This is a genomic window from Nesterenkonia halobia, assembly GCF_039536005.1.
GTDB classification, from domain to species: Bacteria; Actinomycetota; Actinomycetes; order Actinomycetales; family Micrococcaceae; genus Nesterenkonia; species Nesterenkonia halobia.
Genome location: NZ_BAAAYG010000007.1, coordinates 1 through 57443 on the forward strand (window position 1 = coordinate 1; position 57443 = coordinate 57443).

48 protein-coding genes, 5 tRNA genes and 1 riboswitch (1 of these 54 running past the window's edge) are annotated in these 57443 nt (G+C 73.4%); of the genes, 45 read left to right on the top strand and 8 right to left on the bottom strand.

Annotation, left to right across the window (positions count from 1 at the left end):
• Positions 1-212 precede the first annotated feature (212 nt).
• Positions 213-296: transfer RNA gene (locus ABD652_RS09075), tRNA-Leu, on the top strand.
• A 285-nt stretch (positions 297-581) separates the two neighbouring features.
• Positions 582-1922 carry an endo-1,4-beta-xylanase gene (locus ABD652_RS09080; RefSeq protein WP_344720491.1) on the top strand — a complete coding sequence of 447 codons (1341 nt, stop codon included), beginning with the start codon at positions 582-584 and terminating at the stop codon, positions 1920-1922.
• 37 nt (positions 1923-1959) lie between these two features.
• Here the strand turns inward: ABD652_RS09080 and ABD652_RS09085 are convergent, their stop codons facing one another.
• Complete coding sequence (locus tag ABD652_RS09085) at positions 1960-2658, bottom strand: lysophospholipid acyltransferase family protein (RefSeq protein WP_344721065.1); 699 nt, start codon at positions 2656-2658, stop codon at positions 1960-1962.
• A gap of 303 nt (positions 2659-2961) precedes the next feature.
• Between ABD652_RS09085 and ABD652_RS09090 the strand changes: the two genes are divergently transcribed.
• The 4 genes from ABD652_RS09090 (at position 2962) to ABD652_RS09105 (ending at position 7600) form a co-directional block, all read left to right on the top strand.
• Entirely contained in the window at positions 2962-3780 is an 819-nt protein-coding gene (locus ABD652_RS09090; protein WP_344720493.1) for an alpha/beta hydrolase, read from the top strand.
• Positions 3777-4139, top strand: coding sequence for a hypothetical protein (locus tag ABD652_RS09095; protein ID WP_344720495.1), 363 nt, complete (start codon positions 3777-3779; stop codon positions 4137-4139). Before ABD652_RS09090 ends, ABD652_RS09095 begins: the two co-directional genes overlap by 4 nt.
• Before the next feature lie 126 nt (positions 4140-4265).
• The gene (locus ABD652_RS09100) at positions 4266-6116 is read left to right on the top strand and encodes an AMP-dependent synthetase/ligase (RefSeq protein WP_344720497.1); all 1851 of its coding nucleotides are present in this window, start codon (positions 4266-4268) and stop codon (positions 6114-6116) included.
• A 116-nt stretch (positions 6117-6232) separates the two neighbouring features.
• Positions 6233-7600, top strand: coding sequence for a class II 3-deoxy-7-phosphoheptulonate synthase (locus ABD652_RS09105; protein ID WP_153143985.1), 1368 nt, complete (start codon positions 6233-6235; stop codon positions 7598-7600).
• Positions 7601-7616: 16 nt separating this feature from the next.
• On the opposite strand, the gene ABD652_RS09110 is transcribed toward ABD652_RS09105, so the two are convergent.
• Together ABD652_RS09110 and ABD652_RS09115 are read right to left on the bottom strand one after the other, a co-directional pair.
• Positions 7617-9437 carry a protein kinase domain-containing protein gene (locus ABD652_RS09110; protein ID WP_344720499.1) on the bottom strand — a complete coding sequence of 607 codons (1821 nt, stop codon included), beginning with the start codon at positions 9435-9437 and terminating at the stop codon, positions 7617-7619.
• 53 nt (positions 9438-9490) lie between these two features.
• On the bottom strand, positions 9491-10669 hold the full coding sequence (locus tag ABD652_RS09115; protein ID WP_344720501.1) for a polyprenyl synthetase family protein: 1179 nt from the start codon (positions 10667-10669) through the stop codon (positions 9491-9493).
• Positions 10670-10756: 87 nt separating this feature from the next.
• On the opposite strand from ABD652_RS09115, the gene dinB reads away from it, so the two are divergent.
• The 24 genes from dinB to nrdR all read left to right on the top strand — a co-directional run bounded on the left by dinB (position 10757) and on the right by nrdR (position 41077).
• Positions 10757-12079: a DNA polymerase IV gene (dinB, locus tag ABD652_RS09120; protein WP_344720503.1), complete on the top strand. Its 1323-nt coding sequence runs from the start codon at positions 10757-10759 to the stop codon at positions 12077-12079.
• A gap of 106 nt (positions 12080-12185) precedes the next feature.
• Positions 12186-12596 carry a DUF3040 domain-containing protein gene (locus tag ABD652_RS09125; RefSeq protein ID WP_344720505.1) on the top strand — a complete coding sequence of 137 codons (411 nt, stop codon included), beginning with the start codon at positions 12186-12188 and terminating at the stop codon, positions 12594-12596.
• Positions 12597-13124: 528 nt separating this feature from the next.
• Positions 13125-13556 (top strand): division/cell wall cluster transcriptional repressor MraZ, encoded by a 432-nt coding sequence (gene mraZ / locus ABD652_RS09130; RefSeq protein WP_153143983.1) that lies wholly within the window; start codon positions 13125-13127, stop codon positions 13554-13556.
• A gap of 141 nt (positions 13557-13697) precedes the next feature.
• Entirely contained in the window at positions 13698-14702 is a 1005-nt protein-coding gene (rsmH, locus tag ABD652_RS09135) for a 16S rRNA (cytosine(1402)-N(4))-methyltransferase RsmH (protein WP_344720507.1), read from the top strand.
• Entirely contained in the window at positions 14699-15364 is a 666-nt protein-coding gene (gene ftsL, locus ABD652_RS09140) for a cell division protein FtsL (RefSeq protein ID WP_344720509.1), read from the top strand. The genes rsmH and ftsL overlap by 4 nt, the downstream gene beginning before the upstream one ends.
• A gap of 98 nt (positions 15365-15462) precedes the next feature.
• Complete coding sequence (locus tag ABD652_RS09145) at positions 15463-17271, top strand: peptidoglycan D,D-transpeptidase FtsI family protein (protein ID WP_344720511.1); 1809 nt, start codon at positions 15463-15465, stop codon at positions 17269-17271.
• A 217-nt stretch (positions 17272-17488) separates the two neighbouring features.
• Positions 17489-19186: a Mur ligase family protein gene (locus ABD652_RS09150; protein WP_344720513.1), complete on the top strand. Its 1698-nt coding sequence runs from the start codon at positions 17489-17491 to the stop codon at positions 19184-19186.
• Positions 19183-20676: a UDP-N-acetylmuramoyl-tripeptide--D-alanyl-D-alanine ligase gene (locus ABD652_RS09155; RefSeq protein ID WP_344720515.1), complete on the top strand. Its 1494-nt coding sequence runs from the start codon at positions 19183-19185 to the stop codon at positions 20674-20676. The genes ABD652_RS09150 and ABD652_RS09155 overlap by 4 nt, the downstream gene beginning before the upstream one ends.
• Positions 20670-21773 (top strand): phospho-N-acetylmuramoyl-pentapeptide-transferase, encoded by a 1104-nt coding sequence (gene mraY, locus ABD652_RS09160; RefSeq protein ID WP_344720516.1) that lies wholly within the window; start codon positions 20670-20672, stop codon positions 21771-21773. The genes ABD652_RS09155 and mraY overlap by 7 nt, the downstream gene beginning before the upstream one ends.
• Complete coding sequence (gene murD / locus ABD652_RS09165) at positions 21770-23551, top strand: UDP-N-acetylmuramoyl-L-alanine--D-glutamate ligase (RefSeq protein ID WP_344720518.1); 1782 nt, start codon at positions 21770-21772, stop codon at positions 23549-23551. Before mraY ends, murD begins: the two co-directional genes overlap by 4 nt.
• Positions 23552-23692: 141 nt before the next feature.
• Entirely contained in the window at positions 23693-25432 is a 1740-nt protein-coding gene (ftsW, locus tag ABD652_RS09170) for a putative lipid II flippase FtsW (protein ID WP_344720520.1), read from the top strand.
• Positions 25429-26649 (top strand): undecaprenyldiphospho-muramoylpentapeptide beta-N-acetylglucosaminyltransferase, encoded by a 1221-nt coding sequence (gene murG, locus ABD652_RS09175; RefSeq protein WP_344720522.1) that lies wholly within the window; start codon positions 25429-25431, stop codon positions 26647-26649. The genes ftsW and murG overlap by 4 nt, the downstream gene beginning before the upstream one ends.
• 42 nt (positions 26650-26691) lie before the next feature.
• Entirely contained in the window at positions 26692-28197 is a 1506-nt protein-coding gene (gene murC / locus ABD652_RS09180) for a UDP-N-acetylmuramate--L-alanine ligase (RefSeq protein WP_344720524.1), read from the top strand.
• Positions 28194-29363 (top strand): cell division protein FtsQ/DivIB, encoded by a 1170-nt coding sequence (locus ABD652_RS09185; RefSeq protein ID WP_344720526.1) that lies wholly within the window; start codon positions 28194-28196, stop codon positions 29361-29363. Before murC ends, ABD652_RS09185 begins: the two co-directional genes overlap by 4 nt.
• 524 nt (positions 29364-29887) lie before the next feature.
• Entirely contained in the window at positions 29888-31231 is a 1344-nt protein-coding gene (gene ftsZ, locus ABD652_RS09190) for a cell division protein FtsZ (RefSeq protein ID WP_344720529.1), read from the top strand.
• A 49-nt stretch (positions 31232-31280) separates the two neighbouring features.
• Positions 31281-32108, top strand: a complete 828-nt coding sequence (locus tag ABD652_RS09195; RefSeq protein ID WP_344720532.1) for a purine nucleoside phosphorylase YfiH/LACC1 family protein — start codon at positions 31281-31283, stop codon at positions 32106-32108.
• Between the two features lie 10 nt (positions 32109-32118).
• On the top strand, positions 32119-32925 hold the full coding sequence (locus tag ABD652_RS09200) for a YggS family pyridoxal phosphate-dependent enzyme (RefSeq protein WP_344720534.1): 807 nt from the start codon (positions 32119-32121) through the stop codon (positions 32923-32925).
• Between the two features lie 110 nt (positions 32926-33035).
• Entirely contained in the window at positions 33036-33725 is a 690-nt protein-coding gene (locus ABD652_RS09205; RefSeq protein WP_344720537.1) for a cell division protein SepF, read from the top strand.
• Positions 33726-33797: 72 nt separating this feature from the next.
• Entirely contained in the window at positions 33798-34085 is a 288-nt protein-coding gene (locus ABD652_RS09210) for a YggT family protein (RefSeq protein WP_344720539.1), read from the top strand.
• A 208-nt stretch (positions 34086-34293) separates the two neighbouring features.
• Positions 34294-35208 (top strand): DivIVA domain-containing protein, encoded by a 915-nt coding sequence (locus tag ABD652_RS09215; protein ID WP_344720541.1) that lies wholly within the window; start codon positions 34294-34296, stop codon positions 35206-35208.
• A gap of 119 nt (positions 35209-35327) precedes the next feature.
• Positions 35328-35861 carry a signal peptidase II gene (gene lspA / locus ABD652_RS09220; protein ID WP_344720543.1) on the top strand — a complete coding sequence of 178 codons (534 nt, stop codon included), beginning with the start codon at positions 35328-35330 and terminating at the stop codon, positions 35859-35861.
• 86 nt (positions 35862-35947) lie between these two features.
• Positions 35948-36871 (top strand): RluA family pseudouridine synthase, encoded by a 924-nt coding sequence (locus ABD652_RS09225; RefSeq protein ID WP_344721069.1) that lies wholly within the window; start codon positions 35948-35950, stop codon positions 36869-36871.
• A 2-nt stretch (positions 36872-36873) separates the two neighbouring features.
• A complete protein-coding gene (dnaE, locus tag ABD652_RS09230) occupies positions 36874-40419 on the top strand; it encodes a DNA polymerase III subunit alpha (RefSeq protein WP_344720546.1) in 3546 nt (1181 codons plus the stop codon).
• Between the two features lie 151 nt (positions 40420-40570).
• Positions 40571-41077 carry a transcriptional regulator NrdR gene (gene nrdR, locus ABD652_RS09235; protein WP_153143930.1) on the top strand — a complete coding sequence of 169 codons (507 nt, stop codon included), beginning with the start codon at positions 40571-40573 and terminating at the stop codon, positions 41075-41077.
• 108 nt (positions 41078-41185) lie between these two features.
• On the opposite strand, the gene rpe is transcribed toward nrdR, so the two are convergent.
• The 5 genes from rpe to ABD652_RS09260 all read right to left on the bottom strand — a co-directional run bounded on the left by rpe (position 41186) and on the right by ABD652_RS09260 (position 46450).
• Entirely contained in the window at positions 41186-41854 is a 669-nt protein-coding gene (gene rpe / locus ABD652_RS09240) for a ribulose-phosphate 3-epimerase (RefSeq protein WP_344720549.1), read from the bottom strand.
• Positions 41855-41905: 51 nt separating this feature from the next.
• Positions 41906-43594 (bottom strand): RsmB/NOP family class I SAM-dependent RNA methyltransferase, encoded by a 1689-nt coding sequence (locus tag ABD652_RS09245; protein WP_344720551.1) that lies wholly within the window; start codon positions 43592-43594, stop codon positions 41906-41908.
• A complete protein-coding gene (locus ABD652_RS09250; protein WP_344720553.1) occupies positions 43591-44742 on the bottom strand; it encodes a methionyl-tRNA formyltransferase in 1152 nt (383 codons plus the stop codon). The genes ABD652_RS09245 and ABD652_RS09250 overlap by 4 nt, the downstream gene beginning before the upstream one ends.
• A 103-nt stretch (positions 44743-44845) precedes the next feature.
• Positions 44846-45445, bottom strand: coding sequence for a peptide deformylase (gene def, locus ABD652_RS09255; RefSeq protein WP_344720555.1), 600 nt, complete (start codon positions 45443-45445; stop codon positions 44846-44848).
• An 81-nt stretch (positions 45446-45526) separates the two neighbouring features.
• Positions 45527-46450 (bottom strand): cytochrome, encoded by a 924-nt coding sequence (locus tag ABD652_RS09260; RefSeq protein ID WP_344720557.1) that lies wholly within the window; start codon positions 46448-46450, stop codon positions 45527-45529.
• A 263-nt stretch (positions 46451-46713) separates the two neighbouring features.
• Here ABD652_RS09260 and ABD652_RS09265 point away from each other — a divergent pair.
• The 15 genes from ABD652_RS09265 to trpC form a co-directional block, all read left to right on the top strand.
• Positions 46714-46787, top strand: a tRNA-Gly gene (locus ABD652_RS09265).
• Between the two features lie 192 nt (positions 46788-46979).
• A tRNA-Cys gene (locus tag ABD652_RS09270) sits at positions 46980-47050 on the top strand.
• Positions 47051-47094: 44 nt separating this feature from the next.
• Positions 47095-47166: transfer RNA gene (locus tag ABD652_RS09275), tRNA-Val, on the top strand.
• A gap of 26 nt (positions 47167-47192) precedes the next feature.
• Positions 47193-47266 (top strand) — tRNA-Gly (locus ABD652_RS09280).
• An 81-nt stretch (positions 47267-47347) separates the two neighbouring features.
• Positions 47348-47479, top strand: a riboswitch (FMN riboswitch).
• A 196-nt stretch (positions 47480-47675) separates the two neighbouring features.
• Positions 47676-48767, top strand: a complete 1092-nt coding sequence (gene ribD, locus ABD652_RS09285) for a bifunctional diaminohydroxyphosphoribosylaminopyrimidine deaminase/5-amino-6-(5-phosphoribosylamino)uracil reductase RibD (protein ID WP_344720559.1) — start codon at positions 47676-47678, stop codon at positions 48765-48767.
• Between the two features lie 3 nt (positions 48768-48770).
• Entirely contained in the window at positions 48771-50852 is a 2082-nt protein-coding gene (ribB, locus tag ABD652_RS09290) for a 3,4-dihydroxy-2-butanone-4-phosphate synthase (protein WP_344720561.1), read from the top strand.
• Positions 50849-51343, top strand: coding sequence for a 6,7-dimethyl-8-ribityllumazine synthase (gene ribH / locus ABD652_RS09295; RefSeq protein ID WP_211364989.1), 495 nt, complete (start codon positions 50849-50851; stop codon positions 51341-51343). The genes ribB and ribH overlap by 4 nt, the downstream gene beginning before the upstream one ends.
• 89 nt (positions 51344-51432) lie before the next feature.
• Entirely contained in the window at positions 51433-51696 is a 264-nt protein-coding gene (locus ABD652_RS09300) for a phosphoribosyl-ATP diphosphatase (protein ID WP_010525399.1), read from the top strand.
• A gap of 73 nt (positions 51697-51769) precedes the next feature.
• Positions 51770-52621, top strand: coding sequence for an ATP phosphoribosyltransferase (gene hisG / locus ABD652_RS09305; protein ID WP_344720566.1), 852 nt, complete (start codon positions 51770-51772; stop codon positions 52619-52621).
• A gap of 63 nt (positions 52622-52684) precedes the next feature.
• Positions 52685-53455 carry an imidazole glycerol phosphate synthase subunit HisF gene (hisF, locus tag ABD652_RS09310; RefSeq protein ID WP_344720568.1) on the top strand — a complete coding sequence of 257 codons (771 nt, stop codon included), beginning with the start codon at positions 52685-52687 and terminating at the stop codon, positions 53453-53455.
• Between the two features lie 60 nt (positions 53456-53515).
• On the top strand, positions 53516-53953 hold the full coding sequence (hisI, locus tag ABD652_RS09315) for a phosphoribosyl-AMP cyclohydrolase (protein WP_344720570.1): 438 nt from the start codon (positions 53516-53518) through the stop codon (positions 53951-53953).
• Entirely contained in the window at positions 53940-55538 is a 1599-nt protein-coding gene (locus ABD652_RS09320; protein ID WP_344720572.1) for an anthranilate synthase component I, read from the top strand. The genes hisI and ABD652_RS09320 overlap by 14 nt, the downstream gene beginning before the upstream one ends.
• On the top strand, positions 55535-56287 hold the full coding sequence (locus ABD652_RS09325; RefSeq protein ID WP_344720574.1) for a Trp biosynthesis-associated membrane protein: 753 nt from the start codon (positions 55535-55537) through the stop codon (positions 56285-56287). Before ABD652_RS09320 ends, ABD652_RS09325 begins: the two co-directional genes overlap by 4 nt.
• Before the next feature lie 144 nt (positions 56288-56431).
• Entirely contained in the window at positions 56432-56764 is a 333-nt protein-coding gene (locus tag ABD652_RS09330; protein ID WP_344720576.1) for an HGxxPAAW family protein, read from the top strand.
• 7 nt (positions 56765-56771) lie between these two features.
• Positions 56772-57443, top strand: the 5' portion of a protein-coding gene (gene trpC, locus ABD652_RS09335; RefSeq protein ID WP_344720578.1) for an indole-3-glycerol phosphate synthase TrpC. It continues 186 nt past the right edge of the window; 672 of the gene's 858 nt are visible here — the first part of the coding sequence; the start codon lies at positions 56772-56774; the stop codon falls past the right edge of the window.

Here is a 57443-nt window from a genome sequence, read left to right on the forward strand (position 1 = left end):
ATCTGTTGACGGAGTTCTCGAGGCTCAAGGGTGCGGTGCTCGACGACAAGACGATGCTGCAGTGAGGGTGTGGTCGGCGTCACGGACTCTCGATTATGCATGCGCCTCCTCTCGTGTATAAGATGGATTCCGTTGTTCGGCGGAGAGGCCGGAACGGCGAGCGGCCGGAAGGTCGTGAGTCGGGTTCCGAGCAGCTCGTCGGAGCGACGCTCGCGCGAGTGGCGGAATAGGTAGACGCGCTGGCTTCAGGTGCCAGTGCCTTCACGGGCGTGGGGGTTCAAGTCCCCCCTCGCGCACGAGTCGCAGAAGCCCCGGATCGATCCTCAGCGGATCGGCCCGGGGCTTCTGTCGTGCGCCCGGCCCGTCGATCGGCCGTCATGGCGCCGCCCCTCCGTCGTTCCCTCCCGCCGCTCCCTCCCGCCGTCCCGTTCCGGATGTCCTGGCGGGGGTGCACCTCCTGTGACCGTTGACACCCCAGTGGGCCTTGAATAGTCTCACCGGAAGACAAAACGTGCGGCACGTCACTCCGTGGTGAATCCGCCGGTTCTGTCTGATCGGATCATTCGACTCAGGAGGTTCCCATGCCATCGGCCATCTTCCGACGGGCCGCCGCGGCGGCGCTCTGCGCCTCGGCCCTGACCCTGACGATGGGCGGCGCCGCCGGCGCCGCTCCGGGCGGCCAGGGCCCGCACGGCGTCGGCGCCGAGCAGCGCTCCGCGAACGCCCCGGAGCACGCCGGCACGCCCGGCCGGCCCGACCACGCCGGCACGCCCGGCCGCCCGGACCACGCCGCCGGCGGCGAGACCTGCCGATTCGGCTCTGCGGAGGGCGCGGCCGAGCCGGCGCGCGACAGCCTGGCCGCCGTGGCTCCCGAGGGCATGGTCATCGGGACCATCGCCGCCGGCGGCGGCCACCATGCCGACGCCGACTACCCGGACCCCTTCCCGGACGACGCCGAGTACCGCGACGTGCTGGCCGCCGACTTCAGTTCGGTGACGCCGGAGAACTACCTGAAGTGGGAGTCGCTGCGTCCCGCCGAGGGCGAGTACGACTTCGAGCAGGCCGACGCCGTGGTCGCCTGGGCGCAGGAGAACGGCATCGACGTCCGCGGCCACGCGCTGTTCTGGCACTCGCAGAACCCCGACTGGCTCGAGGACGGCGACTACAGCGCCGAGGAGCTGCACGCCATCCTGGAGGACCACGTGCGCACTGTGGTGAGCCGCTACGCCGGCTGCATCGACCAGTGGGACGTGGCCAACGAGATCTTCACCGGCGACGGCCGGCTGCGCACCGAGGAGAACATCTGGCTGCGCGAGCTCGGCCCGGGGATCCTCGACGACGTCTTCCGATGGGCCCATGAGGAAGACCCCGGGGCCACGCTGTTCTACAACGACTACAACGCCGAGGGGATCAACGCGAAGACCGACGCCTACTACGAGCTGGCCGCCGCGCAGCTCGAGCGCGGCGTCCCGGTCGGCGGCTTCGGCGCGCAGTCGCACCTGAGCATGCAGTACGGCTTCGACGACTCGCTGCAGGCCAACATGGAGCGCTTCGACGCCCTGGGCCTGAAGACCGCCGTCACCGAGATCGACGTCCGCGGCACCGTCGGCGAGGACGGGCAGATGAGCCCCGAGGACCGCGCCGGCGCCGCCGAACGCTACGCGCAGGTCCTGGACGCCTGCCTGGCGGTGGAGGGCTGCACCTCCTTCACCGTGTGGGGCACCCTCGACGAGCACAGCTGGGTCCCGGGCACATTCCCCGGCGAGGGCGACGCGCTGATCATGGAGGGCGACTACGAGCGCAAGTCGTCCTACTGCACGCTGCAGCGCACGCTGGTCGAGCACACCGAGGGCGCCGAGTCCTGGGAGCAGGACGAGGCCTTCTCCGCATGCCGCGGCATCCTCGACCAGGCCGGCCTCTGACCGGACCCGTCCCGACAGGACCGGGGGCGGCATCGACTCAGTCGGCGGCGCCCCCGGCCTCCAGGCGTCGCTTGACGTCGGCGGCGTAGGCGTCCACATACTCCTGCCCCGACAGGCGCATGATCTGGTACATGATCTCGTCGGCGACTGCCCGCTGGGCGAAGCGATCGTCGACGTGGTCGTAGTGCGCGTCGAAGGTCATCGGCTCGCCGATGATGACGCCCACGCGACGCCCCGGGGTGGGGACCTTCCTGCCGATCGGCTGGACCTTGTCGGTGCCGATCATCGCCACCGGTATCACCGGGACGCGGGTCTTCAGCGCCATCCGGGCGACGCCGAGCTTGCCTCGGTGCAGCCGGCCGTCCGGACTGCGCGTGCCCTCCGGGTAGATGCCCAGCAGCGCGCCCTCGTGCAGCGCCCGCTCGCCGGCGTTCAGCGAGTCCTGGCTGGCGCGGCCCCCGGAGCGGTCCATCGGGATCTGTCCGGTGATATCGAAGAACTTCCGGGTCAGCCAACCGCTCGGCCCGGAGCCGACGAAGTAGTCCTTCTTCGCGAGGAAGCGCACCGGCCGCGGCACGATGACGGGCAGGAAGACCGAGTCGGAGAAGGACAGATGGTTCGAGGCCAGGATCGCCGGCCCGTCCTCCGGGATGTGGTCGAGGCCTTTGACCCACGGGCGGAACAGGGCCCTGGCCAGCGGCCCCACGGCGAAGGTCTTGGCGACGTAGTAGAACACGGGCGGGCGGATCCTTCCTTCGGCGGGCAGATCGGCGAGCAGATCGGCGAGCAGATCGGCGGACGAGTCGGCGGGCGCCACGGCCCGGGGAGGGGGCGGGCCCGAGGGCCGGGCGGAGAGCTGGACGGAGAGCTGGACGGAGAGCTGGACGGAGAGCTGGACGGAGCGTCGGGCGGCCGGTGCCCGGCCGACGAGGGGCCGGTCCAGCACCACTCTACGGTCTGGCGGCCCGAGGCGGCAGGGGCGGCTCGCGGGACGGTGCCGGTCCCGCCTCCCCGCGGCCCGCCCCGTAGTCTGGACCGCATGAGGGAGGACGCCGCACTGCCCGACGCGCCGCGCCGCGAGGCACGGCGCGCGGCTCCGCAGCAGGACCCCGCCCGGCCCGACGGCGTGCTGCTGCTCCACGGCTTCACCTCGGCGCCGTCGACCATGGCCCCGGTGGCGGAGGCGCTGGAGCAGGCCGGCTTCCTCGTCGAGACTCCGCTGCTGCCCGGGCACGGCACGGCATGGCGCGACCTGGCCCGCACGCCGCGGGCGGCGCTGACCGACTCCGCGCTGTCCGCCTGGGACGGGCTCGCCCGGCGCTGCCGCACCGTCGGCGTGGCGGGCCTCTCGATGGGCGGGACGCTCGCGCTGCAGGTCGCCGCCCGCCGGCCCGTCAGCGCGGCCGCGGTGATCAACCCCGCCCTGCGGCTGCGCCCCGGTCAGGGGCTCGCCGCCCGCCTGCTGTGGCGGCTGATGCCGAGCGTCGGGTCCATCGCCGGCGACATCGCCCGCGCCGGCGTCCGGGAGGAGGCGTATCCGCGCACGCCGGTGCGCGGCGTCGCGGAGCTGGACCGGCTCGCCGCCGAGGTCCGCGCCGAGCTGGGGGCCGTCGAGGCCCCGGTGCTACTGCTCCGCTCGGCGCAGGACGGTGTCCTTCCGCGCGCGGCGGCGGCTAGTCTGGGGGAGAGGCTGACCGGCGCGAGCCTGCGAGAGGTCGTGCTCCGCCGGTCCCGGCACGTGGCCACGCTCGACCATGACGCCGAACGGGTGGCCGCGGAGGTCCGCGGCTTCCTCACCGGGGCCGCCGACCGGCGCGTCCCGCGGAACGACGAGACAGCAGAGGCGGAGGACCGATGAGCCCGCACCGAGATGACGAGCCCAGTCCCGTGTTCGACCGACATGGGGGATCCCGCCCCGTCGGCGGTCGGGGGCCGCGCGACTGGAGCCTCGACGAGGGGGCCCTCGACGAGGCCGACGACTTCACCCCGCCGAATCCGAAGAATCCGCTGGCCGGCGCCCGGCCCGGCGTCGTGCTCGGCGCGCTGATGGCCCTCGGCGGGATCGTCGGAGTGCTGATCACCGCGTGGGTTCCCGGGGCCGCGCCGTCCTGGCTGGCCCCGGCGCTGATCGCCGTCGCCGTGCTCGGCCTGGTGGTGCTCTTCCTGCAGATGCCGCGCAGCCGCGGCGGCGGATCCGGGGACGGAGCCCAGGTCTGAGCCGACGGCCCGCGTGGACAGCATGTCCGGGGGACATTACTGTGGAGTAGACCATGTGAGGCAGAGCACAGGGGCCCGCCTCGCCCGCGGGTCGTCCGACCGAGCATCCGACAGAGGAGTCGCGCTGTGAAGGAACACGTCGTCCCGTCCCGGGCCGCCGCACCCGCAGACCTGAACATCACGGATCTGCTGGAGCGCCAGGTCGCCCGCGACCCCGACAACAGCCTCTTCGCCCGGCAGCTGACCCCGGGTGAATGGACCGAGATCTCGGCGCGCGCGTTCCGCGACGACGTCGCCGCCCTGGCCGCCGGACTCATCGCCCGCGGCGTGGAGCCCGGCGACTCGGTGGCGATCATGTCGTCGACCCGCTACGAGTGGACGCTGCTGGACTTCGCCATCTGGTACGCCGGGGCGGTGACCGTCCCGATCTACGAGACCTCCTCGCCGGCCCAGGTGGCCTGGATCGTGCAGGACGCCGCCGTCTCGCTGGTGCTCGTCGAGGGAGAGACCCACGCCGGCGTCGTCGACCGCGCCGTCGAGCAGGAGAAGCTCACCGGGGTGCGCGAGGTGCTGAGCATCGACGCCGGGCACCTGGAGGCGCTGCGCGCCGACGGGCAGAGTGTCACCGCCGACGTCGTGGAGGAGCGGCGCTCGCGGGCCGGGCTGGCCGACACCGCCACGTTGATCTACACCTCCGGGACGACCGGTCGGCCGAAGGGCTGCGTGCTCAGCCACGGCAACTTCGCCGAGCTCTCGCTGGAGGCCATGCACCGGCTCGGCGACGTGATCAACCCGGAGAAGTCGACGGTGATGTTCATCCCGCTGGCGCACGTCTTCGCGCGGTTCATCTCCGTGCTGGCGGTCGCCTCGGGCGCGACGGTCGGCCACACCGCCGACATCAAGCAGCTGGTCGAGGACCTGGGGACCTTCCGCCCGACGTTCCTGCTGGCGGTGCCCCGGCTCTTCGAGAAGATCTACAACGGTGCCCTGACCAAGGCCCAGGACGAGGGCAAGGGGGAGATCTTCGAGAAGGCCGCCCAGACTGCGGTCGACTGGTCGCGGGCGCGCCAGGCCGGCCGCGTCCCGCTGGCCCTCACCGTCAAGCACCGGCTGTTCTCCGCGCTGGTCTACTCCAAGCTGCGCCGCCGCATGGGCGGCCGCGTCACCCACGCGGTCTCCGGCGGCAGCCCGCTGGGCGAGCGGCTGGGGCATTTCTTCCACGGCATCGGGCTCTCCATCATGGAAGGCTACGGCCTCACCGAGACCACCGCCCCGCTGACGGTCAACGTCCCCGACGACCTGCGCATCGGCACCGTCGGCCCGCCGCTGCCCGGCTGCGGGGTGCGGATCGCCGACGACGGCGAGGTCCTCGGCCGGGGCGTCTGCGTCTTCCACGGCTACCACGGCCGGCCGGACCTGGACGCCGAGGCCTTCACCGACGACGGCTGGTTCCGCACCGGCGATCTGGGGCATCTGGACGAGCACGGCTGCCTGGTGATCACCGGGCGGAAGAAGGAGATCCTGGTGACCGCCGGCGGCAAGAACGTCTCACCGGCGCCGCTGGAGGATGCGCTGCGCTCCGACGCGCTGATCAGCCAGGCCGTGGTGGTCGGCGACGCCCGCCCCTTCGTCGCCGCGCTGCTCACGCTGGACGAGGAGGCCCTGCCCGGCTTCCTGGAGCGCCACGGCCTGGACCCGCAGATCCCGGCGGCCGAGGCCGCCGGCCTCGACACGGTCCGGCAGGCCGCCCAGGACGCGGTGGACCGGGCCAACGAGGGCGTCTCGAAGGCCGAGTCGATCCGGGCCTTCCGCGTGCTGGGGCAGGACTTCACCGTCGAGACGGGGCATCTGACGCCGTCGATGAAGCTGCGCCGGCCGGTGGTCATGGAGGACTGCGCCGAGGAGGTCGAGGCGCTCTACGCCGAGGCGAAGCAGAACCGCGATGCGGGGCCCGCCCCGGAGGGATCCGCCGGCTGATCCGCCGGCGCGCCGTCCAGATGCCGGACGGTCCTGCGGCACCATTGGTCAGCCTCGGCGCCGCCCCGTAGTCTGGTGCCGTGACTGCAACGCCTGAGAACCCCGCCGAGACCCCGTTGACCGCGCCCGGAGAGATCCTGCACACCGGTGCCGCGGATTATCCGGGGCTCGACGAGTGGCGCCGCCTGCCGCTGAGCCAGCAGCCCACCTGGCACTCCCACCCGGAGTTCGAGGCCTCGGTGGCGGAGCTCTCGGCGAATCCGCCGCTGGTCTTCGCCGGCGAGGTGGACAACCTCAAGCGCCGGCTGGCCCGCGTGGCCCAGGGGGAGGCCTTCCTGCTGCAGGGCGGCGACTGCGCCGAGAGCTTCGACGGCGCCACCGCCGACAAGATCAGCGCCCGGGTCAAGACGCTGCTGCAGATGGCCGCGGTGCTGACCTACGGCGCCTCGCTGCCGGTGGTGAAGATGGGCCGGATGGCCGGCCAGTTCGCCAAGCCGCGCTCCTCGGACGAGGAGACCCGCGACGACGTCACCCTGCCCAGCTTCCGCGGCGAGATCGTCAACGGCTTCGACTTCACCCGGGAGTCCCGCGAGCCGGACCCGCGCCGCATGGTGAAGGCCTACAACACCTCGGCGTCGACGCTGAACCTGGTCCGCGCCTTCACCGAGGGCGGTTTCGCCGACCTGCGGGCGGTCCAGCAGTGGAACAAGGGCTTCATGGAGAATCCCGCCCACGCGCGCTACGAGCAGATCGCCGGCGAGATCGACCGGGCCGTGCGCTTCATGGAAGCCTGCGGCGTCGAGTTCGAGGGGCTGAAGCGCACGGAGTTCTACGCCGCCCACGAGGCGCTGCTGCTCGACTACGAGCGTGCGCTGACCCGCATCGACTCGCGCACCGGCGAGCCGTACATCACCTCGGGGCACTTCCTCTGGGCCGGCGAGCGGACGCGGGACCTCGACGGCGCCCACATCGACTACCTCTCCCGGGTGCACAACCCCATCGGCGTGAAGCTGGGGCCGAAGACCACGCCGGAGGAGGCGCTGGCGCTGATCGAGAAGCTGGACCCGCACCGCGAGCCGGGCCGGCTGACCTTCATCACGCGCATGGGCGCGGCCAACATCCGCGAGAAGCTGCCGCCGCTGGTCGAGGCCGTCCGCGACTCCGGCGCCCAGGTCGTCTGGGTCACCGACCCCATGCACGGCAACACCATCACTGCGAAGAACGGCTACAAGACCCGGCGCTTCGACGACATCATGGACGAGGTCCGCGGCTTCTTCGAGGTCCATCGTGCGCTGGGCACCTACCCGGGCGGGCTGCATGTGGAGATGACCGGCGACGACGTCGCCGAGTGCCTGGGCGGATCGGACGTGATCGACGAGTCCGCCTTCGACGGCCGCTACGAGTCGCTGGTCGACCCGCGGCTGAACCACAAGCAGTCGCTGGAGATGGCCTTCCTGGTGGCCGAGGCGCTCAGCCGCCGCTGAGGATCCCGGCGCCCCGTCAGGCTCCGACGACTCCCGACGTCTCCGCGGCGAGCCTCCCGACGAGGCTCGCCGCGGAGGCGTCTGTCGTGCCGGCGACGGCGACCGGACTCGACGGCGGGCCGGCCTCTCCGCCCAGACTCGGCACGATCCCCGGGCTGAGCCCGAGGTGCCAGGCGAGCAGGATCAGCAGCGCCGTGCCGATGAGCAGCAGCGCCACCATGAGCCAGCGGCGCGTGGCCGTGGGCCGTGCCAGCGCGACCGTCGGACGCTGCCGCTGTCGGCGCTCGACGGCGTGCGGGTCGCGACGGCGGAGCCGCTCCGCGACGCGGTCGCCCCACGGACCCAGCGGGCCGGCGCCGGAGCGACGCCGCGGTCCGGGGCGCGGCGAGGCGCCCTGCGCGGAGAACTCGCCGGTGTCCTGACCGGGCTCCGGCGCCCCCTCGCCGGGACGATGCGGTCCCCGCGCCGCCTCGGGGGAGACGGCGGCGGCGAACGGCTCGTCGTGATGCCGCTCCGGAGCGGCCGCCGGCCGGGAGACCGCGAGGGCCTCCGTGGGCTGCGCCTCGCTCTCGGCGGCCTCGGCGGGCGTCGCCGCGGCGGCGAGAGCATCGGGATCGGCCCGGAAGGCGTCGGTGGGGACCTCGGCGACAGTCTGCCGGTCCTCCTCGCCGTCGTCGGCGCCGGACCGGGCGGTCTGCAGCGCGGCGGCGACGTCGTCGTCCCAGGCCGCGGCGTCCTGCGTGGTGGGGAAGTCCTCGCCGGTGCCCAGCACTGTGGTCGCGTCGAGGTCCGCCGCGGCACCGGCGGGCGCGCGCCGCGTCGCCGTCGCGGCGGCGTCGGCGTCGGCGGGGGCTTCGGCGACGGTCTCCTCCGCCCCGTCCGGATCGGGGCTGCCGGCTTCCTGCGGCGTGCCGGCGCCTTCGGCACCTTCGGCGCCCGCGGCGCCGTCGGCCGCGGGGACGGCCGGGGCGGGGGAGGGCGCGCTGTCGAGCTGGTCGTCGTCGAGGTCGGCGGCGAGGCGGTGCATCAGCTCCAGCAGCGCGTCGGCGTCGGCCGGACGGTCCGCCGCGCGCGGACGCGTCGCGGCGCGGACCAGCTCGTCGAGGGCGGCGGCCAGCCCCGGCACCGTCTCCGAGGGCGGCGGCACCACCGAGTTGACGTGTTGGAAGGCCACGCGCACCGGGGACTCGCCGACGTAGGGCTGGACGCCGGTGAGCATCTCGTAGAGCAGGATGCCGACGGCATAGATGTCGGCACGCTCGTCGGCGCCCTCGCCGGAGAGCAGCTCCGGGGAGATGTAGGCGACGGTGCCCATCAGCGTGCTGGTCCCCGAATGGTGCGTCGCCGCACGGGCGAGGCCGAAGTCGGCGAGCTTGATGCGTCCGTCGCGCGAGACCAGCACGTTCTCCGGCTTGATGTCGCGGTGGACCAGCCCGGCCCGGTGGGCGGCGGCCAGACCCTGCAGGACGGCCTCGGCGTAGGTCAGCGCCAGCCGCGGCGTCATCGGTCCGCGCTTGAGCAGCGTGCGCAGCGTCGCACCGGGCACATGCTCCATGACCAGATAGGCGGTCTCGCGCGTCTGCCCCTGGTCGAGGATCCGCACGACGTTGTCGTGCGAGATCAGCGCGGCGTTGCGCGCCTCCTGCTCGAAGCGGTCGACGACTTTGCGGTCCTCGGCCATATGCGGGAAGAGCACCTTCAGCGCGACGTCGCGCTCCAGGCGGGTGTCATGGGCCAGGTAGACCGTGGACATGCCGCCGCGGGCCACGCGGTCGCGGACGGCGTAGCGGCCGTCGATGGTCGCCCCGATCCAGGGGTCGGAGTGTTCGGTGCTCACGCCGACCAGGGTAGCGAACCCGCCCGGACGTGAGCCGCAGGCGCCCCTGACGGTCAGCGGCTGCGCCGGACGAGCCGGTCGGCGACCGTCTGGAGGTCGGTGACGACGTCGGCGGCCGCGCCGAGCGCGAGCAGCTGCTCGGTGCCTGTCCGGGCGGCGGCGACCAGCTCGGCGATCGAGGCCTCCACCGCCTCCACCGCGCCGGCGCCGAGGAGGATCTCGCGGGCGCGCTCGACCTCGGCGGCCGTCAGCCGGGGCTCGCCGAGCATCGCCTCCAGCTCGCGCGCCTGCTGTTCGGAGGCGCCGAAGAGCCCGTGGGCGATGAGCTCGGTGCGCTTGCCCTCGCGGAGGTCGTCGCCCACCGGCTTGCCGGTGGTCTCCGGGTCGCCGAAGACGCCGAGCAGGTCGTCGCGCAGCTGGAAGGCCTCGCCGGTCGGCAGCGCGGCCGCGGCCAGCGACTCGCGCAGCGCGGCGGGCGCTCCGGCCAGGGCCGCGCCGAGGACCAGCGGATGCTCGGTCGAATAGCGGGCCGATTTGTGGCGCAGCACCCGGCGGGCCCGGTCGAGGGCCTCGCTCGCGGAGGCGGCGGGGGCGCGGACCTCGTCGAGGACGTCCAGGTACTGTCCGGCGATGACCTCGGTGTGCATCCGGTGGAACCGCAGCCGGGCCTCGCGCCCGGCGTCGTCGGCCTCCGCGCCGGTCCGCTCGGCCGCGGCGGCGTCCTGCGCCTCGCCGAAGGCCTGGCCGGCCCAGGACAGGGCCAGGTCGCCGGCGAGGACGGCGGCGCTGACGCCGAAGTGCCCGGCCTCGCCGCGATGGGCGGCACCGCGGTGCAGCTGCTCGAACCGGCGGTGCGCGCTGGGCGCCCCGCGCCGGGTGTCGGAGCGATCGATGACGTCGTCGTGGATCAGCGCCGCCGCCTGGAAGAGCTCCAGCGCGGCGCCGAGCCGCACCGGCGCCTCGGCGTCGGGGGAGCCGCCGGCGGCCCGCCAGCCGATCCAGGCCAGCACGGCGCGCAGCTTCTTTCCGCCGCGGGTGAGCTCGGTCAGCGCCTCGACCAGCGGGGCGCCGGCGGGGGAGACGTCGTCGACCTCCTCGGCGCGGGCGGCCAGGAACGTCGCGCAGGCCTCCGAGACCCGGGCGATCTGGCGGCGCTGGGCCGCGTCGGCGGATGCGGCGCCGTCCGGGGGTCCGGTCGGCGCCGCGGGGGTCCCGGGATCGGGGCTGGTCATGCTGCTCCTCCTGTGCGTCGACGGCCGCACCCAGCCTAGTCGAGGGCGCCGTCGGCCGTGTCCCCGCCGGCCGGTATCGTGGCCCCCATGGCAGGCAGCACAGGGGCGCCGTCGGGCGGCGGGGCACCGGGGCGGGTGATCGCTCATGTCGACATGGACGCCTACTTCGTCGAGGTCGAGCTGCTCGAGCGTCCGGAGCTGCGCGGACGCAAGCTGATCGTCGCCCAGGAGAGCGGCCGCTCAGTGGTGCTCTCGGCCTCCTACGAGGCGCGCGCCGACGGCGTCCGCTCGGCCATGCCGCTGGCCCGGGCCCGGCGGCTCAGTCCGGAGGCGCTGGTGCTGCCGCCGCATCAGGGACGCTATCGCGAGATCTCGGCGTCGATCATGGCGTTCTTCGGCGAGGTGACCGACGCCGTCGAGCAGCTCAGCGTCGACGAGGCCTTCCTGGACATCACCGGCGCACGGCGCCGGCTCGGCGACCCCGAGGAGATCGGCCGGCACCTCCGGGCCGAGACCCGGGCGCGCTTCGGCCTGCCGTGCAGCGTGGGCATCGCCGACCGGAAGTTCATCGCGAAGATCGCCTCGACCCGGGCCAAGCCCGACGGCCTGCTGCTGGTCCCGCCGCGCCGTCGGCTCGCGTTCCTGCACAGCCTGCCGGTGCGGGCGCTCTGGGGCGTGGGGGCGAAGACCGCCGAGGCGCTGGAGCGCCTCGGCATCACCACCGTCGAGCAGCTCGCCGAGACGCCGGCGGAGATGCTGCGCGCCCGCTTCGGCGCGATCGGCGACCAGCTGCACGCCCTCGCCCGCGGCGAGGACGACCGCGGCGTGCAGACCTCCCGCGAGGAGAAGAGCCTCGGCGCCGAGGAGACCTTCGCCGAGGACGTCGACTCCCGCCAGGAGCTGCTGGCCGAGCTGCTCCGGCTCAGCCACCGGGTCGCCTCCCGGCTGCGCGCCGGCGGGCATGCCGCCGGCCGGGTCGGCCTCAAGCTGCGCTATCGGGACTTCGAGACGCTGACCCGCAGCGTCACGCTGCGTCACAGCACGCAGTCGGCGCTGGTGCTCCATCGGCAGGCGGCGGGCCTGCTGGACGGGCTCGGCGTGCTGGCCCAGCCGGTGCGGCTGATCGGGCTGCGCGCCGAGGCGCTCAGCGGCGACGACGCCGGTCTGCAGCTGAGCTTCGACCGGACCGAGACCAACTGGATCGACGCCGAGGAGGCGCTGGACGCCGTCGCCGCCCGCTACCCGGGCGGAGTGGCGCCGGCCTCGCTGCTCCGCCGCCCGACGTCGCGCAGGGGCGGAGCTCCCGACGGTGCCGGAGCCGAGTCCGGCAGGGAGCCCGGAGCGGGACCCGGAACGGAGCCCGGAGCGGGACCCGGAACGGAGCCCGGAGAGGAACGCGACCACGGCTAGGTGAGCGCGCCGATCAGGCGGTAGAATGAGCACCCAGGCGGAATGACTGCTTGGCACGGCGCCGAGGGCGCCCGGGAGATCGGCCGGCAACTGCAAGGAGCCCACGATGGCACTCTCAGAGAGAGAACAGCGCATGCTGAAGGAGCTGGAGGAGCAGCTCCAGACCGAGGACCCCGGTTTCGCGACGTCCATGCAGGACGCGCCCACCGGCACGGTCGACGTGCGTCGGCTGGTGCTGGGCCTGCTCGTGGCCGTAGTCGGCCTCGTCGTGCTGATCCTCGGCATCTATAACCAGTGGATCCCGGTGGGCGTCGGCGGCTTCCTGATCATGGGCGGCGGCGTGTACTTCGCCACCACCGGCGGCACCTCCTCCGGCCGCGGCTCCTCCTCGGGCGGCGACGGCGGCTCCGGCGGAGGCGGCGGAGGCGGCGGCCCGCGCGGCACGGCGCCGAGCCCCTCGGGCAGCTTCATGAGCGGACTCGAGGAGCGCTGGGAGGAGCGTCGGCGCCAGGAGTGACCGGCGGCCCTCCGGCCCGCTCCGCCGACTCCCGAGACCTCTCCGAAGGCCCCCGCGGTCGCTGATCTGCAGCGACTGCGGGGGCCTTCGTCGTGTCCGGGGGCGGCGCCGCGCGTCCTCCCTCCCCGTCCCTCCACTCCGCCTGATCCGGCCTCGGCCTCCGGGGGGCTTCCGAGCGGCGCAAGGGACGGGGACGCCGGCGCGCCGCGACCCCCGCGATCCGTGTCCTGGCGCGGCCCGACAGGGCACCGGCGCGCCTCAGCCGCCGTCGGCGCGGCACCGGTCCGGCCATGCGGCGCCCTGCCGTGCCGCCGAGTTCCCTCCACTGTCCTCCCCACGGTGCTCCACGGCCCTCCACTGCAGAATCCCCAGGTCAGCAGGCTGTTCCGCAGGCCGCTGCAGAGTGTTCCGGTGGATCTGGGGCAGATCATGGTTGAAAGTGGGGCGAAGTGGGGTAAAGTGGGGGCGTCAGAGGGCAACAGGGTCTATGGAGGCGGTCCGACACGACCATGTGAGGCGGTGGGAGCTGTGTTTCTCGGCACCTACTCACCTCGGATGGACGACAAGGGGCGTCTCATCCTTCCCGCGAAGTACCGCGAGGAGCTGGCCGACGGGCTGGTCCTCACGCGCGGACAGGAGCGGTGCATCTACGTGTTCTCCGCCGAGGAGTTCGAGAACGTCCACCGGCAGATGCGCCAGGCCCCGCTGACCTCACGCCAGGCACGTGACTACATCCGCGTGTTCCTCTCCGGCGCCTCGGACGAGGTGCCGGACAAGCAGGGCCGGATCACCATCCCGGGCACCCTGCGGGAATACGCGGGCCTCGACCGCGAGGTCACGGTGATCGGCGCGGGAGACCGCGCCGAGATCTGGGACACCGCGGCCTGGAACGCCTACCTGGAGGAGAAGGAGACGGAGTTCTCGTCCACCGACGAGGAAGCCATCCCCGGACTCTTCTAGGGCGGCGAGGACGGCCCCCGGTCCCTGGGGCGGGTCCTCCCGCCGCGACGGGCGCATCCTGACATCCCTTCCCCGGTGTCAGGCGGCCCCGGAGCGGAGGGGGAACCGGTCGCAGGGCCCCGACCCGATGACGGAGGCACGATGAGCGAGCGCGCGGCGTCCGAGCGGCACGTCCCGGTCATGCGTGACCGGTGCCTCGAGCTGCTCCGGCCCGGCCTCGACGCCGCCCGCGCCGCCGGCGAGACCCCCGTGGTCGTCGACGCCACGCTGGGCATGGGCGGCCACGCGGAGGCGCTGCTCGCCGTCGAGGACGACGTCGTCGTGCTGGGGCTCGACCGCGATCCGCAGGCCCTGCAGCTGGCCGGGGAGCGTCTCAGCGCCTACGGCGACCGGCTTCGCGGCGTCCGCACGGTCTACGACCGGGTGGACGAGGTCGCCGCCGAGAACCTCCCGGCCGGCCGCGGGCTCGCGGGCGTCCTCTTCGACCTCGGCGTCTCCTCGCTGCAGCTCGACGAGGCCGAGCGCGGCTTCGCCTACTCCTACGACGCCCCGCTGGACATGCGCATGGACGGCGGCGAGGACTCCGAGGACGAGACCGCCGCCGAGCTGCTGGCCCGGGTCTCCGAGGCCGAGCTGCGCACCATCCTGCGCGAGTGGGGCGAGGAGAAGTTCGCCGGCCGGATCGCCCGCTCCCTCGTCGCCCGCCGCGCCGACCGCCCCTTCGCCACCACCGCCGACCTCGCCGCCGTCGTCGACGCCGCGGTGCCGGCGGCCGCCAAGCGCACCGGCGGACATCCGGCCAAACGGACCTTCCAGGCGCTGCGCATCGCCGTCAACCGGGAGCTCGACGTCCTCGCCGACGCGGTGCCGCGGGCGATGGACGCGCTGGCCGACGGCGGCCGACTGGTGGTGCTGAGCTACCACTCGCTGGAGGACCGGATCGTCAAACGGGCGATCTCCGCCCGCACCACCTCCTCGGCGCCGGTGGGCCTGCCCGTCGAGCTCGAGGAGCACAAGCCCACCTTCCGTGCGGTCACGCGCGGCGCCGAGACCCCCGACGACGCCGAAAGGGCCGCCAACCCGCGCGCCGCCTCCGCGAAACTGCGGTCCGCTGAGAAGATCAGAGCTGTGAGGAGCACGACATGAGCACACAGGCCGCCCCGGAGCCGGAGGGACTCTCCGGTGTCGCTCCGGAGACCCCGGGCGACGCTCAGCGCTCCCCGCTGCACGCGACGCGACCGGCCCTGCAGGCGCTGCCGCGGCTGCGTCGTCGCCACCGCGGGCTGGTCGGCGGGGTCATCGGGCTGATGGTCACCGCGCTCATCGCCGTGCTCGCCATCAACGTGCACATCTCGACGACCCAGTACCGGGTCGTCGAGCTCAGCGAGCAGCGCCAGCAGCTGGTCCAGCAGAACGAGGCGCTGGCCCAGCAGGTCCAGCACCTGGAATCCCCGCAGGTGCTCTCCGACAGCGCCGTCTCGCTGGGCATGGTCATGCCCGCCCGCTCGGGGGCCTTCGACCTGCAGTCCGGCGCCGTGGTCGGATCGGCCGAGGCCGCGGACTCGGGCGACCGCCCCTCGAGCTTCGTGCCGGCTCCGACGGTGCCCGGGCAGGAGGGCACGGCACCGATGGACGTCTCCGAGGAGGCCGCCGCGGCCCCCTCCGGACCGCTGGGGGCCGGGGCGCTGGACGCGCTGGCCCGCTCCTCGACGCCTCCGCCGGAGAGCGGCGCCGCGGTCGAGGACGACCAGCAGTTCTCCGCCGATCGGCTCGACGGCGGCACCGTTCCGGCGCCGTCGCTGGACTGAGCGGGGACGTCGCACACCAGGGTGCGCCGCAGGGTGCGCCCGACGGCGTGAGGGGCTGAGCACAGCCGGCGGGCCACGCCGGCGCAGGAGGACGAACGATGACGAGCACCACGGGCGGAACGACCCGGCGACGGCGGCACGAGGCGATGGTCTCGTGGCGGCTGCGCATCGTGCTGTGCGTCTGTCTGGCGGTGGTGGCCGTCCTCGGGCTGCGCCTCTTCCAGGTCCAGGGGCTCGACCCCTCGGGACAGGCGCAGGCCGCCGTCTCCGAGCGGCTGCGCAGCCAGTCCGTCCCCGCCGAGCGCGGCGACATCCTGGACGCCGACGGCGACGTGCTGGCGACCAACGTGCAGCGCTACGACCTCGCCGTCGACCAGACGCTCGTCGACGACTACCGGGTGCGGGACGAGGCCACCGGACTGGTCACCACGAAGTCCGTCGACGAAGCCGTCGGGCAGCTGGCCGAGATCCTCGACGCCGACGTCGAGACCCTGCGGGAGAGGATGACCGGCGACGAGCGCTACTCGGTGGTGGCGCGCTCGGTGACCCCCGAGCAGCGCCGCCGGGCGATGGATCTGGGCATTCCCGGACTGAACGCCGAGCAGGTCGCCCAGCGGACCTATCCCTCCGGCTCGGTGGCCGGCTCGATCCTGGGCTACGTGGGCTCCGACGGGGAGCCGCTCGACGGCCTCGAGCTCTCCCAGGACGAGGTGCTCTCCGGCGAGGACGGCGAGCGGGTCTTCGAAGTCGGCGCCGACGGGGTGCGGATCCCCACCGCCACGCTGGAGGAGACCCCCGCGGTCGACGGCAGCGACGTGCAGCTGACCGTCGACCAGGACCTGCAGTGGTTCGCCCAGGAGGCGATCGCGCAGAAGACCCACCAGTACGACGCCGAGTGGGGCAACGTCACCGTCATGGACGTCGAGACCGGCGAGATCCTGGCGATGGCCGACTCGCAGACGGTCGACCCGTCGAACCCCGGCGCCACCGACGAGCTCTTCCGCCGCCCGCTGGCGCTGACCCAGGACTTCGAACCGGGCTCCACCGGCAAGGCCATCACCTTCGCCGCCGCGCTGGAGGAGGGAGTGGTCTCGCCGACGGACTCCTACACCGTCCCGCACGAGAAGGAGTTCGACGGCCAGGTCATCCACGACTCGATGAACCACGCCACCTACGACATGACCGCGGCGGGCATCTTCGCCCGCTCCTACAACACCGGCACTGTGATGGTCGGAAACCAGATGTCGGAGCAGACGCGCTACGACTGGATGCGCGAGGTCGGCCTCGGCGGCGACATCGACGTCGGGATGCCGACCAGTGCGACCTCGCTGCTGCGGTCTCCGGAGGAATGGGACTCCCGGCAGCCGTTCACGACCCAGTTCGGCCAGGGGTACACCTCGACGGTGCTGCACAACCTCAACCAGTTCCAGACGATCGCCAACGACGGCGTGCATGTGCCGCCGCGGCTGATCTCGGAGACCATCGGCCCCGACGGCGAGGAACGGCCCTACGACGCCGGCGAGTCCGAGCGGGTCTTCTCGTCGGAGACCTCGCAGGAGATGCTCAAGCTCATGGAGGGCGTCGTCGACCACGGCACCGGCGGCGGAGCCGAAGTGGCCGGATATCGCGTGGGCGGCAAGTCCGGCACCGGGCAGGCCGCCGGCGAGTCGGGCGGATTCGACGGCCTGACCACCTCCTTCGTCGGCGTCGCGCCGCTGGACGACCCGCAGTATCTGGTCTCGGTCACCGTGCACCGGCCGCAGGGCGACTGGAAGGACTGGACGGTCACCGACACCTTCCACGACGTGATGGCGCAGGTGCTCAGCACCCGCAACGTCGCGCCGACCGGCGAGGAGAGCGAGTCCTACGACGCGTTCGTCGGCGAGGAGCAGGACAGACCATGGTGACGTCGATGACGTCGGAGGGCCACGGGCGGCGCGTCCGACCGCCGTCCGGCCGGTCCGTGATACAACGGCATATCGGTCGGGCCGCACAGCCTGCCCGGGCGGCCCCCGCCGTCCGGCGCGTCTGAGCGGTCCTGCTCCGCCCGGGCGCGTGCCGCCGCGCCCGGGATGCCCGCCCGCCGCGATCCTCCGCCCCGACGACCACGGAACGAGAGACCTCATGCCCCGCACCGACGCCCGGCTGTCCGTCGCCGAGCAGGACAGCGTCTTCCGCCCCCGCCAGGTGGCCGGCGCCACCGTCGGCGAGCTGGTCGAGGAGCTGCACGCCGCCGGCCACGACCCGCTGCTCAGCCCGGCCGGCCGGCTCTGGACGGAGGTGCGGGTGACCGGGGCGGCGATGAACCCGCAGGCCGTCGGGCCCGGCGACCTCTTCGTCGCCGTCCGCGGCGCCCGTGCCCACGGGGCCGACTTCATCCGGGCCGCGCGCGACGCCGGCGCCGCCGCGGTGCTGACCGACCACGCCGGAGTGGACACCGTGCGCTCCGAGGTGGGGTATCGCATCCCGGTCATCGAAGTCCGGCGCGTCCGGCAGGCCGCCGGTCCGGCCGCCGCCCGCATCTACGGCAACTCGACGATCTCGGGGCCTGCGCTGTTCGGCGTGACCGGCACCAACGGCAAGACCACCAGCACCTACTTCCTGCGCGCGCTGCTGGACACGCTCATGGCCCGCCGTGAGCGGGGCACCGGACTGATCGGGACCATCGAGATCAGCGCCGCCGGCGACCGCATCCCCTCGCAGCTGACCACGCCGGAGGCGGTGCAGCTGCACAGCCTGATGGCGCTGTTCCGCGAACGCTCAGTCGGCGCGGCGGCGATGGAGGTCTCCTCGCACGCGATCAGCTACGACCGGGTCGCGGGGCTGCACTACGACGTCGCGGGCTTCACCAACCTCACCCAGGACCACCTGGACATGCACGGCACCATGGAGGACTACTTCGCCGCCAAGGCGGAGCTGTTCACCCGACGGCGCACGCGGACCTCGGTGATCACCGTGGACGACCCGTGGGGGCACCGGATGGCGACCGCGGCCACCGGCCGCGTGGTCACGCTGGCCACCGCCGGCCAGCCGACCGAGGTGGACTGGGAGGTCCTCGACGTCGCCTCGGACGGGCTCGGCCAGTCCTTCACGCTGCACCACCTGCGCAGCGGCGAGCGGATCCGCACCCGCACCGGCCTGCCCGGCGGCTTCAACGTCTCCAACGCCGCCCTGGCCGCGGTGATGGTCCTCGAGGCACCGGATGCGGAGTTCTCCCGCGAGGAGGTCGTCGCCGCGCTGGAGGAGGAGGATCCGTTCAGCGTGAGCGTCCCGGGCCGCATGCAGGTGCTGGCCGACGAGCCGGCCGCGCTGGTGGACTTCGCCCACAATCCGGACGCGATGATCCGCACGCTCGAGGCCGCGGCCTCGGCCAAGCCCGACGGCCGGATCGTGCTGGTCATCGGCGCCGCCGGCGACCGGGACCGCGGCAAGCGGCCGACGATGGGGGCGATCGCGGTGCGGATGGCCGACCACGTCATCGTCAGCGACGACGATCCGCACGGCGAGGACCCCGGAGAGATCCGTGCGGCGGTGCTCTCCGGCGCCCGCGAGGCGATCGAGTCCGGCACGCTGACCACCGAGCTGGAGGAGATCGTGCCGCGCGCCGCGGCGATCGAACGCGCCGTCGCCGTCGCCTCGGGCGAGGACACGGTGATCATCGCCGGCCGCGGCCACGAGGTCCACCAGGACTACGCGGGCGAGCACCGGCCCATCGACGACCGGATCGAGCTGCACCGGGCGCTGCGCCGGGGCGGCTTCACGCCGCTGCCGCTGAAGGACACCACTGTCGACATGACACAGATCGGAGCCGAGCAGACATGATCGAGCTCTCCGCCGCCGAGGTCGCCGAGGCCGTCGACGGGCGCCTCGTCGGCGTCGTCGACCCGCATGCGGCGACCGTCGCGGCCGCCGACACCGACTCCCGGGCGATGGCCCCGGGGGCGCTGTTCATCGCCAAGCCCGGCGAGACCACGGACGGGCACCTGTTCATCGCCGAGGCGCTGGCCGCCGGCGCGGTGCTGGTGCTCGCCGAGCGCGAGACCGCCGCCGAGGACGGGACGCCGCATCCGGCGGTGATCGTCGACGACGTCGTCGCCGCGATGGCGCGGCTCGCCGCCGAGGTGGTCCGCCGCATCCGCGCGCATTCGCCCACGACGGTCATCGGCATCACCGGATCGGCCGGCAAGACCACCACCAAGGATCTGCTGCGCGGCATCCTCGAGGCCGAGGGGCCCACTGTGGCGCCGCAGGGCTCCTACAACAGCGAGGTCGGCGTGCCGCTGACGGTGTTCACCGCCGCGCTCGAGACCCGCTTCCTGGTCGTCGAGATGGGCGCCGACGCGCCCGGCAACATCCGGGACCTCGCCGCCATCGTCGAGCCCGACGTCGGCGTGGTGCTGATGGTCGGCTCCGCCCACGCCGGCAAGTTCGGCGGGGCGGAGAAGATCGCGGCGGTGAAGCAGGAGCTGGTCGAGGCCGTCGGCGGCGAGGGCACGGTGATCCTCAACGACGACGATCCCCAGGTCCGCGCCATGGCCGACGCCGCCCGCGCGCCGGTCGCCTGGATCACCGCCGACTCGATGGACGTCGCCCCGCGTGCGGTCGCGGCCCAGCAGGTCATGCTCGACGACGACGGCCGCCCGCAGCTCACCCTGGCCTTCGGCGCGGAGCTGGTCGATCCCGACGAGCCGCGCGCCGTCGAGCTGACCAGCGGACTCATCGGCGCCCACCATGTGACCAATCTGCTCGCCGCGGCGGCCGCGGCCGCCGTCGCCGGAGTGGGCCCGGCGGCGATCGGCGAGCGCCTGCACGGCCGCGGGGCCTCGAGCCGCTGGCGCATGGAGCGCACGGAGCGGGCCGACGGGGTGACCATCCTCAACGACGCCTACAACGCCAGCCCGGAGTCGATGCGCGAAGCGCTGCGGACGCTGGCGATGATCTCCCGCTCGGCCGGTCGCCGCTCGGTCGCGGTGCTCGGCGCGATGCTCGAGCTCGGCGACGAATCCATCGCCCGCCACGCCCAGCTGGGCGAGACGGTGGTCCGGCTGGACATCTCCCGGGTGCTGGTCGTCGGCGAGGAGGCCTATCCGCTCTACCGCTCCGCGATCGCGGAGGGGAGCTGGGGCGCGGAGGTGCGCTGGGCGGCCACCGCCGACGAGGCCGAGGAGCTGCTCGCCGACGAGCTGCGCACCGGCGACGTCGTGTTGTTCAAATCGTCCCACGGCGCAGGACTTAGACTGCTCGGAGATCGCGTCGCCGGCCGGCCCGGCGACGCCCTCGACGGCAGCGGGAAGGCAGGTACCACGTGGTAGGAGTAGTGATCGGCTCCGTGCTGGGGCTGGTGCTGACGCTTCTCGGCACGCCGCTGTTCATCCGTCTGCTGGTCAGGCGCGGCTATGGACAGTTCATTCGGGACGACGGCCCGACCTCGCACCATGTCAAGCGCGGCACCCCCACCATGGGCGGGGCGGTGATCCTGCTGGCGGTGGTCGTGGCGTACTTCGCCACCCATCTGCTGCTGACGCTCACCCGCGACGCCGCCGGCCCTTCGGTCTCGGGGCTGCTGCTCCTGCTGCTGACCGTCGGCATGGGCGCAGTGGGCTTCGCGGACGACTTCAGCAAGATCAGCCGGAAGCAGTCGCTGGGGCTGACCCCCTGGGCGAAGATCCTCGGGCAGGGCGTCGTCGGCGTGCTCTTCGCCGTGCTGGCGCTGAACTTCCCCGACGCCCACGGGCGCACCCCCGGGTCGACGGCGATCTCCTTCGTCCGTGACACGCCGCTGGACCTGGCCTTCGCCGGGCCGGTGATCGGCGGGATCCTGTTCGTCCTCTGGGCGAACCTGATCACCACGGCGACGACGAACGGGGTGAACCTCACCGACGGACTCGACGGCCTGGCCGCGGCGGCGACGGCGATGGTCACCGCCGCCTACACGATCATCTCGATCTGGCAGTACAACCAGCTCTGCGGCGGCCCCGGCGCCGTCGAGGGGGTCTGCTACAGCGTCCGGGACCCGCTGGACCTGGCGATGCTCGCCGGGATCATCACCGGCGCGCTCATCGGCTTCCTGTGGTGGAACACCTCGCCGGCGAAGATCTTCATGGGCGACACCGGCTCGCTGGCCCTCGGCGGCGCGCTGGCGGCCTTCGCGATCCTGACCAGCACGGAGCTGCTCTTCGTGATCCTCGGCGGGCTCTTCGTGCTGATCTCGCTCTCGGTCATCGTCCAGGTCGGCTTCTTCAAGATCTCCGGCGGCCGGCGCATCTTCCTGATGGCACCGCTGCAGCATCATTTCGAGCTCAAGGGCTGGGACGAGGTCACCGTGGTGGTGCGCTTCTGGATCATCGGCGCCGTCGCCGTCGGCCTGGGGCTCGCAGTCTTCTACGGCGAATGGGTGGTCTTCCAATGACGGATCGGTCCGACTCCGCGCAGGGCCCGCGGGACCCGCAGGACGGCGCCTCCGGGGGCGCGAACGACGGCACGATCGAGGGCGCGAGCGACGAGGGCCTCGTCACCGCCGACGACGGCGACGCCGGTGCGGAGTACGCGGGCCGCCTCGACGTCGCCCGCACCGAGCCCGAGCGCGAGCCGCAGGTGCTGCCGGCGCTGCGCGGCTGGGACGCGCCGTGGAGCGAGCTCTCCGTGGCCGTGGCCGGCCTCGGGCTCTCCGGCTTCGCCGCCGCCGACACGCTCGCCGAGCTGGGCGCGCGCGTGGTCGTCGTCGACTCCGGGACCGGGGATCGGCAGCGGCGCAGCGCCGAGACGCTCGGACTGGTCGGCGTGGACGACGTCCGGCTGGGCGCCGAGCACGCCGAGACGCTGCCGCTGGTCGACGGCGCGGCCCCCGACGTGCTGGTCACCTCGCCGGGCTGGCGCCCCGACTCGACGCTGATCGTCCAGGCCGCCGCGCACGGCGTGCCGGTCTGGTCGGAGGTCGAGCTGGCCTGGCGGCTGGGTCCGCGGCCCGGGGCGAAGGATCCCGACTGGCTGGTGCTCACCGGCACCAACGGCAAGACCACCACGGTGCGGCTGCTGGAGTCGATGCTCGTCGCCGCCGACCTCCGGGCGGTGGCCTGCGGCAACGTGGGCATGCCGGTGCTCGACGCGATCCGCGACCCGGAGGGCTACGACGCGCTGGCCGTGGAGCTCTCCAGCTTCCAGCTGCACTACACCGAGCTGCTCGACCCGGTCGCCTCGGCGGTGCTGAACGTCGCCGAGGATCACGTCGACTGGCACGGCAGCTTCGCCGCCTACTGCGCGGACAAGGCCCGCATCTTCGAGAACACCCGGGTCGCCTGCGTCTACAACGCCGACTCTCCGCTCACCGAGCGGATGGTCGTCGAGGCCGAGGTGCAGGAGGGCTGCCGGGCGATCGGCTTCACCACCGATGCGCCGGGCCCGTCGATGGTCGGCGTCGTCGACGACGTCCTGGCCGACCGTGCGTATCTGGTCGCACGCCGGAGCCGGGCCCTGGAGCTCGGGCTGCTCTCCGACTTCGGGCCTGCGGCCCCGCAGCATCTGGTGGCCGACGCGCTGGCCGCCGCGGCGCTGGCCCGCGCGGCCGGCGTCGCCCCGGAGGCGGTGCAGGCGGGCATCCGCACCCACGAGCCCGGCGAGCACCGTATCCAGCCGGTCGCCCAGTCGGGCGACGTGTTCTGGGTCAACGACACCAAGGCGACCAACCCGCACGCCGCGAAGGCCTCGCTCACCAGCTTCTCCGACGTCGTCTGGATCGCCGGCGGCCTGCCCAAGGGCGTCGACTACGACGAGCTCGTCGCCGCCGCCGCGCCCCGGCTGCGCCACGTGGTGCTGCTGGGCACCGACTCCTCCCAGCTGAGATCCAGCCTTCGACGACACGCGCCGGGCGTCTCGGTGGTCGGCGGAGGCGTGCGAGATGATGACGACGACGGGCGGCCGGACCGCTCGACGGCTCCGCTGGAGCGTCGTCTCGCCGACGTCGACGGCCGGGAGGCCATGCGGGCCGCCGTCGAGGAGGCCTCCCGCGTCGCCGAACCGGGGCAGACGGTCCTGATGGCCCCCGCGGCCGCCTCGATGGACCAGTTCACGTCCTATGCGACCCGCGGCGAGGCGTTCATCGAGGCCGTGGCGGAGCTGATGGACCGGCTGGGCCATCGGCGGCCCGCGGACGCCGGGACGACGGACCCGGGCACCACGCCCGAGGCCTGACGCCGGCGGACCCGGCGTCGGTGAAGCGACGCCGGTGAAGCGACGCCCGGGCGCCGCGCGGGCGCCGCCCGGGACCCGGAGGCGGCCCGCCGCGGACTCCGCCCGGAGGCGGAGCCGGAGATGCTCGAGCAGGAGGACGGAATGGACCGACGGCGACCCCGCGTGCCGTCCTCGTCGCGCCCGCGCGCGGCGGAGGGGCCGGAGGAGGCGCACGGCGACTCCTCGACCCGCGCGGATCCCGACGCCACGATCGGCGACGTCGCCTCTCCGAACGCCGCTGACGCCGCTGACGCCGCGGCCCGGGAGCCGGGCGAGGAGGGCGCTGAGGGCGTCACCGAGGAGATCGCCGCCGACCGGCGGCGCAGCCTCCGACCGGTCGCGGACGCGGAGGACGCCGCGGAGACCACCGCCGGCGCGGACGGCGCCGCCGGCGAGGCGGCCGGGGCCGCCGGGGACACTGAGGACGTCGGGGACCGGCCCGCGACGTCGGGGCCCGCCTGGCGGGAGCAGCGCCGTCGGCGCCGGCGCGAGCGGGTCCTCGGCTTCTGGCGCTTCGTGGAGGTCGGCAACACGCACAGCACCTTCTGGATGCTGCTGGGGTCGTCCCTGGCGCTGACCGCCGTCGGACTGATCATGGTGCTCTCCTCCTCGGCGGTGGAGACGCTCGGCAGCTCCGGCGGGGCCTACGGCCTCTTCCTCCGCCAGGCGACCTGGGCCGGTGTCGGCCTCGTGGGCCTGTTCGCGGCCATGCTGGCCCCCCGCGGCTGGCTCGACCGACTGGCCTGGCCGGCGCTGCTGCTCGCCCTGGTGCTGCTGGCCCTGGTGCTGACCCCGCTGGGCTACGGCGTCAACGGCAACCGCAACTGGCTGCGGCTGGGGCCGATCACCGGTCAGCCGGCCGAGCTGGCCAAGCTGGCGATGGCGGTCTGGTCCGGCTCGGTGCTGGCCCGCAAGGGCGATCTCGTCCGGCACGTCCAGCACGCGCTGGTGCCGGTGGTGCTGCCCGGCGGCCTCCTGGTGCTGGCGCTGGTCATGGCCGGCAAGGACCTCGGCACGGCGCTGGTCTTCGGCGCGCTCATCGCCGCAGTGCTGTTCACCGCGGGCACCCGGATGCGCTGGTTCGTCATCTCCGGGGCGCTGGGCATCAGCGCGGCGGTGGGGCTGACGCTGGTCAGCGTCACCCGCATGCAGCGCGTGCAGGTGTGGCTGGGCATGGAGGGCGCCTGCGAGGGCGTCCGGGACCCCTGCTTCCAGCCGATGCACGGCATCTACGCGCTGGCCTCCGGCGGCTGGTGGGGCGTCGGCCTCGGCCAGTCCCGGCAGAAGTGGAACTATCTGCCGGAGGCGGAGAACGACTTCATCTTCACCATCCTCGGCGAGGAGCTGGGCCTGCTCGGCGCGCTGACGGTGCTGGCGCTCTTCGCGATGCTCGTGCTGGGGATGTTCCGCGTCGCGTCGCGGTCCCGCTCGCCCTTCGTACGGATCACCACCATCGGGATCATGGCCTGGATCATCGGCCAGACCGTCATCAACCTGGCGATGGTCACCGGGCTGCTGCCGGTCATCGGCATCCCCCTGCCGTTCATCTCCTACGGGGGCTCGGCGCTGACGGCGACGCTGCTGGCCGTCGGCGTGGTGCTGAACTTCGCCCGCGAGCAGCGCCGTGAAGTGCGCCTGGAGGAGGCGGCCCCCGCCGACGATCCGGGGCGCGCCGGCGCACGCGGCGGCGCGGCCGAGGGCCCGGACGCCCGTTCCGGCCGCCGAGACTCTACAGTGGAACCCGCCCCCGGAACGCGGCGCGGCGCGAGCAGCGGGAGCACGAGCCGGACTCCGCGCATCACCACGGACCCGACGACCAGGAAGCAGGACCCCACAGCATGAGCAGCCAGGGATCGGCCTCGCCGACGCCGCACGGTGCCCCGGAGGAGGCCCCGGGCGTCTCAGTGGTGCTCGCCGGCGGCGGCACCGCCGGGCACGTCAGCCCGATGATCGCGATCGCCCGCGCCGTCGAGCGCCTGATGCCGCAGGCTCAGGTGAGCATGATCGGCACCGAGGTCGGCCTGGAGACGCGCCTGGTGCCGGAGGCCGGCTATGCGCTGGACACGGTGGAGAAGGTGCCCATGCCGCGCCGGCCCTCCCGGGACCTGCTCAGCGTGCCCGCGCGGCTGCGGCGTGCGGTGGCCGCGGCCGCCGAGATCCTGCGCCGCCGCGAGGCCGACGTGGTCGTCGGCGTCGGCGGCTATGTCTGCACTCCGGTCTATCTGGCCGCGCGCCGGCTGGGCGTGCCGGTGGTCGTCCACGAGGCCAACGCCCGGCCCGGCCTGGCGAACCGGCTCGGCGCCCGCTTCGCCGCCCATGTCGGCACCGCCTTCGAGGGCACGCCGCTGAAGCGGGCCGCCTGGGTGGGCATGCCGATGTCCCGGGAGATCTCGCAGCTCGACCGCGAGGCCGAGCGGGCCTCCGCCCGCGAGCGGCTGGGCCTGGACCCCGAGCGGACCACGCTGGTCGTCACCGGCGGCTCCTCCGGGGCGCTCTCGCTGAACAGCGCCGTGGCCTCGGCGGTGGACGATCTGCTGGCCGGCGGCGCCCAGGTGCTGCACCTCACCGGACGGGACAAGGTCGTCACCGCCGCCGACGCCGGCTCGAGCGACGGCGCTGGCGACGGCGCGGGCGACGCCGAGGCGCCGCTGAGCCGCCCCGGATACCACCAGCGCGAGTACCTGGACGGCATGGAGCTGGCCTATGCGGCCGCGGACCTGATCATCGCCCGCTCCGGCGCCGCCACCGTCTGCGAGGTCGCGGCGGTGACGCTGCCGGCGGTCTTCGTGCCGCTGCCGGTGGGCAACGGCGAGCAGGAGCTCAACGCCCGCGAGCTCGTCGACGCCGGCGGCGCGCTGCTGGTCAAGGACGAGCACTTCACCCGCGCCTGGATCCGGCGCAATGTGGTCCCGCTGCTCGAGGACCCGCAGATGCTGCTGACCATGCGGGACCACGCCGCCGAGCGCGGCATCGCCGACGCCGACGAGCGGGTGGCCGCCGCGGCGCTGACCGCCGCCGGCGTGCCCGGGGACCGACTGCCGGCCGACGAGGGCCGGTGAGAGCGGCTCCGTGCGCGGAGCCCCGCGAGAGAGGACGCTGCCATGACTGAAGCCGCCGCCGCGCCGCAGCGCACGGAGGATCTGGGCCGGGTGCATCTGCTGGGACTCGCCGGCGTCGGCGTCTCGGGCGTCGCGCGGCTGCTGCAGGCCGACGACGTGCCGATCTCGGGCACCGACGGCAAGGAGCTGCCGGTCCTCGACGAGTTCCGCGCCGCCGGTGTGCCCGTCCGGGTGGGCTACCGCGCCGAGAACCTCGACTCGGTGGAGGAGGAGGCCGGGGCGCCGATCAGCACCGTCATCGCCTCCTCGATCGCCGCCGAGGGCAATCCCGAGCACGACGAGGCGCGCCGCCGCGGGCTGCCGATCCTGCACCGTTCGCAGGGGCTGGCGGCGGTGATGGCCGGTCGCCGCGGCATCGCCGTGGCCGGCACGCACGGCAAGACCACGACCTCCTCGATGGCCACCGTCCTGCTGGAGCGCGCCGGCCTGTCGCCGAGCTTCGCCGTCGGAGCGACCGTCGCCGGCCTCGGGGTCAACGCCGCCGCCGGGGAGGGGGAGTGGTTCGTCGCCGAGGCCGACGAGTCCGACGGCTCGCTGCTGAACTACCGCCCCGAGACGGCGGTGATCACCAATGTCGAGGCCGACCATCTGGACCACCACGGCACGGCCGAGGCCGTCCACCGGATCTTCGTGGAGTTCACCCGGCGCATCGCCGACGGCGGTCTGCTGGTGCTCTGCCTGGACGACCCGGGAGCCGTGGCGCTGCTCGAGGACGTCGCCGCCGAGCTCGCCGCCCGCGACGTCGAGGTGCTGACCTACGGGTTCTCCGCCGACGCTCGGCTGCGGCTGCACGAGCACCGGGACGCCCCCGCCGGGACGCTCGGCCAGCAGGTGCTGCTCAGCGGGCCTCCGGCCGCGGATCCGGAGCGCCCCGGCGAGGATCCCGGAGACGACGAGGAGGCGCTGCTGCGGCTGACGGTGCCCGGTCGGCACAACGCCCTCAACGCCGCGGCCGCCGCCGCCGTCGGGCTGCGGGCCGGGGTGTCGCTGGCCGGGGCCGCGGAGGCGCTGGGCCACTTCCAGGGCGCCTCGCGGCGCTTCGACTTCCGCGGCGAGGTCGACGGGGTCGCCGTCTACGACGACTACGCCCACCATCCGACCGAGGTGGCCGCAGTGCTCGCCGCCGCGCGCGCCGCGGCGGGGGAGGAGCACGCGGTCCACGTGGTCTTCCAGCCGCATCTGTACAGCCGCACCCAGCTCTTCGCCGCCGAGTTCGCCGAGGCGCTGGCCGCCGCCGACACCGTCGCGCTGCTGGAGGTCTACCCGGCCCGCGAGGAGCCGATCGCCGGGGTGACCTCGGAGCTGATCGCCGAGCCGCTCTTCGCCCGGCCGACGCCGCCGTCGGGCGGGGTCCGCTCCCGCGAGGACGCCGTCGCGGCGACGGTCGCCGCGGCCGCGGCCGGGGACCTGGTGCTGACGCTGGGCGCCGGTGACGTGACCGCCCTGGGCGCGGACCTGGTCGAAGCGCTGGAGCGTCGCAGCCGATGAGTCCGCGACCGCCGCGCAGGCCGCGCAGCACCGGCCCGCCGCGCGGGGGCCGGAGCGCCGAGGAGGACGCCCCGCGCCGCCCGGCCGCGGAGGCGCCCGATCCCGCGTCCGACCGCGACGTCGAGGGGCCCGCCGCTGCGCCGGTCGAGGAGGCCGGCGGTGCGGAGCCCGCGCCCTCCGACGACACCGCGCCCTCCGACGACACCGCGCCCGCCGAGGACGCCGCGCCCTCCGACGCCGCCGACACTGTGGTCCCGCTGACCCGCGACGTCCCGCACGTCGCCGGTCCTCGTGCGGGCTCCGGAGCGACGGGGCAGAGGCGCTCCGGCGCGCCGCGGACGGGCCCTGAGGCGGGCGACGACGCCGAGCACTCCGGACCGGACGCCGAGGAGGAGTCCGAGCAGCGCCCTGAGGCGGCCGCCGATCTGCTGGCCTTCCCGGAGCCGGAGGTCGTCGTCCATCGACGGCGTCGACGGCGCGGGGTGCTGCTGGTCCTCGCCGGGCTGGCGGTGCTGCTCGTCGTCGTGCTGGTGCTGGTCTTCTCGCCGCTGCTGACGGTGCGGCAGGTGCAGGTCGAGGGCAACGACCTGCTCACCGACGCCCGGGCCGAGGAGCTGCTGGAGCCGGCCCTGGGGCGACCGATGCCCCAGGTCGGCGACGGCCGGGTGGAGGAGCTGCTGGACGAGGAGTCGGTCGTCGCCGACGTCGTCGTCCAGGGCGAGCTGCCCGACACCCTCCGGGTCGAGGTCACCGAGCACCCGCCGGTGGCCCGGGTCCATCGCGACGGACAGGTGGAGTACTTCACCGCCGAGGGCGAGGTCATCCGCAGCTGGCCGGAGGACGAGGCGCCGGCGGAGGACGCCTACGCGACCCCGGAGATCTCCAGCGACGCCGCACTCGATCACCGGGCGGTCTTCGAGGCCATCGTCGGGGTCCTGGGCGAGCTGCCGAGTGCGGCGCGGAAGAGCATGCAGTCGGCCACCGCCGAATCGGTCGACTCGGTGCGGCTGCGGCTGGACGACGGGCGCACCGTCGTCTGGGGCGGCGAGGACCGCGGAGCGCAGAAGGCCACTGTGCTGGCCGCGCTGCTGAAGTCCGACGCCGAGGAGTTCACCGAGGTCGACACGATCGACATCTCCGACCCCGAGGCCCCGGTGACCCGATGAGCATGCCGTGGGCCGCCCCGTGGTCGCTCCACCGCCTCGGGAGTCCTCGCGGGGGCTCTCCGGAGTCCGTCCGGAACCGGCACGCCGCCGCCCCGGAGCCTGCCGGGAGCGCGATCGGCAGGGGACTCGCCCCGCCGGCTGGAGGCCGCGGTCGGCCCGCGCCGGTATCCTGGTCGGAGACGAGGAACCTTCGACCCAGGTCGAACCTTCGCGGGAGACCTAAGGTTCAAGTGCAACTTCAACGTTGCCGAGGGTCTGTGACCACCACAAGAATGTCATGCAGTACGGAGGCTCCCGTCGTGGAGGGCGAGCCGCTGCGACGTCGGAGAGCATCCCGGGTCGGTCCGGTGTGACCGCGAACCATCCCGGCCCGGCCGGATGCCGACGACGGGTCAGCTGGAGCAGCCGCCCCCGTGGAGGGGGCGGAGGCTCCGCCGATTGGCAGTGAGGAGTCGCGCCGCGGTCGCCCGACGGCGGGAGCCTCCGTACTTTTCGACGTGAGAGACGAGCAAGGGACACACAACGTGGCAACACCGAACAACTACCTGGCCGTGATCAAGGTCGTCGGCATCGGTGGCGGCGGCGTGAACGCCGTCAACCGCATGATCGAGGTCGGTCTGCGTGGCGTGGAGTTCATCGCCATCAACACCGATGCTCAGGCCCTCCTGATGAGCGACGCCGACGTCAAGCTCGACGTCGGCCGTGAACTGACCCGCGGGCTCGGCGCCGGCGCCAACCCCCAGGTCGGCCGGGAGGCCGCCGAGGACCATGCCGAGGAGATCGAGGAGGTCATCCGCGGCGCGGACATGGTCTTCGTCACGGCCGGCGAGGGCGGTGGCACCGGAACCGGCGGCGCGCCCGTGGTGGCGCGGATCGCCCGCTCGCTCGGCGCGCTGACCATCGGCGTGGTGACCCGTCCCTTCACCTTCGAGGGCCGCCGCCGCGCGACCTCCGCCGAGGACGGCATCGAGGCGCTGCGCGACGAGGTCGACACTCTCATCGTCATCCCCAACGACCGGCTGCTGTCCATCTCGGACAAGAACGTCTCCGTGCTCGACGCGTTCCGCTCGGCCGACCAGGTGCTGCTCTCCGGTGTCCAGGGCATCACCGACCTGATCACCACGCCGGGCCTGATCAACCTGGACTTCGCCGACGTGAAGTCGGTGATGCAGGGTGCCGGCTCGGCGCTGATGGGCATCGGGTCGGCGAACGGCGAGGACCGGGCGGTCAAGGCCGCCGAGCTGGCCATCGCCTCGCCGCTGCTCGAGGCCTCGATCGACGGCGCCCACGGCGTGCTGCTGTCCATCCAGGGCGGCTCGGACCTCGGCCTCTTCGAGATCAACGAGGCCGCCCGGCTGGTGCAGGAGGTCGCCCACCCGGAGGCCAACATCATCTTCGGCGCGGTCATCGACGACGCGCTGGGCGACGAGGCGCGCGTGACGGTGATCGCCGCCGGGTTCGACCAGGTCGACGCGACGTCGCAGCCGATGGCGCAGAACGCCGGTCAGCAGCTGCCTGGCTCGGGGGCGGGCCAGGGCTCGCCGTCGGCGCCGACCCAGCAGCCTCCGCGCCAGCAGCCGCCGCGCCAGCCGGCCGGCGGCCAGCAGTCCGGCCAGCGGTCGGGCGCGCAGCAGAGCGTGCCGGGCACGGTCCCGGTCCAGTCCGCCGCCCCGCAGCAGGTGCCGGGCACTGTGCCGATCCAGCAGTCCGGCGAGGCGGCCCCGGCGGCCGGTTCGGCCGAGGAGCAGGACACCGCGCCGCAGCAGCGGCAGGTCCGGCAGGAGCAGCAGGACATCCCGGACATCGTCGAGTCCGACTACTCCGGCGGGCGCAACGACGATCTGGACGTGCCGGACTTCCTCAAGTGACCGGAGAGCTCCGGACCGCGGCCGAGGGGCCGCGACGGACGCGGACCGCATGATCACGCGTCCGACGGGCGACGCGGACGCCGGCTTCTGGTGGCAGGGTGCCGCCGGGGCCGGCGTCCGCGTCGCCTTCACGTCGTCGGCGGCGGGGAACCTGGCGCTGCACGTCGGGGACGCCGCGGCGCAGGACGACGACGGCCCGGCGCGTCGTGAGGTGCTCGCCCGGCGTCGTGCGCTGGAGCGCCGACTCGGCGTCGCCGCCGGCCGGCTGCGCTTCCTCGAGCAGATCCACTCCGCAGAGGTCCGCGACGTCGACGGGCCGGAGACCGCGGACGCGGCGGCGCCCGTGGGCGACGCGTGGGTCTCGCCGGACGGCTCCGATCCGCTGGCGATCATGGTCGCCGACTGTCTGCCGGTGCTGCTGGTGGGTGCGCGGGGCGACGGCGGCGCGGTCACCGGCGCCGCCCACGCGGGCCGTCCGGGTCTGCTCGCCGGCGTGCTGGAGCGGACGGTGGAGCGGATGCGCGACCACGGCGCCGAGCAGCTGCGCGCCTGGATCGGCCCCGGCGCCTGCGGCCGCTGCTACGAGGTCCCCGAGGCCATGCACGCCGAGCTGACGGCCGGGCGGCCGGCGCTGTCCTCGCGCACTCGGGCCGGCACGCCCGGTCTGGATCTGCGGGCCGAGGCGCAGGCGGTGCTGGCCGGCCGCGACGTCTCGACGGCCGAGCTGTCCGGCTGCACGATCGAGGATCGCACGCTCTTCTCCCATCGGCGGGAGCCGGGCCGCGGTCGCTTCGTCGGCGTCGTCTGGCGTCCGGAGGGCGAGGACCCGCGGAGCGGCGGCGGGGCCCGGGGCGGCGACGCCGGCGCCCCGCGATAGAGTGGGGCCGATGGACACCACCCTGTTCGACGACGCCCGTCTGCGCCGCGCCCGCGACGAGGACGCCGATCCGCGGACCCGGGAGATCGCCGCCGGGCTGCTCGCAGTCCGGGAGCGGATCGCCGCGGCGGCCGCCGCCTGCGGCCGGATCGACCTTCCCGCGCTGATCGTGGTCACCAAGACCTTCCCCGCCGAGGACGTCGTGCGGCTGCACAACCTGGGCGTGCGCGAGGTGGGGGAGAACAAGCACCAGGAGGCCGCGGCCAAGGCCGCCGCCGTGGAGCAGGAGCTCGCCCGGCGCGCCGGCCGGGACCCGCAGGAGGCGGCGGCGGACGGCTCGTCGATGCGCTGGCACTTCGTGGGACAGCTGCAGTCGAACAAGGCGCGCTCGGCGGCCCACTACGCCGCCGCGGTGCACTCGCTCGACCGCGGCTCGCTGCTGACGGCTCTGGCCCGCGCCGCCGGCGACCGGCGTCAGCCGCTCGACTGCCTGGTCCAGGTGGACCTGCGCCGCGAGATCCCCGCCGACTCCCGCGGCGGCGCCGCCCCGGAGGCGGTGGCCGGCCTCGCCGACCGCCTGGCCGCCTCCGAGGGGCTGCGCCTCGGCGGGCTGATGGCCGTGGCCCCGCTGGACGAGGAGCCCGCCGCGGCGTTCGCCCGGCTGGCCGAGATCTCCCGGCGGCTGCGCGAGGACCACCCGGAGGCGCGGATGATCTCGGCGGGGATGAGCACCGACCTGGAGGCCGCCGTCGCCGCGGGCGCGACACACCTGCGCGTCGGACGCGATGTCCTCGGGAAGCGCGGAACGGGCCGGTAGTCTCGGGTCCGCGCAGAGACATCGTCCGGGACCGTGACCAGGCCCGAGACAGATTCCAGACACGCCCCGAACCTCAGCGCAGGTTCAGTTCTTCCCTCAGGAGAGACTTCATGGCCGGAGCATTCAAGAAGACCATGATCTACCTCGGTCTGGCCGACGGCGAGGAGTACGACGAGGACTTCGGCGCGCAGCAGGGCGCCGGAGCCCCGGCCGCGAGCCGCGACGCCGCCGCGGCGAGCTCCTCCCGGCCGGCGGCGGAGTCGCCGCGCGTCGCCGGCGAGCGGAGCGCCGCCCGGCCGACGGCGGAGCCCCCGGCGACCTCCGCGGTCCGTGCGGGCTCCTCCGGCGACGGCTCGGAGGTCGTCGAGCTGGGGGCCGCCGGGCAGTCCTCGGCGCGCGGCTCCGCGTCCGCCGGCGAGCACAACAGCTCGTCGCTGGCCGTCGACCCGGAGTACCGGGCGCCGGTGACCCCGATCAAGCGTGCCCCCTCCTCCCGCGACGAGAGTTCCTCCATGCGCCGTATCACCACAGTCCACCCGCGCTCCTACAACGATGCTAAGGTCATCGGTGAGTCCTTCCGCGACGACGTCCCGGTGATCATGAACGTCACCGAGATGGGGGAGGCCGAGGCGAAGCGTCTCGTCGACTTCTCCGCGGGGCTGGTCTTCGGCCTGGGCGGGTCGATCGAGCGTGTGACGAACAAGGTCTTCCTGCTGACCCCGAAGAACGTCGAAGTCGTCGCCGACGAGCGCGGCGCCGTGGAGCCGGACTCCTCGGCCCAGTTCTTCAACCAGAGCTGATCCGCCGCGGCGCGACGTCGTCGCGCCGGCTCGTCCGATCCGACCGCACCCTCCGGAGGAACCTGTCCCGCCGTGGATCTCATCGCCGCCCCGATCTACCTGCTGCTGACCGTGTACCAGCTGGCCCTGGTGGTCCGGATCATCTTCGACATCACCCAGCAGTACGCTCGCCAGTGGCGCCCGAAGGGAGCGGCGCTGGCGCTGGCGATGGGCGTCTACGCGCTCACCGACCCGCCCATCCGCTGGGTGCAGTCCAAGGTGCCGCCGCTGAACCTCGGCGGGATCTCCTTGGACATGGGCTTCATCATCGTCTTCCTCGTCGTGGTCATCGCCAAGGTCATCGTCCAGGCGATCGGCTGACCGGCTCGGCGCGCCGGCGAGGGAGCCGTCGGCGCGGCCCGCGCCCCGTCGACGAGGGTGTGACCTGTTCGTGAAGGCCGAGGTCCCGGTTCCGGTCGTCGTGGTCGGCACCACCGGGGTATCGTATCCGGTGACCACTGGACGATCTTCGGAGGCGGCCCGCCCCCGGCTCCGTCTCGCCGACAGCTTCTCGATGAGGTGACACCGCATGGCTCTGACTCCCGATGAACTCCTGAACAAGGAGTTCCCGGAGACCAAGTTCCGCCCCGGCTACGACAAAGACGAGGTCGACGACTTCCTCGACGAGGTCGTCGTCGAATGGCGGCGGCTGGTCCAGGAGAACGAGGACCTCAAGGCCCAGGTCTCGACGCTCGAGGAGCAGCTGGAGGAGAACCCCGCCGACCTCGAGCCCGACGACCTCGAGGATGCCGGGCTCTCCGGCTACGCGGGCACCGACGCCGAGGTCACCGGGACCTTCGACTCGGTCGCGACCGAGGGGCCGGCCGACGACGGCGCCGTGCCCTCCGGCTCCGGCGTGACGGCCTATCCGGAGTACGAGCCGGGCCATCGCCCGGCCCAGACCCGCCGCGAGGCCGCCGCGCAGCCGGCCGAGGGATCGCCGAGCGGGTCGAGCGCCGCGGGCTCGGACGACGCGGCGGCCGGAGAGGTCGCGAGCACCGCCACCGGCGTGCTGGCCATGGCCCAGAAGCTGCACGACCAGTACGTCAGCGAGGGCGAGGAGACCCGGGCGCAGTACATCGCCGAGGGCGAGCGGACCCGCGCGCAGTACATCGCCGAGGGCGAGAAGACCCGCGAGGAGTACGTCTCCGAGGGGGAGAAGACCCGGGCCGAGCACATCGCCGAAGGCGAGCGGAAGCGCACGGAGATCGTCACCGAGGCCGAGACGCGGGCGGAGAACATGATCGAGGAGGCCGAGCTGACCTCCTCGCGCACGCTCTCGGCGCTGGAGCGGAAGAAGACCGACCTCGAGACCAAGGTCAGCGAGCTGACGAGCTTCGAGCGCGACTACCGCACCAGGCTCAAGGACTACATCGAGGGGCAGCTGGCGCAGCTCACCAGCCGCGGCTCCATCGAGAAGGAAGCCGGCGGCGCCGAGGTCTGAGCCGCCGAGCCGGCGTCCGGGAGGACCGATCTCCCGGACGCCGTCGTGTCATCCCGGACGTCCATGGGACGTCCCGCGCCGCGGGACGGCGCAGAACAGCAGAGGAGAGCAGGACGCCTGTGAGCGAGACGCGCCCGTCGCCGAGCCCCGCACGCCGCACGGCGCTCCTGGTCGCGGCGGCGGTCGCCGTCGTCGCCTGGGGACTGGACCAGCTGACCAAGTGGTGGGTCGTCTCCACGCTGAGCCTCGGCGAGGAGATCGCGGTGCTGGACCCGGTGCTCTCCTGGCGCTTCCATCTCAACCCGGGAGCGGCGTTCTCGCTGGGCACCGACCACACCTGGCTGTTCACCCTGATCATGGTGGTCGTGCTGACCGTGGTCGTCGTCAACTCCCGCCGGCTCGGCGGCTCCTGGCTCTGGACGCTCGGGCTGGGCGGCCTCGCCGGGGGCATCGCCGGCAACCTGACCGACCGGCTGTTCCGTCCGCCCTCCTTCGGCGAGGGCGAGGTCGTCGACTTCATCGCCGTGCCGCACTTCGCGATCTTCAACATCGCCGACTCGTTCATCGTCTGCTCGATGATCGGCATCTGCGCGATGCTGGTCTTCGGACTGGAGATGGACGGCCGTCGCACCCGCGACGACGAGGAGGACTGAGTCCCACGAACCCCGAGCCGCAGAATCCCGAGCCGCAGCATGAGCCGGAGCAGGACCCCGGGACGCCGAGGCCCGAGCCCGAGCGACTGACGGTCCCCGAGACGCTCGACGGGCGGCGCGCCGACCAGGTGATCGCCTCCTGCTGCGGGATGTCCCGCACCGAGGCCGCCGAGCATCTGGCCGCCGGCGCCGTCGTCCATGCCGCCGGCCGGGCGGCCGGACGCGCGGTGAAGAAGTCCGAGAAGCTGGCCGCCGGGACGGAGCTCGACATCGACCCGCCGGCGGCCGACGATCCGCTCGAGGTGAGAGTCGAACCCGTGGAGAATCTGCGCATCCTGCATCAGGACGAGGACCTCGTCGTCGTCGACAAGCCCGTCGGCGTCGCCGCCCACCCGTCGCCCGGCTGGACCGGCCCGACGGTGATCGGCGGACTGCTCGCCGCCGGCGTGCCGATCTCGACCTCCGGATCTCAGGAGCGCCGCGGCATCGTCCACCGGCTCGACGTCGGCACCTCCGGGGTGATGGTGGTGGCGAAGAACGAGCAGGCCTACAGCGTGCTCAAGGACGCCTTCCGGCGGCGCACGCCCACGAAGATCTACCAGGCCCTGGTCCAGGGGCTCCCGGACCCGGTCGACGGGACCATCGACGCGCCCATCGGCCGCCATCCCGGCCATGAGTGGCGCTTCGCCGTCGTCGAGGACGGCCGCGCCTCGCGCACCCACTACACGCTGCTGGAGGCCTACGGCCGGGCGAGCCTGATGCAGGTCCAGCTGGAGACCGGCCGCACCCATCAGATCCGCGTGCACTTCTCCGCCCTCGGCCACCCCTGCGCCGGAGACCTGACCTACGGCGCCGATCCGGGGCTGGCGGCCGAGCTGGGACTGACCCGCCAGTGGCTGCACGCCGCCGAGCTCGGGCTGACCCATCCGCGCACCGGCGAGCCGGTGACCTTCACCTCCGCGCGCCCCGACGATCTGGCCACCGCGCTGTCGATCCTGGAGAATGGGTGACCATGGCCTCGACTGCAGACTTCGTCCACCTGCACAACCACACCGAGTACTCGATGCTCGACGGAGCGGCGAAGATCGGCGAGCTCTTCGAGGAGACGCGCCGGCTCGGGATGTCCTCGGTGGCCACCACCGACCACGGGTTCCTCTTCGGCGCCTACGACTTCTGGAAGACCGCCCAGAAGCACCAGGTGAAGCCCATCGTGGGGCTGGAGGCCTACCTCAGCCCGGGCACCCATCGCTCGGACCGCCGGCGCGTGAAGTGGGGCGAGGGCATCAAGGGGGAGAAGGACGTCGCCGGCGGCGGCGCCTACACCCACATGACCATGTGGGCGGAGAACACCGCCGGGATGCACAACCTCTTCCGGATGGGTTCGCTGGCCTCCATCGAGGGCTTCTTCTACAAGCCGCGCATGGACCGCGAGCTGCTCCAGGACTACGCCGACGGGATCATCGCCACCACCGGCTGCCCCTCCGGCGAGATCCAGACGCGGCTGCACCTGGGCCAGTATCAGGAGGCGAAGAAGGCCGCCGGAGAGTTCCAGGACATCTTCGGCAAGGAGAACTTCTTCTGCGAACTGATGGACCACGGCCTGGACATCGAGCGCCGGGTCAAGAGCGACCTGCTGAAGCTGGCCAAGGAGCTCAACCTGCCGCTGGTCGCCACCAACGACCTGCACTACACGCATAAGCACGACCACAACGCCCACGGCGCGCTGCTGTGCGTGCAGTCCAACTCCACCCTCGACGACCCGAACCGCTTCAAGTTCGACGCCGAGGAGTTCTACCTGAAGTCCCCGGCGGAGATGCGCGAGCTCTTCCGCGACTTCCCGGAGGCCTGCGACAACACGCTGGCGATCGCCGAGCGCTGCCACGTGGAGTTCGACGAGTCGGCCTCCTACATGCCGAACTTCCCGGTGCCCGAGGGCGAGACCGAAGAGTCCTGGTTCATCAAGGAGGTCGAGCGCGGGCTGGCCTACCGCTTCCCGGGCGGCGTGCCCGACGACGTGCGCGAGCAGGCGAAGTACGAGATCGGCATCATCACCCAGATGGGCTTCCCGGGCTACTTCCTGGTCGTCGCCGACTTCATCACCTGGGCCAAGGAGAACGGCATCCGCGTCGGCCCCGGTCGCGGCTCCGGCGCCGGCTCGATGGTCGCCTTCGCCATGCGCATCACCGACCTCAACCCGCTGCAGCACGGGCTGTTCTTCGAGCGCTTCCTCAACCCCGACCGCGTCTCGATGCCCGACTTCGACGTCGACTTCGACGACCGGCGGCGCGCCGAGGTCATCCAGTACGTCGTCAACAAGTACGGCGACGAGCGGGTGGCGATGATCGTCACCTACGGCACGATCAAGTCCAAACAGGCGCTGAAGGACTCCGCCCGGGTGATGGGCGAGCCCTTCTCCACCGGCGAGCGGCTCACCAAGGCCATGCCGCCGGACGCGCAGGGCAAGCCCACGCCGCTGGCCGAGATCTTCGACGAGCAGTCCTCGCGCTACGCCGAGGCGGTCGACATGCGCGAGACGCTGGAGGCCGACCCGCGGCTGAAGGAGATCTTCGACCTCGCCACCGGCATCGAGGGGCTGAAGCGCCAATGGGGCGTGCACGCCGCCGGCGTCATCATGTCCTCGGACCCGCTGCTGGACATCATCCCGCTGATGAAGCGCGAGCAGGACGGCGCGATCATCACGCAGTTCGACTATCCGACCTGCGAGACCCTGGGCCTGATCAAGATGGACTTCCTGGGTCTGCGGAACCTGACGATCATCTCCGACGCGCTGGAGAACGTCCGGCAGAACCGCGGCGTCGAGCTGGACCTGGAGACGCTGCATCTGGAGGACCAGCCCTCCTACGACCTGCTGGCCAAGGGGGACACGCTCGGCGTCTTCCAGCTCGACGGCGGGCCGATGCGCCAGCTGCTGCGCCAGATGCGCCCGGACAACTTCGAGGACATCTCCGCGACCATCGCGCTGTACCGCCCCGGTCCGATGGGCGCGAACTCGCACATCAACTACGCGCTGCGGAAGAACGGCCAGCAGGAGGTCACCCCGATCCACGCGGAGCTCGAGGAGCCGCTGAAGGACATCCTCGACACCACCTACGGGCTGATCGTCTACCAGGAGCAGGTCATGGCGATCGCCCAGCGGGTGGCCGGCTACACGCTGGGCCAGGCGGACATCCTGCGCCGCGCGATGGGCAAGAAGAAGAAGGAGGAGCTGGACAAGCAGTACGTCGGCTTCCACCAGGGCATGCTGGACAACGGCTTCTCCGAGGAGGCCATCCAGGCGCTCTGGGACATCCTGCTGCCCTTCTCCGAGTACGCGTTCAACAAGGCCCACTCGGCCGCCTACGGGCTGGTCGCGTACTGGACCGCCTACCTGAAGGCGAACTACCCGGCCGAGTACATGGCCGCCCTGCTGACGTCGGTGGGGGAGAACCGCGACAAGCTCGCGCTCTACCTCAACGAGTGCCGCCACATGGCCATCACCGTCACCCCGCCGAGCGTGAACGAGTCCACGCAGAACTTCACCCCGGTCGGCGACGACATGATCCGCTTCGGCATGGGTGCTGTGCGCAACGTCGGCTCCAACGTCGTCGCCGGGCTGGTCGAGGCGCGGCAGGAGAAGGGGGCCTTCGAGTCCTTCTCCGACTTCCTGAAGAAGGTGCCGCCGCATGTGTGCGGCAAGCGCGCCGTGGAGTCGATGATCAAGGCCGGCTCCTTCGACGACCTCGGCTACACCCGCCGGGCGCTGGTCTCGGTCCACGAGCAGGCCGTCGAGCAGGCGGTGAAGCAGAAGAAGGACGCCCTGCAGTATGAGACCGACATCTTCGGGGCGATGTCCGGCGGCGAGGACGGACTGGACGACTTCGACGCCGTGGCCGTGCCCGAGATGCCCGAGTGGGACAAGAAGGACCGGCTGGCCTTCGAGCGCGACATGCTCGGCCTCTACGTCTCCGACCACCCGCTGCAGGGGCTGGAGCGGGTGCTGGCCCAGCACGCCGAACGCTCGATCACCTCGCTGCTCGGCGAGGACGGTCCGCCCGACGGGGCGACGGTGACGATCGCCGGGATGATCACCTCGCTGCAGCGCCGCATCGCGAAGTCCTCGGGCAACCCCTATGCGCGGGTGGAGGTCGAGGACCTCGGCGGCACCGTCGAGGTGATGTTCTTCGGCAAGGCCTACCAGCCGGTGTCGATGGTCCTCGCCGAGGATCTGGTGGTGGCCATCAAGGGCCGCATCCAGCGGCGCGACGACGGCTCGGTGTCGATGTCGGCCCAGGAGATGATCGTCCCCGAGCTCGACGACGAGACGAGCACCGGGCCGGTGGTGCTCTCGGTGCCCAGCCAGCGGGCCAGCGAGAAGGTCGTCACCCAGCTCGGCGAGATCCTGCGCCGGCACCGCGGCTCCAACGACGTCCACGTGCGGCTGCTCTCCGGGGCGACCATCGAGGTGATGCGGCTGGGGCCCGACTACCAGGTCACGCCGTCGCCGTCGCTCTACGGGGATCTGAAAGTGCTGCTCGGGCCGAGCTGCCTCGAGTCCTGATCCGCCTGTCGGCCTGGCGCCCCCACAACATCTTGTGTGTATGGACTTGATGGCCACCACATCTAGTGCGTAGACTCGTGCCATCCGGTGATGTGCGCCGGATCAGCGTCCGACGGGCCGCGAGCGGACCGCAGGAGAGGAGAGCGCCGCGATGTACTGTCCGTACTGTCGCCACGACGCGTCCCGCGTGGTCGATTCGCGCATGCTCGACGACGGCTCCGGCATCCGGCGTCGGCGGCAGTGCCCGCAGTGCTCGAAGCGCTTCACCACGATGGAGACCACGTCGTTGAACGTGATCAAGCGCTCCGGAGCCGCCGAGCCCTTCGACCGCTCCAAAGTCATCAACGGCGTGCGCAAGGCCTGCCAGGGACGACCGGTCTCCAGCGACGACCTCGCCGTGCTGGCCCAGGAGGTCGAGGAGGCGGTGCGCGCCTCGGGCAACGCCGAAGTCGACGCGAACGACGTCGGCCTGGCCATCCTGCGTCCGCTGCGCACGCTCGACGTGGTCGCCTATATGCGCTTCGCCTCCGTCTACCGGGGCTTCGGCGGCCTCGACGACTTCCAGGAGGCCATCGACGAGCTGCGCCGCGAGGAGGAGATGCCCGGCGGGACCGCCGACGGCGTCACCGTGGTGCAGCCGCGCTTCGGGTTCCGCTAGACTCGGCCTCGTGGTCGACCGCGCGGCGGCCGCATCGCAGACTCCGGCGGTGCTCTCGACAGGGGAAGGTCGGGAGCACCGCCGGTCTTCGTCCGCGCCCCCTGCGGCTCAGTGCTTTAGCAGTCCGCGCAGACCCGCGATCGCCGCGTCCGGGTCCTCGGCCGCGTAGACCGCCGAGCCGGCCACGAAGGTGTCCGCGCCCGCGTCGGCGGCGCGCAGGATCGTCTCGGCATTCACCCCGCCGTCGATCTGCACCGCGATCTCCCCGCCCAGGTCGTCGACCGCCTTCCGCGCCCGGCGGATCTTCGGCAGCACCAGGTCCAGGAAGGACTGCCCGCCGAAGCCCGGCTCGACGGTCATCAGCAGCAGCATGTCCAGCTCGCCGAGCATGTCCAGGTAGGACTCGATCCCGGTGGCCGGCTTCAACGCCATCGCCGCGCTGCTGTGCCGGGCGCGCAGCTCGCGGGCCAGCCGGATCGGCGCCTGCGCGGCCTCGGCGTGGAAGGTCACCGACTCGCAGCCCAGCTCGGCGTAGCGCGGCGCCCAGACGTCGGCATCCTCGATCATCAGGTGGATGTCCAGCGGCAGATCCGTCGCCGCGCGCAGCGACTCGACCACCGGCAGGCCCAGCGTGAGGTTGGGCACGAAGTGGTTGTCCATGACGTCGACGTGCACGGCGTCGGCGGTGCTGATCCGGGAGAGCTCCCGCTCCAGGTTCGCGAAGTCCGCGCTGAGGATGCTCGGGTGGATGCAGGGCGTGCGGGGCGAGGGGGTCACGGGTCGATCCTCCTGGTCGATCGGGTCGGTGGGCTGCGTCGCGCGCCGCGCTCAGGCCGGCCGGTGCAGCAGGGCGAAGAACATCGCGTCGGTGCCGGTGACGTGCGGCCAGAGCTGGACCATGCGGGACCGGTCGGCGACGGCGGCGCCGGTCCCCGGTCCGTCCGGCGTCGTCGACGGCGCCGGCGACGCGGCGGCCAGCCGGGCGCCCTCGGGCAGCGCGACCATCGTCATCGAGTCATGCGCGTCGAGCAGCTGCAGCTCCGGGTGGCGGCGCAGCACGTCGTCGACCTGCACCACCGTCTCGGCGGCGTGCGGCGAGCAGGTCACGTACGCCAGCAGCCCGCCCGGGGCGAGGACCTCGACGGCGGCGTCGAGCAGCTCGGACTGCAGCACCGTCAGCTCGGCGAGGTCGGAGGGACTGCGGCGCCAGCGCGCCTCGGGGCGCCGACGCAGCGCGCCGAGGCCGGTGCACGGGGCGTCGAGCAGGATCCGGTCGAAGGCTCCGAGGTCGTCGTCGCCGACGGTGCGCCCGTCGCCGGTGCGCAGGTCCCAGGCCTCGGAGTCCACGGCGCCGAGGGCCTGGCGGACCAGCTCGGCGCGGTGGTCGGCGGGCTCGTTGGCGAGCAGCCAGGCCTCCTGCTGCGCGGCCAGGGCGGCGAGCAGGGCGGCCTTGCCGCCCGGCCCGGCGCAGAGGTCCAGCCAGCGCTCCCCGGCGACGTCGGGGTCGACGGTCTCCGGGGTGAAGGCGGCCGTCAGCGCGCGGGCGATCCACTGCGAACCGATGTCCTGGACGCGGACGACTCCCTCGCGCACGCCGGGCAGCCGGCCCACGTCCCCGCCGCGGAAGACCACGGCGTCCTCGAGCAGCGGGCTCTCCTCGCCGCCGACCTCCAGGGCCGCCGGCAGGTGGCGCTCGCCCAGCTCGGGCAGGCCGACCAGGTGGACCTCGGGGGCGGCGTTGTCGGCGGCCAGCAGCTCCTCCAGCTCGCCGGGCCCGCCGCGGCCGTGCAGGCGCAGCCCCTGGCGCAGCGCCCGCACCACCCAGGAGGGATGGGCATGCTCCAGCGCCAGCGCGTCGTCGTCGCCGGCGGAGGTGCCGCGGGCGGAGGCGAGCTCGGCGATCCAGTCGGCGCGGGACTTCGCCCCGACGCGGCGCAGCACGGCGTTGACCAGCCCGGAGGGGCCGGCTCCGATCTCCCCGCGGACCAGGCCGACCGTCTCGCCGACGGCGGCGTGGTCGTCGACCCGCATGCCGAGCAGCTGGTGGGCGCCCAGGCGCAGCGCGTCGAGCACCGGCGCATCGAGGGAGTCCAGCGGGCGGTCCACACAGGCGGCCAGGATCGCGTCATAGGTGCCCTGCCCGCGCAGCGCGCCGTAGGTCAGCTCGGTGGCGAAGCCGGCGTCGCGGCGATCGAGCTTCGCCCGCCGGATCTCGGCGGGCAGCACCAGGTTCGCGTAGGCGTCGTCGGCCGAGACCGCTCGCAGCACCCGGAAGGCGGTGCGCCGGGCGGGATCGGCCGCACGAGTGCGATCCGACGGCGCGCTGCGGCTGCGGCGGCGCGGCGTCGAGCTGGACGCGCGGGAGCGTTGGCGGCCGCCGGCGTCGCGCGGGGTCGAGTCCGCGGAGCTGCTCCGCCGGTCCTGGCGGTCCTGGCGGTCCTGGCGGTCCTGGCGTGCTCGACGCTCGGGACGGCCCGAGGAGCCGTCTCCCGGGCCTCGGTGCTGCTGCGGGGTCATCGCTGCTCCTCCCGGGAGGTCTGCGGCCGGCCGTCGGCCGGAGGGGGATCGTCGGGTGCCGATGGGAGTCCGCCCCGCTCGTGCGAGGCTCCGGCTCCCGGTCCGGCGTCGTCCGCCCGGGGCGCCACGCCCAGGACGGGAATCTCGCGCAGGCCGCGGTGCCAGGCCGCCGGATCCATCATCTGCTTGCCCGCCGGCTGGACGCCGTGCAGCACGACGAGTCGTCCGTCGCCGGTGCGCAGCGTCAGGACCGACCCCGCGCCGGGGCGGTCCTCGGGCGCCGGCAGGACAGCTCCGACAGGAGCGTCGGCGATGTCGTCAGGAGTCTCGGCCTCATAGGGGCGGGCCGTGCCGAGTTTGAGCCGCGCGTCGCCCAGCAGCGTCCAGGGGCCCGGCTCGGGAGTGGTCGCGTTGATCCTGCGGACCAGCTCGGCGGCCGGGCGCCGGGGATCGATGAAGGCGTCCTCGCGGGTGAGCTTCGGGGCATGGGTCGCCTCGCCGGTCTGCGGCTCGGGGATCGAGCGGCCGGCCAGCAGGTCGGGGAGCAGGGCGACGAGCAGACGGGTGCCGACGGCGGTGAGCTCGTCGAGCAGCTCCCCGGCGGAGATCTCCTCGCTGATCGGCAGCGGGCAGACGCCGTGGATCGGGCCGGTGTCCATGCCCGCCGCGATCTGGAAGACCGTCGCGGCGGTCTCGACGTCGCCCTCCAGCACGGCGTGCTGGACGGGGGAGGCCCCGCGATGGGCCGGCAGCCGCGAGTAGTGCAGGTTCACCCAGCCGCGCTCCGGGGCGTCGAGGGCGTGCTGGGGCAGCAGTGCGCCGTAGGCGACGGCGATCCCGAGCCGGGCGCCGGTGTCGCGGATCGCGGCGGTGACCTCCTCGTCCACGCGGGAGGCGCGGATCACCGGGATCCCGGCCTCCTCGGCGAGGCGCGCCACCGGCGAGGGCGTCATCCGTCGCCGGCGCCCCACCGGGGCGTCCGGCCGGGTCAGCACGGCGACGACGTCGACGCCGGCGGCGAGCAGGCCGGACAGGCAGTCCGCGGCGATCTGCGGGGTGCCGGCGAAGAGGACGCCGCCGGCGGCCGCCGCGCCGGAGTCGGCGCGGCGTCCCGCCGCGGCGAGCGACGTCTCGGTGTGGTGCTGCACGAAGGTCCTTCCCAGGAGATCGGTGCTGTGCTGGTCGGGCGGGACGCCGGGACGGTGCTGATCCTCGGGCCCCGCTCGGCGCCCTGCCGCGGACCCGCGGAGGTCAGCGGCCTGCGGCGAAGAAGCTCCCTCCCGCGCTCGGGGCGCGGCGCGCGTCGGGGGAGGAGTCGGCGTCCTGCGGGGTCCGCCGCAGCGTGCGCAGCGCGGCGCGCTTCTCCTCGCCGACCAGTCGATCCACGAAGAGCCGGCCGTCGAGATGGTCGACCTCGTGCTGGAAGCAGACGGCGAGCAGTCCCGAGGCCTCGACGTCGACGCGCCCGCCGTCGGGGGCCAGTCCGGTCAGCCGGGCGCGCTGCGGGCGTCCCACCGGTCCGTGGACGTCGGCGACGGACAGGCATCCCTCGCGGAGGAGGTTTGTCCCCTCGGCCGGGCCGGCCGCGGCGTCCTGCGGGGTGAACTCCGGCTCGCCGTCGGTCTCCACCGCCGGGTCGACGACGGCGCCGCGCGATCCGGCGACGTCGTAGGTGAAGATCCGCAGTCCCACGCCGACCTGCGGGGCGGCGAGGCCGATCCCGCCGACGGCGTCCATCGTGGTGAGCATGTCCTCGATCAGCCGGCGCGCCGAGTCGTCGACGACGCCGACCTCGCGGGCCGGCGTGCGGAGCACCGGGTCGCCGATCATGCGGAGGGGGAGAACAGCCATAGTGTCGATCCTACTGTGCGAGGGCGTGCGGAGGTCATGCGTGGTGCATGGGGGAGGGGAGCGGGGCGGGCGGCGGAGGAGCTACGCCGTCGACGCCGCCGACTCTGCCGCAGTCTCCGGTGCAGTCTCCGGCGCAGTCTCGGGCGCGACCTCCGGCGCGGGCGCCGGCGGCGGCCCGATCGGCTGCAGGGCGGGGCCGGCCTCGCTGGCGCGGCGCATATGCTCCCAAACCTGGCGCAGCGCCCAGAACTTGTGCCAGTGGGACCTCAGCACCTCGGGGTTGGCCTGGACGGGGACCACTTCGCGGGCGGAGAGGGCCACGCCCAGCAGCACCGGCGAACCGTCGCCGTGCGGCCACGGCGTCCAGCCGCCGGCGTCGGCGTCGACGAGCATCTCCTCGGCCTGCATGCCGGCGACCAGCTGCATCACCACGGACTCGCTGAGCGGCTTGGCGCGGCCCTTCCGCGTCAGGCCCTTGGTCTTGAAGTCGATGATGCAGGTCCGGCCGCCGATCTCGGCGACGAGGTCCAGCGTCCCGGCATAGCCCAACGTGTGGTTCCAGACGGTGACCTCCGCGGCCAGCGGCTTCACCGCGAAGGTCCGCCACCAGTGGTCGAACTGGTCGGCGAAGGCCAGCTCGTCGTGGGCGCGCAGCACCTCGCGGGCGGCCTCGGCCTCGTGCTCGGCGTCCAGCGCCCGCCGGGCGACCTGCTCGGCGTAGTGGTGGACGCGGTCGCCCCGTGCGGCGGCGTCGTCGCGGAAGCGCGCCGCGGCCGAGGAGGCCCGGCGCGCCAGCGAGCGCAGCTTCGTCGTCGAGCCCACGGCCTCGGGGAGCCGGTCGTCGGCGATGAGCTCGGTCGCGGCCATATGACCCGCCCAGCCGGTGAGGTCCTTGTGCTCCTGGCCGATCACCGTGGTGATCGAGGGGACCTCCGGGGTCGAGGTCGTCGAGCGCGAGTACATCCGGCCGAAGTCGGTGGCGTGGGCGAGGCTGGGCTGTGTCATGTCGCCGACCAGTCTGCCACGCTCGTCCGGGCGAGGGCGGCCTCGCCCGCCGTGGCGGGGATGGAGAGAGGTCGCGCCCGGTGTGTGACGGGGGTCACGCGCTCTCGATTGGACGCGACGGGCGGGGCTCCACTAGAGTTTCATGTCGTCGGAACGCAGAGGTGACGACGGGCCGACTCGCTCCGGGACGGAGGCCGTGAGAGTGTGAGACACTGTCAGGGTCGCCTGACGAGGGGTTCCCGTGGAACCGACGCAGATGACAGGCGGATGTAGCTCAGCTGGCTAGAGCATCACCTTGCCATGGTGAGGGTCGCGAGTTCGAATCTCGTCATCCGCTCGACGAGCTGCATGCCATGCGGCGGAATCGGTCTTCCGAGGCCGTCGCATGCTGCGGTTCGCTCTTCGCCGCCCGGATTCGTCCGGCGTCGGAGGGGCACTGCAGACGGCGTGCGGGCTCCGGCCCGGCCGCTGGACGTCGAGCAGGCCTCGCAGGATCCTCCGGGATGCGAGCGAGGAGCTGATCGGGTACGGTGGGGTGGCCGAGTGGCGAGGCAGCGGCCTGCAAAGCCGTCAACGCGGGTTCGATTCCCGTCCCCACCTCGCACGACGGTCGAGCTGTCCGCAGCCGGCCGGCAACTGAACAGGCGCGATTGGCGCAGCGGTAGCGCGCTTCCTTGACACGGAAGAGGTCACTGGTTCGAACCCAGTATCGCGCACTGGATGGTCTATACTGATCATCCATGCGGATGTAGCTCAGCTGGCTAGAGCATCACCTTGCCATGGTGAGGGTCGCGAGTTCGAATCTCGTCATCCGCTCTGGAGCATCACCGAAAGGCCCGGAATCCGAGAGGATTCCGGGCCTTTCTCATGCCTGTGGCAGACTGGACCTCGACACACCACGTGCTCCGGGATCGGTGGAAGTCCGAACCGGCGGTCACAGCCCGCGACCCGCGGTCGTCCCCGACGTCCACGGTTGAACCGGTGGAATTCCGGTGCCGACAGTCACAGTCTGGAGGGGAGAAGCACGCTGGGGGTCGGACGCGTCCCGGGTCTCTCCGCGAACCGGCGCCGCCCTCCGTCGCGCAGGCGCCGTCGCCCCGGAGCTCCTGGCATCCACGAGATCCGCCGGACCGGGGGAGGACACGACGCCCATGCATGTTCCGCGCTTCCCGGGCCCTCCGCGCCCGACGACGTCGTCGCCGGGCCGCGCGCGGAGAGGACGGCGATGACTGAGCACGAGAAGCACATGGCCGCCGCGCTGCAGGCCGCCGAGCGCGGCGTGCGCGGGGTGAACCCGCTGGTCGGGGCCGTGCTCGTCGACGACTCCGGCGCAGCGGTCGCCGTCGGCCACCACCGCGGCGCCGGGCACCGGCACGCCGAGCGCGACGCGCTCGCCCGGGCCGCCGCGGAGCGGCCCGACGTCGACCTGAGCACGACCACGCTCTACTGCACCCTCGAGCCCTGCCGCCACCACGGCCGCCAGCCCCCGTGCGTCGAGGCGATCCTCGCCGCCGGCGTGCCGCGCGTGGTGCACGGGGCCGCCGATCCGACCGCCGACGCCGGCGGGGGAGCCTCCGAGCTCGCCGCCGCCGGCGTGGACGTCGTCTCGGGAGTGCTCGCCGAGCCGTGCCGCCGGCTGAACCATCGGTGGAACCTCGCCCAGCAGCAGGGACGCCCCTTCGTCACCGTGCACCTGGCGCAGAGCCTGGATGGGCGCATCGCCGCCGCCGACGGGACCAGCCAGTGGATCACCTCGGCGGCCTCGCGCAGCCATACGCACCGCATCCGGGAGCGCATCGACGCGATCCTGGTCGGCAGCCGCACCGTCGCCGTCGACGATCCGCGACTGACCGCCCGCGACGAGTCCGGCGAGCTGCTGGCGGAGCAGCCGCTGCGCGTGGTCATGGGCCGCCGCCCGGTGCCGGAGGAGGCCCGGCTGCGCAGGGGACGTCCCGAGGGCGAAGGGTGGCTGCAGGTGCCCACCCACGACCCGCTCGAGGCGCTGCGCCGACTGGACTCCGCCCCGCACTCCGGACGCGGGGTGCGCCATGTGCTCGTCGAGGGCGGTTCGCGGGTGCTCTCGGCCTTCTTCGCCGCCGACCTGGTCGACGAGATCTTCGCCTATCACGCGCCGGTGCTGCTGGGGGAAGGCCCCAGCAGCGTCGGCCCCATCGGGGTCAGCTCGCTCTCCGAGGCACCGCGCTTCGTGCCCGACCCCGCCGAGGGCGGTCCGGTCACGCTGATGGGCGACGACGTCTGCGTGCACCTGGCCCCCGAACCCTCTGCCTCGTCCATGACTGCGAACAGGAGCAGCTGAGAGATGTTCACCGGAATCATCACCGGACTCGGAACCGTCGTGGAGCGTCGGTCCGACCCCGCCCGCGGGGTCGAGCGGCTCACCGTCGACGCGCCGGGCCATGCCGAGGACCTGCCGCCGGGCGGCTCGATCGCCGTCGACGGCGTCTGCGTCAGCGCCACCTCGATCGAGGGCGAGCACATCGCCGTCGACCTGATCCAGGAGACGCTGCGGCGCACCACGCTGGGCCGCCGCGCCGTCGGGGATCGGGTGAACCTGGAGCGCTGCGTGCCCTCCGGGACCCGGCTGGACGGCCATGTGGTCCAGGGCCATGTGGACGGGCTCGGCGAGCTGCTCGCCCGCGACGTCCACGACGGACGGCACCGCGTCGCCGTGCCCGCGGAGCTCGCCCCCTATCTGGCGGAGAAGGGCTCGATCGCCGTCGACGGCGTCTCGCTGACCGTCACCGCGGTCTCGGACCCCGGAGAGGCGCCGGCCTGGTTCGAGGTCGGGCTGATCCCGACCACGCTGGCCGAGACCACGCTGGGTCGCCGCGAGATCGGCGACGCGCTGAACCTCGAAGTCGACGTGCTGGCCAAATACGCCCGCCGCATGCTGCGCTTCTCCGGCGATCTCGCCGCGGCCGAGCTCGCCGCGGAGGACCCTGCCGCGGCGGTGCCCGCCGTCGCGGCGCCGACGACGCCGGAGCCGGTGCTGGACCCGGTGGAGGTCGCGCTGAACCAGCTCGCCCAGGGGCGGCCGGTCGTCGTCGTCGACGACGCCGACCGCGAGAACGAGGGAGACCTGATCCTGCCGGCGGCCCTCGCCGACGAGGAGCTGATGGCCTTCACCGTCCGGCACAGCTCCGGGGTGGTCTGCGCGCCGATGAGCGCCGAGCGCGCCGCCCACCTGGACCTGCCCGCGATGGTGGCCGAGAACGAGGACCCCAAGGGCACCGCCTACACCGTCAGCGTCGACGCCGCCGCAGGGGTGACCACCGGCATCAGCGCCGCCGACCGGGCGCGGACGCTGCAGGTGCTGGCCGACAGCGGCGCCGACGCCGCCGCCCTGACCCGCCCCGGCCACATCTTCCCGCTCGTCGCCCACGCCGACGGCGTGCTCGGCCGGTCCGGGCACACCGAGGCCGCCGTCGACCTCTGCCGACTGGCCGGGACCTCGCAGGTCGGGGCGATCGCCGAGCTCGTCCACGACGACGGCCGCATGATGCGCGTGCCGGCGCTGCGCGAGTTCGCCGACGCCCACGGGCTGGCGCTGATCTCGATCGCCGACCTGGTCGACTACCGCGGCGGCACCGTGGATCCGACGGCCGTGCGCGACGCCGCGCGGGCGTCCTGGGACAGCCCCTCGGAGCAGGCCCGCGCGCTGGTCACCCCGGGGCCGGTGGTCACCCTGCCCACCGACCACGGGATCTTCGCCGCCCAGGTCTGGGCCGAGCACGACACCGGCCACGAGCACCTGCTCATCTCCGCCCGCTCGCAGGCGCCGGCCGAGGGCGGGGACGGCGTCGACGCCGCCGGCGCGGCCCCGCTGATCCGTCTGCACTCCGAGTGCATCACCGGTGACGTGCTGGGCTCGCACCGCTGCGACTGCGGCACGCAGCTGGCCTCGGCGCTGGAGTCCATCCAGCGCGACGGCGGGCACCTGCTCTACCTGCGCGGCCACGAGGGGCGCGGGATCGGGCTGGCCAACAAGCTGCGCGCCTATCAGCTCCAGGAGGAGGGCGCCGACACCGTCGAGGCCAACGAGATGCTCGGGCTGGCCGCCGAGCTGCGCGACTACACCGGCGCGGCGGCCATCCTGCACAGCTGCGGGCTGACGCGGGTGCGGCTGCTGACGAACAACCCGGAGAAGGTCGCCGCGCTGCAGGAGGCCGGCCTCGACGTCGAGCAGGTGCCCTCCGAGGGCGAGGTCCACGACGAGAACCGTCGCTACCTGCGCACCAAGCGCGACCGCATGCACCACCTCATGGACCACCTCGGCGACCGTCTGGGGCTCGGCGAGACGCCGACGGAGGCCCCCGACGCCGACGGCCGCGGCGAGCCGGCCGAACAGACCCGACCGCTGAACGAGCAAGGAGAACGATGAGCAGCACCGGAACCCCCGTGATCGACGCCGACGAGCTGCAGCAGCTGCGCGCCCGAGCCGGACGCGGCCTGCGCGTGGCCGTGGTGGCCTCCCGCTGGCACACCCGCGTGATGGACGGCCTGATCGGCGGCGCGCACCGCTTCCTGGAGCAGATCGGCGTCGACGACGTCACGCTGCTCCGCGCCCCGGGCAGCTTCGAGCTGCCGCTGCTGGCCGCCCGCGCCGCCGAGACGCACGACGCCGTCGTCGCCCTGGGCGTGGTCGTCCGCGGCGGCACCCCGCACTTCGACTACGTCTGCCGGGCGGCGACCGACGGGCTCACCGAGGCCTCGCTGCGCACGGCGACGCCGATGGGCTTCGGCGTGCTCACCGTCGACGACGACCAGCAGGCCCTCGACCGCGCCGGGCTGGAGGGCTCCACCGAGGACAAGGGCTTCGAGGCCGCGCATGCCGCCGTGGCGACCCGAGCGGTGCTCGACGCCCTCGACTGAGCCCCGCCCGCGACGGCGTCGTGGCGTCTGTGACGTCGTCGCGGGGCGGCGAATCGCCGCGACCGGCGCCGACGGCATACCCTGGGACGGTGAAGACCTTCGACCAGCTGTATGCCGAACTCGCCGAGAAGGCCGCCTCCCGACCCGAGGGATCCGGCACCGTCGCCGCCCTCGACGCCGGCGTCCATAGCATCGGCAAGAAGATCGTCGAGGAGGCCGCCGAAGTCTGGATGGCCGCCGAGCACGAGTCCGACGAGGCCGCCGCCGAGGAGATGTCCCAGCTGCTGTATCACCTGCAGGTGATGATGCTCGCCCGCGGGATCAGCCCCGAGGACGTCTACCGCCATCTCTGAGCCGGCGCCTCTCGCCGCTGCCCCCCCTGAACCGTTCCTGATCCGCATACTGACCCGAGGGACCACCTGATCCATGCTGCGTGTTGCCGTACCGAACAAGGGCGCGCTCTCCGAGGCCGCCATGGCCATGCTCTCCGAAGCCGGATACGTCCAGCGCCGTGACAAGCGCGACCTCGTGATGGTCGACGAGGAGAACGGCGTCGAATTCTTCTACCTCCGTCCGCGCGACATCGCCGTCTACGTCGGCTCCGGGACCCTGGACATCGGGATCACCGGCCGCGACCTCTTCCAGGACGCGCGCGTCGACCACGGCGCCGAGGAGATCCTGGGGCTGGGCTTCGGCCAGTCCACCTTCCGCCTGGCGGCCCCGCAGGGCAGCTTCAGCTCCGCCGAGGAGCTCGCCGGCAGGCGGGTGGCCACCAGCTATGACGGGCTGCTCGACCACTGGTTCACCTCCCAGGGCATCGAGGACGTCGAAGTCGTCCACCTCGACGGCGCCGTGGAGACCGCGGTCCGGCTCGACGTCGCCGACGCCATCGCCGACGTCGTCGAGACCGGCAACACGCTCAAGGCCGCCGGCATGGAGATGTTCGGCGAGCCGATCATGCGCTCCGAGGCCATCCTGATCTCCCGCCACGGCGAGCGTCCCGTCGGCATCGACCGGCTCATCCGGCGGATCCAGGGCGTGCTGGTGGCCCGGCGCTACGTGATGATGGACTACGACATCCGCCGCGAGCTGCTCGACCAGGCCGCGGCGATCACTCCGGGGCTGGAGTCGCCGACGGTCTCCCCGCTGGCCGACGAGGACTGGGTGGCCGTGCGCTCGATGGTGCCCAGCGGACGCACGAACCAGCTGATGGACGAGCTCTACGAGCTCGGGGCCCGGGCGATCCTGGTCTCCTCCATCCACGCCTGCCGCGTCTGAGCTGGGCCGTCGCCCAGCACCCCGCCCCGTCCCCGGTCCGATCGAGCACAGGAGGAGCACAGCATGTCATTGGCGGTCCGGATCATCCCCTGCCTCGACGTGGACGCCGGTCGGGTGGTGAAGGGGGTGAACTTCGCCGAGCTGCGCGACGCCGGCGACCCGGTGGAGCTGGCCCGCCGCTATGACGCCGCCGGCGCCGACGAGCTGACCTTCCTGGACGTCACCGCCTCCTCCTCGGACCGCAGCACGACCTACGACGTGGTCACCCGCACCGCCGAGGAGGTCTTCATCCCGCTGACCGTCGGCGGGGGCGTGCGCAGCGCCGAGGACGTCGCCCGGCTGCTGCGCTGCGGAGCGGACAAGGCCTCGATCAACACGGCGGCGGTGGACCGTCCGGAGGTCATCGACGAGATCGCCGCCCGCTTCGGCTCCCAGGTGCTGGTGCTCTCGCTGGACGCCCGGCGCACCGAGGACTCGGCGATCGCCTCCGGCTTCGAGGTCACCACCCACGGCGGCCGGCGCGGCACCGGCCTCGACGCCGTCGCCTGGTGCCGCGAGGCCGCCGGGCGGGGCGTCGGCGAGATCCTGCTGAACTCCATCGACGCCGACGGCACCCGCGACGGGTTCGACGTCGAGATGATCCGCACCGTCCGGTCGGCCACCCGGGTGCCGCTGATCGCCTCCGGCGGCGCCGGGAAGCCCGAGGACTTCCCGGAGGCCGTCGACGCCGGCGCCGACGCGGTGCTGGCCGCCTCGCTGTTCCACTTCGGCCCCGACGACATGCTCGCCCGGGTCAAGGAGGCCGTGGCCGCCGCCGGCCATCCGGTGCGCTGACCCGCCGCCGACGGGCGATCCCGCCCGCCTCCGTCCCGTCCATCCGCCCAGGAGATCCCGATGAGCTCGACCCCGCTGCCCGCCGCCGTCCGCGACCGCGTCCGCTTCGACGCCGACGGACTGGTGCCGGCGATCACCCAGGACGCCGCCACCGGAGAGGTGCTGATGATGGCCTGGATGAACGACGCCGCGCTGGCGACGACGCTGGCCACCCGCCGGGGCACGTACTGGTCCCGCTCGCGGGGCGAGCTCTGGCGCAAGGGGGCGAGCTCGGGGCACACCCAGCAGGTCGTGTCCGTCGCGCTGGACTGCGACGGCGACACGGTGCTGCTGCGCGTCGAGCAGACCGGCCCGGCCTGCCACACCGGCACGACCAGCTGCTTCACCGACCGCGCGGTGGACCTCGACGCGCTCGAGGCCGCCGAGGCCGCCGACACCGTCGAGACCGCCGAGGCGGCTCGCCCGGGGGAGGAGGACCGCACCGATGGCGACTCCTGAGCTGGGCGTCGTCTCGCCGACGCCGGAGGAATTCGCCGAGCTGGCCGCCCGGCACCGGGTGATCCCGGTGACCATGCGGCTGCTCGCCGACGGACACACGCCGCTGAGCATCTACCGCACGCTGGCCGACGGGCGGCCGGGGACCTTCCTCATGGAGTCCGCCGCCCCCGGGGCGGCCTGGTCGCGGCATTCGTTCATCGGCGTCTCCTCGCGCGCGACGCTCTCCGAGCGTGACGGCGCCGCGCACTGGATCGGCGAGCCGCCGGCGGGCACCCCGCGCGAGGGCACCACCGCCGAGGTGCTGCGCGCGACGCTGGAGTTCCTCGCCGGCGACGACGGCCGGGCCCGCACGGCGCAGCTGCCCCATCTGACCTCCGGGATGGTCGGCTACATCGGCTGGGACGTGGTCCGGCACTGGGAGCGGCTGCCGCATCCGCCCGCCGACGACCTGCAGGTCCCGGAGATGGCGATGCACCTGGTCAGCGATCTGGTCGTCCACGACAACCGCGACGGCACCGTCACGCTGGTGGCCAACGCGATCAACCAGGACGGCCGTGACACCGGAGTGCAGGCCGCCCACCAGGACGCCGTCGCCCGGCTGGACCGGATGCGCGCCGAGCTGTCCACGCCGGCCGGCGACCCCGCGCTCTCCGGAGTGAGCAGCGCCGAGGCCGGCTGGGCCGCGCAGGTCGAGCGCGACCTCGACGAGCGGGTGCGCCACGCCTGGGACGAGGGCGAATACCTGGACACGCTGACGAAGGCCAAGCAGGCCATCGTCGACGGCGAGGTCTTCCAGATCGTGGTCTCGCGCCGCTTCGACGTCGACACCGCCGTCGACCCGCTGGCCGTCTACCGCATGCTGCGGCTGCTCAACCCGAGCCCGTACATGTACCTGCTGCACCACGAGACCCCCGACGGCGAGCCGTATCAGGTCGTCGGCGCCTCGCCGGAGGCCCTGGTCACCCTCGAGGAGGGCACAGTGGTCACCCATCCGATCGCCGGCACCCGACCGCGCGGCGAGACCCCGCGGGCCGACCAGGAGCTGGCCGCGGACCTGCTGGCCGACGAGAAGGAGCGCGCCGAGCACCTGATGCTGGTGGACCTCTCGCGCAACGACCTCGCCAAAGTCTGCGAGCCGGGCTCGGTCGAGGTCACCCAGTTCATGGGGGTGGAGCACTTCAGCCATGTGATGCACCTGACCTCGCATGTGCAGGGCCGGGTGGCCGAGGGTGTGGCCCCGCTGGACGTGCTGGCCGCGACCTTCCCGGCCGGCACGCTCTCCGGAGCTCCGAAGCCGCGGGCGCTGCAGCTGCTCGACGCCTGGGAGCCGACCCGGCGCGGCGTCTACGGCGGCGTCGTCGGCTACTTCGACTTCTCCGGCCGGATGGATGCGGCGATCGCCATCCGGTCCGCGCTGCTGAAGGACGGCGTCGCCCATGTCCAGGCCGGCGGCGGGATCGTCGCCGACTCCGACGACGACGCCGAGCGGCAGGAGACGGTGAACAAGGCCGCCGCCCCGCTGCGCGCGGTGCTGGCCGCCGACCGGCTGCACGACGTCGCCGGAGACGGGCAGGAGCCCCGATGAGCGGGACGACGAGCCCGTCGACGAGCGCGCGGCCCGGCCGTCGTCCGGGCCGGCGCGCGGTGGCGCTGGGCGCGCTGCTCTCCGGAGTCCTGATCCTGGTCGCCACCTCCCAGCCGTGGGTCACCGCGACGGGACTGGGGCCGACCAGCGTGTCCTCCTCGGTCGACGTCGCCGGATCCGACGCCGCGCAGACGGTCACCGCCATGGGACTGGTCGCGCTCGCCGGCGGCGCGGCGGTGAGCATCGCCCGCCGCCTCGGTCGGCTGATCATCGCCGTGCTGCTGCTGGCGGCCGCGGCGGTCACCCTGGTCATGGTGGGCTCCGTCGTCGCCGACCCCGCCGGGGCGGCGCAGACGCAGCTCGGCGACGTCACCGGCACCACCGAGGCCGCCGCCGAGTACGCGCTGCGGCCGGCGATCTGGCTGGCCGCCGCCGGTGCGGCGCTGCTGCTCGGTCCGGCGGCGCTGCTGCTGGGGTCCCGCGGCTGGCCGGAGACCCGCCGGTACGAGACCGCCGCGGAGTCTCCCTCGGCGGAGTCGGAGGCCGCGGACCCGGCCGGGGCATCGGCGGAGGGATCGGCCGAGGGATCGACTGCGGGATCGGCCGCCGGCCCGGAGGAGGCCGCGCCGTCCGGTGCGCCGCAGCCGTCCGGCGACGCCGACGGCGAGGACGCGGAGGACGCCGAGGACGACCCCTTCGACCTGTGGGACGGACTGTCCCGGGGAGACGACCCGACGGATCGGCGCTGAGCGGGGGCCGCACCCCTCCGGCGGCCGAACGTTCCGGGCCATGACGCCCGCGCCCGCGGGGCCCTGCGGGCGTGGCAGAATGGACGACGGAGACTTCAACGGCAGTCCGCGGCGCCGGCGCGCCGCGCAGCAGAGAGGACAGCGATGACCACCACCACCGCGCAGCGGCCGGCCGAGGACACCACGCCCCGCACCGCCGAGCAGGCCGTCGAGCAGCCGGACGACTCCTTCATCCATGACGACCACATCGGCCACGGCTCCACGCCGGCGGCCTGGGCGCTGAGCATCACGCTGATCATCGGCTCGGTGATCGGCGGCATCGGCTTCATCCTCGAGCTGTGGGCGCTGGCCTGGGTCGCCGCCGCCTTCGTGCCGCTGGCGATCGTCCTCGGCGTGCTGCTGAAGAGGGCCGGCCACGGCGTGGAGATCGACAGCTCCTCGGTGCTGCAGCGCGACCCCGCCCGCTCCGGACGCTGAGGTGACCATGCAGCAGTCTGCGAGCAGCTCCGGCGTCGCCGCCGACGGCACCTCCGGCACTGTGCTCGACCAGATCATCGCCGGGGTCCGTGAGGACCTCGCGACGCGTCGTGCCGCGGTGCCGCCGGAGGAGATCGCCGCCCGGGCCCGCCGGGCCCAGCAGGAGGCGCCGGCCCGCGACGCGCGGGCGGCGCTGGCGGGCGGCCGCGACGACGCCGCCGGGGTGCGGATCCTCGCCGAGGTCAAGCGGTCCTCGCCGTCGAAGGGCGCCCTGGCCGAGATCCCCGATCCGGCCGAGCTGGCCGCGGCCTACGCCGCCGGCGGAGCCTCGGCGGTGAGCGTGCTCACCGAGCCGCGCCGCTTCGGCGGCTCGCTGGCCGACCTCGACGCAGTGCGCGCCGCCGTGGACGTGCCGGTGCTGCGCAAGGACTTCATGGTCGACGAGTACCAGTTCCACGAGGCCCGCGCCCACGGGGCGGACATGGTGCTGCTGATCGTCGCCGCCCTGGACGACGCCCGGCTGCGCGACTATCTCGCCCTGACCCGCGAACTGGGCATGGAGGCGCTGGTCGAGGCGCACACCGCCGAGGAGATCGAGCGCGCCGCCGCCGTCGGCGCCCGGATCGTCGGCATCAACGTGCGGAACCTGAAGACGCTGGACGTCGACGTCGCCCACTAC

Bases quoted from the DNA above. Each gene is read 5' to 3' on its own strand.
- ABD652_RS09080 (WP_344720491.1), top strand. From the start codon at position 582: ATGCCATCGGCCATCTTCCGACGGGCCGCCGCGGCGGCGCTCTGCGCC.
- ABD652_RS09090 (WP_344720493.1), top strand. From the start codon at position 2,962: ATGAGGGAGGACGCCGCACTGCCCGACGCGCCGCGCCGCGAGGCACGG.
- ABD652_RS09095 (WP_344720495.1), top strand. From the start codon at position 3,777: ATGAGCCCGCACCGAGATGACGAGCCCAGTCCCGTGTTCGACCGACAT.
- ABD652_RS09115 (WP_344720501.1), bottom strand. From the start codon at position 10,669: ATGACCAGCCCCGATCCCGGGACCCCCGCGGCGCCGACCGGACCCCCG.
- dinB (WP_344720503.1), top strand. From the start codon at position 10,757: ATGGCAGGCAGCACAGGGGCGCCGTCGGGCGGCGGGGCACCGGGGCGG.
- ABD652_RS09125 (WP_344720505.1), top strand. From the start codon at position 12,186: ATGGCACTCTCAGAGAGAGAACAGCGCATGCTGAAGGAGCTGGAGGAG.
- rsmH (WP_344720507.1), top strand. From the start codon at position 13,698: ATGAGCGAGCGCGCGGCGTCCGAGCGGCACGTCCCGGTCATGCGTGAC.
- ftsL (WP_344720509.1), top strand. From the start codon at position 14,699: ATGAGCACACAGGCCGCCCCGGAGCCGGAGGGACTCTCCGGTGTCGCT.
- ABD652_RS09145 (WP_344720511.1), top strand. From the start codon at position 15,463: ATGACGAGCACCACGGGCGGAACGACCCGGCGACGGCGGCACGAGGCG.
- ABD652_RS09150 (WP_344720513.1), top strand. From the start codon at position 17,489: ATGCCCCGCACCGACGCCCGGCTGTCCGTCGCCGAGCAGGACAGCGTC.
- ABD652_RS09155 (WP_344720515.1), top strand. From the start codon at position 19,183: ATGATCGAGCTCTCCGCCGCCGAGGTCGCCGAGGCCGTCGACGGGCGC.
- murD (WP_344720518.1), top strand. From the start codon at position 21,770: ATGACGGATCGGTCCGACTCCGCGCAGGGCCCGCGGGACCCGCAGGAC.
- ftsW (WP_344720520.1), top strand. From the start codon at position 23,693: ATGGACCGACGGCGACCCCGCGTGCCGTCCTCGTCGCGCCCGCGCGCG.
- murG (WP_344720522.1), top strand. From the start codon at position 25,429: ATGAGCAGCCAGGGATCGGCCTCGCCGACGCCGCACGGTGCCCCGGAG.
- murC (WP_344720524.1), top strand. From the start codon at position 26,692: ATGACTGAAGCCGCCGCCGCGCCGCAGCGCACGGAGGATCTGGGCCGG.
- ABD652_RS09185 (WP_344720526.1), top strand. From the start codon at position 28,194: ATGAGTCCGCGACCGCCGCGCAGGCCGCGCAGCACCGGCCCGCCGCGC.
- ABD652_RS09195 (WP_344720532.1), top strand. From the start codon at position 31,281: ATGATCACGCGTCCGACGGGCGACGCGGACGCCGGCTTCTGGTGGCAG.
- ABD652_RS09200 (WP_344720534.1), top strand. From the start codon at position 32,119: ATGGACACCACCCTGTTCGACGACGCCCGTCTGCGCCGCGCCCGCGAC.
- ABD652_RS09205 (WP_344720537.1), top strand. From the start codon at position 33,036: ATGGCCGGAGCATTCAAGAAGACCATGATCTACCTCGGTCTGGCCGAC.
- ABD652_RS09215 (WP_344720541.1), top strand. From the start codon at position 34,294: ATGGCTCTGACTCCCGATGAACTCCTGAACAAGGAGTTCCCGGAGACC.
- dnaE (WP_344720546.1), top strand. From the start codon at position 36,874: ATGGCCTCGACTGCAGACTTCGTCCACCTGCACAACCACACCGAGTAC.
- nrdR (WP_153143930.1), top strand. From the start codon at position 40,571: ATGTACTGTCCGTACTGTCGCCACGACGCGTCCCGCGTGGTCGATTCG.
- ABD652_RS09245 (WP_344720551.1), bottom strand. From the start codon at position 43,594: ATGACCCCGCAGCAGCACCGAGGCCCGGGAGACGGCTCCTCGGGCCGT.
- def (WP_344720555.1), bottom strand. From the start codon at position 45,445: ATGGCTGTTCTCCCCCTCCGCATGATCGGCGACCCGGTGCTCCGCACG.
- ABD652_RS09260 (WP_344720557.1), bottom strand. From the start codon at position 46,450: ATGACACAGCCCAGCCTCGCCCACGCCACCGACTTCGGCCGGATGTAC.
- ribD (WP_344720559.1), top strand. From the start codon at position 47,676: ATGACTGAGCACGAGAAGCACATGGCCGCCGCGCTGCAGGCCGCCGAG.
- ribB (WP_344720561.1), top strand. From the start codon at position 48,771: ATGTTCACCGGAATCATCACCGGACTCGGAACCGTCGTGGAGCGTCGG.
- ribH (WP_211364989.1), top strand. From the start codon at position 50,849: ATGAGCAGCACCGGAACCCCCGTGATCGACGCCGACGAGCTGCAGCAG.
- hisG (WP_344720566.1), top strand. From the start codon at position 51,770: ATGCTGCGTGTTGCCGTACCGAACAAGGGCGCGCTCTCCGAGGCCGCC.
- hisF (WP_344720568.1), top strand. From the start codon at position 52,685: ATGTCATTGGCGGTCCGGATCATCCCCTGCCTCGACGTGGACGCCGGT.
- hisI (WP_344720570.1), top strand. From the start codon at position 53,516: ATGAGCTCGACCCCGCTGCCCGCCGCCGTCCGCGACCGCGTCCGCTTC.
- ABD652_RS09320 (WP_344720572.1), top strand. From the start codon at position 53,940: ATGGCGACTCCTGAGCTGGGCGTCGTCTCGCCGACGCCGGAGGAATTC.
- ABD652_RS09325 (WP_344720574.1), top strand. From the start codon at position 55,535: ATGAGCGGGACGACGAGCCCGTCGACGAGCGCGCGGCCCGGCCGTCGT.
- ABD652_RS09330 (WP_344720576.1), top strand. From the start codon at position 56,432: ATGACCACCACCACCGCGCAGCGGCCGGCCGAGGACACCACGCCCCGC.